Origin of the sequence: Tissierella sp. P1, from assembly GCF_002266425.1 — a bacterium.
Taxonomy (GTDB): Bacteria; Bacillota; Clostridia; order Tissierellales; family Tissierellaceae; genus Tissierella; species Tissierella carlieri.
In genome coordinates this window covers 1-57,671 of sequence record NZ_NPMN01000014.1, presented here as the reverse complement: position 1 = coordinate 57,671, position 57,671 = coordinate 1, and the positions used below count along the sequence as shown (strand labels likewise).

Annotated in this window: 47 protein-coding genes, 1 pseudogene and 1 other annotated feature (1 of these 49 running past the window's edge); of the genes and pseudogenes, 19 read left to right on the top strand and 29 right to left on the bottom strand. The window is 32.0% G+C overall.

Annotated features, from left to right (window positions below; all coding sequences use genetic code 11):
* The 4 genes from CIW83_RS11400 to CIW83_RS11385 form a co-directional block, all read right to left on the bottom strand.
* Positions 1-1,201, bottom strand: the 5' portion of a protein-coding gene (locus tag CIW83_RS11400; RefSeq protein ID WP_094901261.1) for an ATP-dependent DNA helicase. The gene continues 1,127 nt to the left of window position 1, outside the view; only the first 1,201 of its 2,328 coding nucleotides appear in the window; its start codon is at positions 1,199-1,201; its stop codon lies beyond the left edge, outside the window.
* 84 nt (positions 1,202-1,285) lie between these two features.
* A complete protein-coding gene (locus CIW83_RS11395) occupies positions 1,286-3,760 on the bottom strand; it encodes an ABC transporter substrate-binding protein (protein ID WP_094901259.1) in 2,475 nt (824 codons plus the stop codon).
* Between the two features lie 164 nt (positions 3,761-3,924).
* Positions 3,925-6,036, bottom strand: coding sequence for a methyl-accepting chemotaxis protein (locus CIW83_RS11390; protein WP_094901257.1), 2,112 nt, complete (start codon positions 6,034-6,036; stop codon positions 3,925-3,927).
* A 208-nt stretch (positions 6,037-6,244) separates the two neighbouring features.
* Positions 6,245-6,472: a hypothetical protein gene (locus tag CIW83_RS11385; protein WP_094901255.1), complete on the bottom strand. Its 228-nt coding sequence runs from the start codon at positions 6,470-6,472 to the stop codon at positions 6,245-6,247.
* Positions 6,473-6,720: 248 nt separating this feature from the next.
* Between CIW83_RS11385 and CIW83_RS11380 the strand changes: the two genes are divergently transcribed.
* Positions 6,721-6,906, top strand: coding sequence for a small, acid-soluble spore protein, alpha/beta type (locus CIW83_RS11380; protein ID WP_094901253.1), 186 nt, complete (start codon positions 6,721-6,723; stop codon positions 6,904-6,906).
* A gap of 44 nt (positions 6,907-6,950) precedes the next feature.
* Here CIW83_RS11380 and CIW83_RS11375 read toward each other — a convergent pair whose 3' ends face one another.
* The gene (locus CIW83_RS11375) at positions 6,951-7,973 is read right to left on the bottom strand and encodes a pirin family protein (RefSeq protein ID WP_094901251.1); all 1,023 of its coding nucleotides are present in this window, start codon (positions 7,971-7,973) and stop codon (positions 6,951-6,953) included.
* 214 nt (positions 7,974-8,187) lie between these two features.
* Between CIW83_RS11375 and CIW83_RS11370 the strand changes: the two genes are divergently transcribed.
* On the top strand, positions 8,188-8,793 hold the full coding sequence (locus tag CIW83_RS11370; RefSeq protein WP_094901249.1) for an FMN-dependent NADH-azoreductase: 606 nt from the start codon (positions 8,188-8,190) through the stop codon (positions 8,791-8,793).
* Positions 8,794-8,975: 182 nt separating this feature from the next.
* Here the strand turns inward: CIW83_RS11370 and CIW83_RS11365 are convergent, their stop codons facing one another.
* From CIW83_RS11365 to CIW83_RS11355, 3 genes are read right to left on the bottom strand one after another with little or no spacing between them, the layout of a single operon-like run.
* On the bottom strand, positions 8,976-9,179 hold the full coding sequence (locus tag CIW83_RS11365; RefSeq protein ID WP_094901247.1) for a DUF3006 domain-containing protein: 204 nt from the start codon (positions 9,177-9,179) through the stop codon (positions 8,976-8,978).
* A gap of 11 nt (positions 9,180-9,190) precedes the next feature.
* Positions 9,191-10,372 carry an MBL fold metallo-hydrolase gene (locus tag CIW83_RS11360; protein WP_158220102.1) on the bottom strand — a complete coding sequence of 394 codons (1,182 nt, stop codon included), beginning with the start codon at positions 10,370-10,372 and terminating at the stop codon, positions 9,191-9,193.
* A gap of 18 nt (positions 10,373-10,390) precedes the next feature.
* Positions 10,391-11,161, bottom strand: coding sequence for a GNAT family N-acetyltransferase (locus CIW83_RS11355; protein ID WP_158220101.1), 771 nt, complete (start codon positions 11,159-11,161; stop codon positions 10,391-10,393).
* Between the two features lie 293 nt (positions 11,162-11,454).
* Between CIW83_RS11355 and CIW83_RS11350 the strand changes: the two genes are divergently transcribed.
* Complete coding sequence (locus CIW83_RS11350) at positions 11,455-11,637, top strand: small, acid-soluble spore protein, alpha/beta type (RefSeq protein WP_094901243.1); 183 nt, start codon at positions 11,455-11,457, stop codon at positions 11,635-11,637.
* 223 nt (positions 11,638-11,860) lie between these two features.
* On the opposite strand, the gene CIW83_RS11345 is transcribed toward CIW83_RS11350, so the two are convergent.
* From CIW83_RS11345 to CIW83_RS11290, 12 genes are all read right to left on the bottom strand, one after another.
* The gene (locus CIW83_RS11345) at positions 11,861-12,724 is read right to left on the bottom strand and encodes an NAD(P)H-dependent oxidoreductase (protein ID WP_094901241.1); all 864 of its coding nucleotides are present in this window, start codon (positions 12,722-12,724) and stop codon (positions 11,861-11,863) included.
* Positions 12,725-12,809: 85 nt separating this feature from the next.
* Positions 12,810-13,715: a LysR family transcriptional regulator gene (locus CIW83_RS11340; RefSeq protein ID WP_094901239.1), complete on the bottom strand. Its 906-nt coding sequence runs from the start codon at positions 13,713-13,715 to the stop codon at positions 12,810-12,812.
* A 1,557-nt stretch (positions 13,716-15,272) separates the two neighbouring features.
* A complete protein-coding gene (locus tag CIW83_RS11335) occupies positions 15,273-16,649 on the bottom strand; it encodes a tyrosine phenol-lyase (protein ID WP_094901237.1) in 1,377 nt (458 codons plus the stop codon).
* A gap of 173 nt (positions 16,650-16,822) precedes the next feature.
* The gene (locus tag CIW83_RS11330) at positions 16,823-18,385 is read right to left on the bottom strand and encodes a sigma-54-dependent Fis family transcriptional regulator (protein ID WP_201259822.1); all 1,563 of its coding nucleotides are present in this window, start codon (positions 18,383-18,385) and stop codon (positions 16,823-16,825) included.
* A gap of 91 nt (positions 18,386-18,476) precedes the next feature.
* Entirely contained in the window at positions 18,477-19,634 is a 1,158-nt protein-coding gene (gene trpB, locus CIW83_RS11325; RefSeq protein ID WP_094901235.1) for a tryptophan synthase subunit beta, read from the bottom strand.
* Between the two features lie 47 nt (positions 19,635-19,681).
* Positions 19,682-19,924: a binding site (T-box leader), on the bottom strand.
* 75 nt (positions 19,925-19,999) lie between these two features.
* Positions 20,000-21,391: a dihydrolipoyl dehydrogenase gene (gene lpdA / locus CIW83_RS11320; protein ID WP_094901233.1), complete on the bottom strand. Its 1,392-nt coding sequence runs from the start codon at positions 21,389-21,391 to the stop codon at positions 20,000-20,002.
* 10 nt (positions 21,392-21,401) lie between these two features.
* Complete coding sequence (locus CIW83_RS11315) at positions 21,402-22,703, bottom strand: dihydrolipoamide acetyltransferase family protein (protein ID WP_094901231.1); 1,302 nt, start codon at positions 22,701-22,703, stop codon at positions 21,402-21,404.
* A 23-nt stretch (positions 22,704-22,726) separates the two neighbouring features.
* Positions 22,727-23,722, bottom strand: coding sequence for an ATP-NAD kinase family protein (locus CIW83_RS11310; protein ID WP_094901229.1), 996 nt, complete (start codon positions 23,720-23,722; stop codon positions 22,727-22,729).
* Between the two features lie 21 nt (positions 23,723-23,743).
* On the bottom strand, positions 23,744-24,715 hold the full coding sequence (locus CIW83_RS11305) for an alpha-ketoacid dehydrogenase subunit beta (RefSeq protein ID WP_094901227.1): 972 nt from the start codon (positions 24,713-24,715) through the stop codon (positions 23,744-23,746).
* Positions 24,716-25,696: a thiamine pyrophosphate-dependent dehydrogenase E1 component subunit alpha gene (locus tag CIW83_RS11300; protein WP_304440620.1), complete on the bottom strand. Its 981-nt coding sequence runs from the start codon at positions 25,694-25,696 to the stop codon at positions 24,716-24,718.
* A gap of 17 nt (positions 25,697-25,713) precedes the next feature.
* The gene (locus tag CIW83_RS11295; protein ID WP_255374397.1) at positions 25,714-26,055 is read right to left on the bottom strand and encodes a Lin0512 family protein; all 342 of its coding nucleotides are present in this window, start codon (positions 26,053-26,055) and stop codon (positions 25,714-25,716) included.
* Between the two features lie 188 nt (positions 26,056-26,243).
* Positions 26,244-28,157 carry a sigma-54-dependent Fis family transcriptional regulator gene (locus CIW83_RS11290; RefSeq protein ID WP_201259821.1) on the bottom strand — a complete coding sequence of 638 codons (1,914 nt, stop codon included), beginning with the start codon at positions 28,155-28,157 and terminating at the stop codon, positions 26,244-26,246.
* A 441-nt stretch (positions 28,158-28,598) separates the two neighbouring features.
* Between CIW83_RS11290 and CIW83_RS11285 the strand changes: the two genes are divergently transcribed.
* Entirely contained in the window at positions 28,599-30,005 is a 1,407-nt protein-coding gene (locus CIW83_RS11285) for an AraC family transcriptional regulator (protein WP_094901223.1), read from the top strand.
* A 130-nt stretch (positions 30,006-30,135) separates the two neighbouring features.
* Positions 30,136-30,900: a glucose 1-dehydrogenase gene (locus CIW83_RS11280; RefSeq protein ID WP_094901221.1), complete on the top strand. Its 765-nt coding sequence runs from the start codon at positions 30,136-30,138 to the stop codon at positions 30,898-30,900.
* Positions 30,901-30,951: 51 nt separating this feature from the next.
* On the opposite strand, the gene CIW83_RS11275 is transcribed toward CIW83_RS11280, so the two are convergent.
* Both CIW83_RS11275 and CIW83_RS11270 read right to left on the bottom strand, forming a co-directional pair.
* The gene (locus CIW83_RS11275; RefSeq protein WP_094901219.1) at positions 30,952-31,554 is read right to left on the bottom strand and encodes a DUF3841 domain-containing protein; all 603 of its coding nucleotides are present in this window, start codon (positions 31,552-31,554) and stop codon (positions 30,952-30,954) included.
* A 100-nt stretch (positions 31,555-31,654) separates the two neighbouring features.
* Positions 31,655-32,203, bottom strand: a complete 549-nt coding sequence (locus CIW83_RS11270; RefSeq protein WP_094901218.1) for a hypothetical protein — start codon at positions 32,201-32,203, stop codon at positions 31,655-31,657.
* Between the two features lie 289 nt (positions 32,204-32,492).
* On the opposite strand from CIW83_RS11270, the gene CIW83_RS11265 reads away from it, so the two are divergent.
* From CIW83_RS11265 to namA, 10 genes and pseudogenes are all read left to right on the top strand, one after another.
* Positions 32,493-33,092: a hypothetical protein gene (locus tag CIW83_RS11265; RefSeq protein WP_094901216.1), complete on the top strand. Its 600-nt coding sequence runs from the start codon at positions 32,493-32,495 to the stop codon at positions 33,090-33,092.
* 218 nt (positions 33,093-33,310) lie between these two features.
* The gene (gene pdhA / locus CIW83_RS11260; RefSeq protein WP_201259820.1) at positions 33,311-34,393 is read left to right on the top strand and encodes a pyruvate dehydrogenase (acetyl-transferring) E1 component subunit alpha; all 1,083 of its coding nucleotides are present in this window, start codon (positions 33,311-33,313) and stop codon (positions 34,391-34,393) included.
* A 2-nt stretch (positions 34,394-34,395) separates the two neighbouring features.
* On the top strand, positions 34,396-35,376 hold the full coding sequence (locus CIW83_RS11255) for an alpha-ketoacid dehydrogenase subunit beta (RefSeq protein ID WP_094901212.1): 981 nt from the start codon (positions 34,396-34,398) through the stop codon (positions 35,374-35,376).
* A 15-nt stretch (positions 35,377-35,391) separates the two neighbouring features.
* Positions 35,392-36,660 (top strand): dihydrolipoamide acetyltransferase family protein, encoded by a 1,269-nt coding sequence (locus CIW83_RS11250; protein ID WP_094901210.1) that lies wholly within the window; start codon positions 35,392-35,394, stop codon positions 36,658-36,660.
* 19 nt (positions 36,661-36,679) lie between these two features.
* Positions 36,680-38,059, top strand: a complete 1,380-nt coding sequence (gene lpdA / locus CIW83_RS11245; protein ID WP_094901208.1) for a dihydrolipoyl dehydrogenase — start codon at positions 36,680-36,682, stop codon at positions 38,057-38,059.
* 140 nt (positions 38,060-38,199) lie between these two features.
* A complete protein-coding gene (locus CIW83_RS11240) occupies positions 38,200-39,258 on the top strand; it encodes a TlpA disulfide reductase family protein (protein ID WP_094901206.1) in 1,059 nt (352 codons plus the stop codon).
* Positions 39,259-39,295: 37 nt separating this feature from the next.
* Positions 39,296-39,433 carry a CD1871A family CXXC motif-containing protein gene (locus CIW83_RS22925; protein WP_201259819.1) on the top strand — a complete coding sequence of 46 codons (138 nt, stop codon included), beginning with the start codon at positions 39,296-39,298 and terminating at the stop codon, positions 39,431-39,433.
* Positions 39,426-40,277, top strand: coding sequence for a 4Fe-4S binding protein (locus CIW83_RS11235; RefSeq protein ID WP_094901204.1), 852 nt, complete (start codon positions 39,426-39,428; stop codon positions 40,275-40,277). Before CIW83_RS22925 ends, CIW83_RS11235 begins: the two co-directional genes overlap by 8 nt.
* Before the next feature lie 118 nt (positions 40,278-40,395).
* Positions 40,396-41,612 (top strand): annotated as a pseudogene (locus CIW83_RS11230) (aminopeptidase).
* Positions 41,613-41,722: 110 nt separating this feature from the next.
* On the top strand, positions 41,723-42,739 hold the full coding sequence (gene namA / locus CIW83_RS11225; RefSeq protein WP_094901202.1) for an NADPH dehydrogenase NamA: 1,017 nt from the start codon (positions 41,723-41,725) through the stop codon (positions 42,737-42,739).
* A gap of 32 nt (positions 42,740-42,771) precedes the next feature.
* Here the strand turns inward: namA and CIW83_RS11220 are convergent, their stop codons facing one another.
* The 7 genes from CIW83_RS11220 to CIW83_RS11190 form a co-directional block, all read right to left on the bottom strand.
* Positions 42,772-43,530 (bottom strand): glycyl-radical enzyme activating protein, encoded by a 759-nt coding sequence (locus tag CIW83_RS11220; RefSeq protein ID WP_201259817.1) that lies wholly within the window; start codon positions 43,528-43,530, stop codon positions 42,772-42,774.
* Between the two features lie 45 nt (positions 43,531-43,575).
* Positions 43,576-45,945, bottom strand: coding sequence for a formate C-acetyltransferase/glycerol dehydratase family glycyl radical enzyme (locus tag CIW83_RS11215; RefSeq protein ID WP_094901200.1), 2,370 nt, complete (start codon positions 45,943-45,945; stop codon positions 43,576-43,578).
* A 116-nt stretch (positions 45,946-46,061) separates the two neighbouring features.
* A complete protein-coding gene (locus CIW83_RS11210) occupies positions 46,062-46,610 on the bottom strand; it encodes a helix-turn-helix domain-containing protein (protein WP_094901198.1) in 549 nt (182 codons plus the stop codon).
* Positions 46,611-46,688: 78 nt separating this feature from the next.
* A complete protein-coding gene (locus CIW83_RS11205) occupies positions 46,689-49,316 on the bottom strand; it encodes an ABC transporter permease (protein ID WP_094901196.1) in 2,628 nt (875 codons plus the stop codon).
* Entirely contained in the window at positions 49,303-49,995 is a 693-nt protein-coding gene (locus CIW83_RS11200) for an ABC transporter ATP-binding protein (protein WP_094901194.1), read from the bottom strand. The genes CIW83_RS11205 and CIW83_RS11200 overlap by 14 nt, the downstream gene beginning before the upstream one ends.
* A 123-nt stretch (positions 49,996-50,118) precedes the next feature.
* Entirely contained in the window at positions 50,119-51,342 is a 1,224-nt protein-coding gene (locus tag CIW83_RS11195) for a HAMP domain-containing sensor histidine kinase (RefSeq protein WP_094901192.1), read from the bottom strand.
* A 3-nt stretch (positions 51,343-51,345) separates the two neighbouring features.
* Positions 51,346-52,035, bottom strand: a complete 690-nt coding sequence (locus CIW83_RS11190) for a response regulator transcription factor (protein ID WP_094901190.1) — start codon at positions 52,033-52,035, stop codon at positions 51,346-51,348.
* A gap of 150 nt (positions 52,036-52,185) precedes the next feature.
* Between CIW83_RS11190 and CIW83_RS11185 the strand changes: the two genes are divergently transcribed.
* The 4 genes from CIW83_RS11185 to CIW83_RS24865 form a co-directional block, all read left to right on the top strand.
* Entirely contained in the window at positions 52,186-53,007 is an 822-nt protein-coding gene (locus CIW83_RS11185) for a putative ABC transporter permease (RefSeq protein ID WP_201259816.1), read from the top strand.
* A 155-nt stretch (positions 53,008-53,162) separates the two neighbouring features.
* Positions 53,163-56,060, top strand: coding sequence for an acyl-CoA dehydratase activase (locus CIW83_RS11180; protein ID WP_094901188.1), 2,898 nt, complete (start codon positions 53,163-53,165; stop codon positions 56,058-56,060).
* A 16-nt stretch (positions 56,061-56,076) separates the two neighbouring features.
* Complete coding sequence (locus tag CIW83_RS24360; RefSeq protein ID WP_094901186.1) at positions 56,077-57,444, top strand: 2-hydroxyacyl-CoA dehydratase; 1,368 nt, start codon at positions 56,077-56,079, stop codon at positions 57,442-57,444.
* 35 nt (positions 57,445-57,479) lie between these two features.
* Positions 57,480-57,671: helix-turn-helix transcriptional regulator (locus CIW83_RS24865; RefSeq protein WP_369819392.1), on the top strand; the 192-nt coding region annotated here is incomplete at its 3' end.

Below are 57,671 nucleotides of genomic sequence, written 5' to 3'. Positions count from 1 at the left end.
CTAAAAAACTACTTTTACTTATCTCAGCAGAAAACATTTCCCTAGACCTATCTACTAAATTGTGAGCCTCATCTATTAAGAATACATAGTTCTCCATAGGATTTTCAAAAAATCTTTTCAGATATACCTGAGGGTCAAAAACATAGTTATAATCGCATATTATCACATCTGCCCAAAGGCTCACATCTAATATAAATTCAAAGGGACAGACATTATGCTTATTAGCATAAATAATAGCCACATCTCTAGTGATCAAATCTTCATTCTCAAAGATATCCATTATGGCATCATTAACTCTATCATAATGACCTTTGGCAAAAGCACAATCTCTAGGATTACATTTCACTTCATCATTTAAACAAATTTTATCTTTCGCTGTAATTACGATAGTCTTAGCCCTTAGACCTCTTTTTATCATCATTTCCATAGAAGCTATAGGAACTTCTCTAGTTATGGTTTTAGCAGTAAGATAGAATATCTTTGATGTAATTCCTTCTCCAATAGACTTAATTGATGGAAATAAAGTAGACATAGTTTTACCAATACCAGTAGGAGCTTGGGCAAATAAGCTTTTTCTTTCTTCTATGGTCTTATAGGCAGCTACTGCAAGCTCCCTTTGCCCTTTTCTATAGTTATTAAAGGGAAATAACAATCTTTTTATAGAACTATCTCTAGTTTCACTCCAATAAAAAGTAATACTAGCCCACTCAATATATTTATCAGTTAAAGATAAGAAAAATTCTTCCAATTCCTGTTTAGTATATCTCCTCTTAAATATTTTCCTCTCTTCCAATTCTATATGAAAATATGTAAGCTGAATATGTATATGATCCAAACCATTTTGTAGAGAGTAAATATATCCATAACATTTAGCCTGTGCCCAGTGGAGTTCATTATAATTCTCCTCAATATCCTCTAAGTCCTTAGTAGTACTTTTTATTTCATCTATAATAACTTCATCTTCATAGGTAAGTATACCATCAGCACGGCCTTGAAGTTCTATAGTAAAATCATCATAATAAACACTATGCTTTAATGTAACTTCCGGCTCATACTCATAGCCATAAGATTTCTGTACCTTCTGATGGGCTTTAGTGCCTTCTAGTGCTCTTGACATCGACATAAAACTATTATCTATATCTCCTGCTCTCAGAACAAATTCAACTAAATTTCTAACGGATACCTTAATTACATTGCTCATATTATATTATCTTCCTCTTACTATTTAATAAATTATCATTATATCTATTATACCAAAAGACACTCATTTTGAGTGTCTTTTATATTAGTTATCTGATTGAATTAAAACATTTTCGTAATTTATTATTCCCAAAGGACTCATCCTAGCCCCTACTATTCCCTTCTTTGAGGCTAATGCTATCTTAGGATGATAGATAAATACCCATGGACAATCATCTACTATAATTCTTTGTATATCCTTATATACTTCCATCTTTCTATTAGGATTTATTATTTCCTTTGCTCTATCCATAAGCTCTATAACTCTAGGATTATTATATCTTGTAAAGTTTGTTTGATTATTATAATTAAACAAAGGCTGTAGATAGTTATCAGGATCTCCTGTATCAGCTATCCATCTACCAATGAATATATGGCATTTTGCAATGGTATCAGGTTTTAGGTAATCTCTAGGAGAAACTTTACTTATTTCAAGCTTAACTCCTAATTCCTCTAAATCTTTAATAACATATTCACTAATTCTATAAAACAAAGCAGACTCAAGTTCATCTCTTATAACTACCTTTATAGGTCCTGATTTATATAATCCTTCTTTATTCAGTATTTCTTTTGCCATTGAAGGATTATATGGGAATTCTGGAAGATATGCATTATCTATAATTTTAGGAGGAATAGGACCTTTAGCTTCTTCTCCTAAATCTCCTAATAAATCGCTGATTATTTTCTTTTTGTTAATTCCCATATTTAAAGCACGTCTTGCCTCCTTACTCTTTGCAAATATGGAATTCCCCTCTAAATTAAATCCAACATAATATGTTCCCATTACATCGTTTAAATCTATGCTAGTATGCGGTACCTTCTTAATCCTTTCAAGATCTTCTTTGCTATTAAAGGTAGCAAAGTCATACTTACCTTCAATAAATCCTTGTACTATATCATCATCTCTATAGTTAACGATGATTTTATCTTGATAAGGAGCACCACCATAATATCCTTGGAAAGCTTTGAGGATACAGTATTCATTAGTTACTTCCTCAAGGATATATGGACCGCAACCAGTCAATTTTCCCTTTTCGGCATCTTCCTTAGCTAAGATACATGCACTAAACTGACCTAGATTTAGTAGGAATCCACTATATGGACTAATCAACTTAATAGAAATTCTATATTTATCTAGTACTTTAACACCTGTTATTTCCTTAGCTCTGCCATTGACATAAGCCTCTGCCCCTTCAATATGCTCTAAAAACCAAGTATTGGGAGACTGAAGTTTTGGATTCATCATCATTTCATAGGAATACTTAATATCATTTGCAGTTATTTCTCTCCCATTATGAAACTTTGCCCCTCTTCTCAAACTAAATATCCAAGTAACTCCATCATCTTCCACATACCAGCTTTTTGCTATACCAGGAGAAACCTCACCTGTGGCACCAATATAAAGAAGAGAACCATATATATTAAATAAAACTTGGGCACTGTCTTGATCATTTGATAGCTGAGGATTAAATTCTAATGGTTTGGAGTTTAACGATATATTTAAAACAGTTTCTTGAAAATCTTCTGTTTCAATCTCTTTCAATAATCTATCTGAAACAGCTCTTAGATCTTTAGATACACCTGACAGTATATTCAATGAAGTCTTAGTATATTGAGTATTTAGAGATGCAATATCTACAAGGGATGTAACTTTATTTGAATTGTTAGTCATATCAGCTGTTAAACCAATTACATTTTCTAAACTTTTTGTTTGCTTAGCTATAGCGTTATTTATTTCTTCAGTAACCTTTGTAGTGTTATTGACAGCTCCTATGATTTCATTGAAAACTATCATAGTATTATTAGCAATGTCTGTTCCCTCTTGTATCTTAATCATGCTGTCATTCATTGCCTTAATTGTATTAGCAACTTCATCATTAATCTCTTTAATTACTTCAGCTATTTGATTAGTTGATCTAGCACTATTATCCGCAAGCTTTTTTACTTCATTAGCCACAACAGCAAATCCTCGACCAGCTTCGCCTGCCCTTGCAGCCTCTATTGAGGCATTTAATGCAAGTAAATTTGTATTATAGGAAATATTATTTATTACCTTTAGCATTTCATTAATATGCTCTGATTTTTCATTTAGATTGTTTACTACATCTCTAGCATAAATTACAGATTTCTCTATTTCTTTCATTGCGTTAATAGAATTATTCACAGCATCATTGCCAGTATAGGCAATATCCAAGGTATCTGCTGCAATTTGTTTAGAATTCTCTGTGCTAGCGTAAACTTCTTCTGCTAATGCAGAATAATTTCCAATTTCATTTATAACATTATGAATAGAATCCATCTGAACTTCAACATGATCAGCTAAATTGTATGTAATCTCAATTAAATTATCTGTTGCAAAGGCTGTTTCATCAATTTTCATAGCAAGTCTTTCAACTATATGTTTCTGATTTTTCTTTAAGATTCCTGTATCTCTAGAGATTTCTTTTATTTCTACCTCATTATTCTTCCCCATGAGTACAGGTTTCTCTTTTTCCTTTTTCTTCTTTGGAAATCTAAACATCTTATCCCCCCATTAACACTAATAATGTAAGTTGTTATAAATTATACACTAAAGGTATAAATTTGTCTCATTAATAATATTCTACAAAAATTCTTAAATTCCTTCTTTTTAAAGAAATAAATACAAATAGACACCTAAAAATTAGATGTCTATTTACGTGATCTTTAATATTTAAACTTAGCAATGCTTTCTTGCATTTCTTCTGCTAATTTTGATAATGCTTCACTAGCACTTGAAATTTCTTCTATAGAAGCAGTCTGTTCTTCCATAGATGCGGAAGCTTCTTCTGTTGCAGCCGCATTTTCCTGAGATATAGCTGATAGATTTTGTATTATTTCTACAATCTCCTCTTTCTTATCTTCCATCTCTATTCCTGATTGTGCTATAGATTCTATTGCTTCCCTTACATTTTCAATAGCAGAGGCTATTCCTTGGAACCTACTATTAGTCATTTCTACACTTTCAGTTTGAGATTTTAAAATGTTACTGACTGCTTGCATTGTATTAACTGCATATTCTGTTTTATTTGTTAGCTCTCCTATTACTACTGTTATGTCTTCAGTAAAGGTATTAGATTCTTCCGCTAGTTTCCTTATTTCTTCTGCAACAACTGCAAAACCCCTTCCTGCTTCTCCTGCTCTTGCTGCTTCTATAGCCGCATTAAGGGCCAATAAATTTGTTTGTCCAGCTATGCTTCTTATCATTTGGCTAGCATTCTTTATCTTTTCTGCACTTTCATTGGTATTTACAATTATTTCATATATTTCAGCGGCAGAATCATTACTAGATTTAGTATTTTCAACAAGTTCTTCTATAATCTCAATGCCCTCATCCTTTAGCCTATTCACTTCATCAGCAGCATTATTTAGATTAATTAAATCCTCTTGATTTTTTTCTATCTCTGCTCCTAATATATTGATTTCTGATGCTCCTCTTTCTGTATCTTTTGCCTGTTCCCCAGCAGCTCTTGCTATCTCATCAATTGTTCTCGCTACTTCTTCAGAAGCTGAGGCTGATTGTTGAGTAATAGCAGTTAATTCCTCCGAGGAAGATGCTACTTGCTGTGAAGTGTCAGCAATACTTTTAATTAAAACTATAAAATTTTTCTGCATAGTTTCCAGAGACCTGGTAATAAGCCCTATTTCGTCTTTTCTGTTTGAATATTTTGTTACATTACCATTTTTATCAAAAGTTAAATCAAAGTTTGATAATCTGTCAATGATTTTAGACACATGCACAATTGGTCCTGTTATGGATTTTGTAATTATTAAAATGAATCCTATTAAAACTATTATTCCTATAATACTGGTAATAACAGCTATAATTGTAGATTCTTTTAATTCTTTAAATATTTCATTACGTGGCATAACTGATATATATGACCATTTAGCACCTGTCGCACCAGTATTTATAGGAACAACCACATAGTGTTCTTCTTGTCCTGTTGAGTGAGATATTCTGTCAATATTGGCTTTTTCTCCATTTTCTATAGCTTGCTGAAGTTCTTCATCATTTAATAACTCAAATGCATTTTTACCAAGCAATTCTTTATCCTTATGTCCTAGAATCAATCCCTCTCCCGTAATCAATTGAGCATATCCACTATCATAAAAAGTGACATTAGATATAACCTCTTGTAATCTATCTAATGAAATATCAATTCCTACTACACCAACTACTTTACTATTATAGATAATAGGAGATGTAATAGAAACCAACATAACATCTTCACCCTGTAATCTATAGGTAACTGGTTCTAATACTGCTGGTTGCTTTGAATTCTTAGAAGTCTGATACCAGAGTCCACTGTCATCTGAATTATCATATGTGCCGTCGCAAGCTTCGAGAGCTACTGCACCATTTCCTCGATTCCAGTTAGGAATAAATCGTCCCGTCTTATCATGTCCCTCTGTATCTATATATTCACTATCTTTTCCATCTAAAGCATTCGGTTCCCAAACTGTCCATACTCCTACTAGATTTGGATTATCCTCTATTGTATTTTTTATAATCTCGTTCATTGCAGCCCTATCTGTATTTCCACTTTGTTTCATTCCTTCAAATACCTTTGATAGTGTTGTGACTATTATTAAAGCATTTTCTACTTCATCCTGAGCTACTTCTACATATTTTTCTGTTTCTGCTGTTACATAGTTTATTGAATCTTTTTCTTGCATATTATAGGAACTGATTGTAATAAATCCAATAACTGATACAAATACTATTAATACAATGGATAAAATGCTTACTAACATTTTGATTTTGATGGATTTCACCTTTTTTCCCCTTCCTTTTAATAGACATTCAACATAAGATAGTTAACTTACTAATAAAGTTTCTAATACCACATATTTCTAGCACATATATACCCATCCTCCTTTTACTTTTATAGTTAATTTTAACATATTTCGACATAATTCGACTCTGTCTTTTTATAAATTTTTTCAACAAAAAAACCTTTACTCGAAAAAGTAAAGGTTGACATTATAGCCATCTCTTATTTACTTGCTTTACATTATAATCTCTTTCACTTACTTTGCAATAAGGACATTTCCGAACTCCCAAATCCTTATCTTTTTTAAAGATAACAGGCTTTGAGCAATAAGGACACCAAAGCTCTTTTGCCTTTAGTTTCACTCCCTCTGGAATGCTTATATCAGGATTTTTATTATTTATATTTATTATATCGAACATATCAGTTTGCTTATTCATTTTATCACCTAATTATAATAGATTAACATTAGAACTTATGTTTATTACATTGTACTATGGATGATTCCATTTGTCAAAAAAGAGACATCTAAAAATGAGATATGGATATATTATTTAACATCATAAGGATAATATTTAAAATTTATCAATAAGAGATATAAAGTTTTATATTTTCATTAAATTACATAGTATGAAATATACTTTAAGTATAAAAATAAGGATAAATAATTTAATTTGAGGTGATTTTTTTGACTAGAAAACCAGTAAACGAAAACGCTATGAAAGCTTTGGCAGAAATGAAATTGGAAATAGCTAATGAATTAGGATATGACCCCAGTAAAGGCAATGCAGCCGGAGGAATGACTAGGAATTTGGCTAAAATGGGTGAAAAACAGTTTGGAGAAGAAGACAGAGATACATTTTACCCTATTTAAATTTAAAATGCTCTTTTCTATAAATCTAGAAAAGAGCATTTTAATTACAGTCTTCTTTCTATAGTCCCATCAGAATATTTAGCAAAGCGAATTTCTTCACTAGAATGTACTGGATCGGTACGATCCCAAGGCCATCCACCAAAGCCAGTTTCCTTATAATCCTCATAAGCTTCTTTTATTTCCTCCATAGTGTTCATAACAAAAGGTCCATAGATTACAACGGGTTCATCTATTGGTTCTCCTTCAAGCAAAAATAAATGACTTTCTCTGTCTCCATTTCTTATAACTATTCTTTCATCACCTAAAAGCTTAATTCTATTAGATGAATCAATTTCTGTATCATGTATTTTGATAGTCTCTCCATCATAGTAATATAAGTTCCTAGTAATGGTACTAGAGGATGCTGGTATCTCAAATATTGCGTCTGGCTTCATCTTTATTATCCATATGTTCACATTATTATTCTCGTCACTTGCCCAAGATGCTGGTGCTGGTCCTAATGCTCTTATATCATTATATTTACCCGCTATAAGCCTTACTGAACTTTCTCTTCCATTAGAATCAACTTCCTCTATCACAGGAATATCTTCTGCCCAAAGCATTTTATAATGAGGGTCTGTAAATTTATCTTTTTTAGGAAGGTTGAGCCATACTTGAAATAAATGAAGTGGATTATCCCTATCCTTATAAATCAACGGAAACATCTCTGCGTGCTGCAATCCACTTCCAGCAGTCATCCACTGCACATCTCCATCACCATATCTACCACTGGCTCCATGTGAATCGGAATGATCTACAAAGCCTTCCAATACAATAGTTACGGTTTCAAAACCTCTATGGGGATGATTGGGAAACCCAGGTATCTTTTTACCATGATACATCCTCCAGCCATCTTTGATTTGGAAATCATTTCCAATATTTCTCCCTAACAAATCAGAATTAGGTGGTCCCAGCTCATCATTTCCCTTAGGATAAGCATCTTTATGATGAGCACAAAATAAAAACGGATTTTCAGTTCCCCACATAAAATCTAATTTTTCAATTTTAAGTATTTGATTTCTGATCATATTATTCCTCCTAATTTATTTTCTCTATTCCACTCAAAATTTATGCTAACTATTAATAACCTTATACCCTTTATTGAAATCTTCTATCCATCTCTCTAAGTTTTCTATATTTCTATATTCAATTTACATTCTTTCATTTAATTACCTAGTATTAATATTTTTTAACTATATAAACTAAAAGTAAATACTAGGTAAACATCTGGAGGAAAAACATATGAGTAAGTTATTATATATAAAAGCAAATGCAAAGCCAGAAGGCAAGTCAAGAACATTTAAGATTTCTGATAGTTTTATTGAAGCCTATAAGGAAAGTCATCCTAATGATACAGTCATAACACTTGACTTATATAATGAAGGTATAGACTTTTTATCAATAGATGATATAGATACTATCTTTGGACCTAAAACAAATGAAAACAGATATCATAGAATTCTAAAATATGCATATCAATTTGCTGAAGTAGATAAATATGTAATCGCAGAACCAATGTGGAATTTAAGTATCCCTGCAATTTTGAAGGCCTATATGGATTATGTATGTGTTACTGGAATTACTTTTAAATATACGGAAGAGGGTCCTGTCGGACTATGTACAGGAAAAAGGGCAATTAATATTTCTGCAAGAGGTGGAAATTATTCTGTAGAACCGTTTTCAGCATATGAAATGGGTGATAGATACTTAAGAACAATATTTGGATTTTTCGGCATTACAGACTTCACTACAATAGCTGCTGATGGGTTAGATGTCATGGGTAATGATGTGGATCACATTTTAGAAAAGACAATTAAAGATGCACAAGAAATAGCTAAAAACTTTTAATAACGGTTTCTGATTATCATAATCATGAAAATTTAATGCAAAAACAGATAGTCTATATTATAAGCTATTTAATTCTCAGGCTGTCAATTATCAGTTTTATTAATCTTAATAAAAATATACTTCCAAAGTACATTGCCTAAATTATGTACTCTGGAAGTATATAAAATAATTTCTCAAACTATTCATTCACTACAAAACAATCTATCAAACTTATTCTGTATCTTTTTCTTCCTCTCCTCAGTTTCAATTTTCTCCACAGTAATAGATACAACATCCCCTTCCTTAGCCTCTATGGGGAGTATGACCTTTGGGATTTCTATTATCTCTCCGTTTTCTAATTCTACTATGGCAAATTCCTCTTCGAATCTATCAATAGTAATTTTCATCCTTATCACCCCTAATCATCAAATCTAAATACTTCATTACCCTTTTTATCATAAAGAACAGCTGGATCACTCTTTGAGTTATTCCAGATATTTTCACTGCCCCAGATAAAATCACCTTGTCTTTCTCCGCTAGTTATGGTAACCGTAGCATTTCCCTTTAGGACATAATCTGGGAATATATATTCCTGATTACCTGTAACAGATAATAGTCTCCATCCCTCTAAATTAATATCTATTGATGAATCATTCTTTATAGTTACAATTTCTCCTACCTTATCAAGTTCACTAATTATCACTTGAGGCTTAGGTGAAGTATCATAGGTAAAAAGTTCTTTATCATTGAAGTTTATAGTCTTACCATCACTTTTCATTATTATTGTTCCTTGTGAATCCGTTCTATATATATCTACTCCTTTTTTAGTCAATCTTTCCAATATCTCTTTGTGGGGATGACCATAGCTATTACCCGTTTCTGAAGAAATAACAGCAGCACTTGGATTAACAGCATCTAAAAAATCTTGAGATGTCGATGTTACACTTCCATGATGACCTACCTTTAATACATCTGATTTCAACAATCTTTTATTATTTGTCAGAATTTCTTTCTCTGATAATTCCTCAGCATCTCCTGTGAATAAAAATGAATTATTTCCATTTATAAGTTTTACAACAACAGAGTAATCATTTAAGCTACCATAATTTTCTCCATTTGGTGCAAGAATAATAAACTCTGCACCATTTAAATCATAACTATTTCCTACTTTAGGCTTTGTAATAGACAAATTCTTTTTACTTATACTATCGAGTACATCTTCAAAGGTCTTAGTTGTAGCGATTGCATTCGGCATAATTACCTTTTCAATTTCAAAGTTATCAATTACATCATCTAAACCGCCAATATGGTCTTCATGCGGATGAGTTCCTATTACATATTTTAGCTTATTTATATTTTGATTCTGAAGATAGTTTACAACTAAATCACCATCTGCATTATTCCCTGCATCAATTAACATTGATTCATTTCCTTTTTTTATTAAAATAGAATCTGCTTGCCCTACATCAATAAAATGAACTTCTAGATTCTCATTTGTGACGGCCTTAGATTCAGATTCCATAATATATTCGCAGCCTGCCAATGAAAAAATCATATATATTGCCAATATTACTACAAAAATTCTTTTAATATTTCTCATTCTGCTTCCCTCATTTCTTTATTTTCTGCAATGAATTACTTGATCTATTTCTCTAAATCCTATTCTTTCATATATTTTTCCGGCTTCTAAATTCTCATATTGAAGATACAAATCTTTCCCTTCTTTAAGTAAAGTGCTACATAATAATTGCATACATTCTGTCGCTAATCCTTTGCATCTGTAGTTATTATTAGTTGCCACTCCTACAATAATAGCTGCATCCTCTGTTTCAAAATCAGTCTGAGCTACAGAAATTATTTTTCCATCTTCTTCAATACAAACACCACGACCGCGATTGCTATTTAATTTTTCCTCCATTACTTCTTTTGAACTAAAGCTTTGGAAAACCTCTTTATATAATTCCACTATTTTATCTAGATCATCTACTGTTATATCTCTTATTTTATGCTGGATTTCATAAGGTTCCATTTTATGGTCCCTATTCAACTTAGATATATAGGCTCCCTCCTTTATAGATGTAAATACCCCTTTATCTAAAAATTTCCCACAATATGATTTTGGACCTATTAATGAATCATATTTCAAAGTAGAGATTATATCAGCAAAACCATCTAAATCAAATTCTTGTGAAGAAAAGAATTGTAAGACTCCGCTATTTCTTCTAAATAACACAGCTATAAGTTCATCGTCTCTATATTCTCCATACATTTTATCATATACTTGCTTTTTACTTGACAGTCCTAAAAGTATAAAATAATTTCTTGCAATATCCTTTTCCACAAACTTTTTTACAATATGATATTCACTTGAAAGGATTTCTTTAATCATATTTTTCACCATCCTTATATTATATAATAAAAGTAGAGTTTTCCTATTCGTTATAAAAAACATAATCATAAAATACATACTCTAAATTATGTACTTTGTGATTATGTTTTCACAAATACTTAGCATATTGTCATAAAGACCAATCCTTAATTTAGAGTATCATAAGGGATAAATTTTATCAATATATGTTTAATTCCTAGTTCACTTACAACTATTTTCATTAATTTTCCTAGTATGAAATATGCATTTAATATGCAAAATAAGACCAAATAATGTAATCAGAGGTGATTTTCTTGACTAAAAAATCAATAGATCAAAATGCCATGAAGGCTTTAGACCAAATGAAATTGGAGATAGCAAATGAATTAGATGCCAATTTAACTGATGCTGAGAAGGCAGATGGGGCCATGGCTAGAGATTTAGTTATGAGGGCAGAAAAACAAATTACAGATAAAGATAGTTTTAATCCAAGTTAAATAACTATAGATGTTCTTTTCTAGATTTATAGAGAAGATCATCTATTTTTATATTTAAGGATTCCATATCCTTAAGCTATTACAGTCATTAATATTAGCATAACTTTTATTAATTAAATATATCTACTATATCTAATTAAATACTAAGTAAAAAATAGTGAAATAATTTATCATAAATAATCCAGAGATTAAAAAGACTCCTATTTCTAGGAGCCATGTAATCTTAGTTAAAGAAATCCTTATCTAATTTTTTAATTAAATCTTCTCTTAATTTTGTTAATTCTTCTTTGTAGTTTTCAGAGTCATTTTTTGGTGTTCTATCGTTTACGAATCTTCCTTTATTTTCAACACCCCAGAATCCAGCTGTATCATCATCCATAACTCTAAAAGCATTCATATATTCATCCCAAGCTTCATCGTTTATTCCTACTCCATCTCCTATATAACCTCTACCACCGCCTAGGAATCCTGCATTCATTATGGTATAAATGCTTTTTTCTTTTAACATTCCTTCTAGTCCCTTATCTGTATCTTGGTATGCAAATTGTTTAGCAAATACAGTTTCCATATATCCTTTAACTATTGATGTTGGAGTATCATGCCAATTTGGGTAACAGAATATAATATAATCTGCTTGTGTTACATATTCTTGTTCTTTTTTTATTTCTGGAGTTGGTTCACCAAAACCATCCTTAGCATAATAGAAATTTTCTAGTGAAAGCACTGGATTAAATTTCATATCATATAAATCTCTTAGTTCAACTTCTACACCTTTTTCCTCAAAATGTTTCATGGCTGTGTTAACTAGGTCATAATTTACACTATATTTTCTTGGATCACCTACTACAAATAATGCTTTCTTTGCATCTCCATCCGTAAAACCTTTTGGCTTATATTCCTCAACTAAATCTTCTGGTACAACTGATGCTGATGTTGTTCCATCGACAGTTGCAGATGTTTCTACGTCTATACTCTTCCCATTTTGTACACTCTCTTTATTCACTATTGGAGCTTGAGTTTTTCCACATCCTGCCATAGTGATAATTAAAGAAAATATCATAGCTGCCATTAATATTCTTTTCTTCATATGTTCCTCCTATGTAAGTTTATTTTATTATATTGAAATAGCCAATCTTAATTTGGCCATTAAAATATTCCAGTATCAAAATTAATCAACTATATGACTCTATTAGTTTATTGATGAAAAAAAGTAGTTCTTCTTTTAATATTTCATTTTTCCTTTTTACCATTGCACAAGTTATATCTAATCGTTTCCCTTCATAAGGAATCCTTGCCAAATCGCTGTGAATTTTTTTCTTACATTTCCAATCTATTTCAACAGCAAAGGATGGTAAATTATGCAATGCATCATTGTATGTTTTATTGCCATTAGCTAAAATAGTCTTATTCGTATCGGGGATACCTAAATACTCCATTTCATAATTTAGGCTAAACATTCCTTTAAATAGATAGGTTTTTTTCACATGGAAAAGTCCTTGCAAATCATCTTTATTTAAGATTGCCATTTTGCTTTTCTCATGATTTTTACTCATATGAACTTTCATTTCTCCAACAAAAAGATCTTGCAATTCTAATTCCTCTGCCGCTAAATACTGTAATAATTTTTTTCTTTGAAATTCACTATAAATTATAATCCCTATATCGCAATCCCTTTGAATTACCTTTTCTATAGATTCTTCAACTCCAGATTCACAAAGTTCAAATTCGTAGTTTTCATTATTATATCTTCTACAAACTTCGAAAAATTGAAAGTTGATAACTTCTGATCCAAAAGAAGCAATCTTTATCTTATTCTCATTTGATTTCGTTAAGAGTTTATCCTCTATAATTTCAAATTGCTTTACTATTGATTTGGCATAGTGATATACTTCCACACCATAAGAAGTCAAAGTTACCCCTCTATTATTCCTATAGAAAATGTTTTTACCTATTTCATTCTCTAAGTTTGTTATTTGATTGCTTAAGTTAGGCTGAGATATAAATAGGTTACTTGCGGCTTTTGATATACTGCCTGTCTCAACTATTTCCACTATGTACCTTAATTGATTGAAATCCATATTTTCCCCTTACCTTAAAATAATCTTTGATATATTTTAGACTATAATTAATATACAATAAGATTGTTTCTTTTTCAACAATCCAGTTATATGTATTTTTTGCTACTAATCATCTCAAATTTATATAGAAAAATAAAAGTAGCTATTGAATTTATGTATTCATTAGCTACTTTAGATTTGGCTTTAATATTATATATAGGTTATGATTATGATTTTATTATAATGTATAAGTTTTAATTTAGACTCATAATTAATAAGTTGATGTCGCATCCATCTCCTTAACACCATCTTTTTAGTTTTAAAGGGTATAGAAAATTACCTTAATATTCTTCCTATTTTTTAATTTCTTCTCTAATTAATTATATTATTAACATAATTGTTTAGATGCTCTATATCTATATCAATGAATATCACTACTCTTTCAAGATTGACAGGTTGCAAAATAATACTTGTCATTTTTCACAAGAGCAAAGTCTAACTTTGGTACTAATGAGCACCTTTCCATTGGATTGTATGTAGGAGTATAAATAAACATATCGTGAAAGCTAAACTGATCTTTGATAGAGTACTCTTCATTACAATTTGAGAGTGATCTCTCTATTAAGGTCTCGAGAAATGCATTCATATAAAATATAACCTCAACACTGGTAATAACTTGTTCTTTACATAGACTTTATATTACCTTCTGATAGTTTCTCAAGTATTTCCACTCCTAAATTTTTATAATTTCTCCATTTTAAGTTCTTATAGCAATCTAGGTACTAGTGGTCCTGGTTTAAATGCCTCATAAGTAATCTAAGTACTGAATTAAAATATGCAATGGTAGTTGAAGAATTATAGTTTCAATACCTCATAGGTAATCTAAGTACCCGTAAACTACACATAAATACTTATCTTTTATTATAGCAAAAACAGTCTGTATTTTCAATGAAGGCTATATAATATTGCTATATACCAATTTAAGTTATCGTCGATCCTCTACTATTTTTACATCATTGGAGGTCGACGACATTCTTATATCTAATTATATAATATATTTAACCATCTAACTTTCTACCTCGCTTATATAATTAATTTATATATTTTAATTAATATGTAAAATTTAAAACTGTTCACTACCTCAAATCTACTTTACTCTAAATATTTTCTACCCATTTTTTATTAATTTAATACCTTATAATCATAGATTTAATTTTTATAAACAAAACTAACCCCTCTCATTAGTACATTTAACTAACAAGGGAGGTTGCTCTCTTCATTTTATCATATTTCTCACTTGTTCTATATCCTTATCTTCTCTAATCTAGCTTTAAGAATTAGCTGCCTAAAGGACTTTGAAAATTTGGATTTACATCTACAAAAACTTTTACTGTTTTAACTTTTTATTAGCTTGATTATCAATTGGACTCTTTTTCCTTGCAAGTATATCGTATTCTAAATTGTCTTCTATACAATTTAGATATTACCCTAACTCATTTAATATAGTCTATAGATTATATTAAATAAAAAACTAGAGAGCCTACAACAAACTCCCTAGTCCAAATTTTCTATCCTATATTAAATATGCTCAAATCTTCCTGTGAAGAATCTCAATACTGGTGGCTCATAAGTGAATTTCAAGCCTCTTATTTCATCTCTTCTCTTATATGTTGCAATAATCGCTTCTGCAACATAATCTAAATGTGCATAGCTGTAAACTCTTCTTGGTATTGTTAATCTTACTAGCTCTAATTTAGGGAAGTATTCATTTCCTTCCTTATTCCTGCCGGCAGAAATATTTCCTCTTTCCATTGTTCTGACACCTGATTCAATAAAGATTTCAGCCGCTAAAACTTGAGCTGGATATTCAGATTGTGGAATATGCGGTAAGAATGCTCTGGCATCTAGAAATACTGCGTGACCGCCTATTGGTCTAACTATTGGCACGCCAGCTTCGATTAGCTTATTACCTAAATATTCAACCTGACTAACTCTATGCTTGATATAGTTAAAGTCTAAGGCTTCCTTTAGTCCGATTGCAAAAGCCTCCATATCTCTTCCTGACATACCACCATAACTTGGCATTCCTTCATATACTACTACTAATGATGTTGCTTTAAAATATAGGTCTTCTTCATTCATAGCTAAGAATCCGCCCATATTTACAATACCGTCTTTTTTACCTGACATAGTAGCTCCATCAGCATAGGAGAACATTTCTTTAACGATTTCTGCAATAGATTTGTCTGCATATCCTTCCTCTCTCACTTTAATGAAATATGCATTTTCTACATATCTAGTACAGTCAAACATTACTCTAATTCCATGTTTTTTAGACAGTGCATGAACTTCTCTTAAATTTTGCATGCTAACTGGCTGCCCACCAGCTAAATTAACAGTTACACCAACGCAGATATAAGGAATATTTTCAGCTCCAACCTTATTAATTAAATCCTCATATTTTTTAATATCTATATTTCCCTTGAAAAGTACATCCTCTTTATCTGAGATATGAGCTTCGTCAATTATAACATCTACAAAAGTGCCGCCATTCATTTCTTGGTGAGCTCTAGTAGTTGTAAAGTACATATTACCCGGAATATAAGTATTTGGTTTAACTAATATCTGTGATAATAGGTTTTCCGCACCTCTGCCCTGATGAGTTGGAACAACATATTTGAATCCCATTATATCCTGTACGGTTTTCTGTAAATGATAGAAATTTTCGCTGCCTGCATAAGCCTCATCGCCCATCATAAGTCCTGCCCATTGTCTATCACTCATGGCATTTGTTCCACTGTCTGTTAATAGGTCAATATATACATCCCTTGAGTTAAGTAAGAAAGTATTGTAGCCTGCTCTTTTAATAGCTTCTATTCTTTCCTCTTTCGGTAAAATTCTTAGTGGTTCTACCATTTTTACCTTATATGGTTCCGGCATGTATTTCATATCCATATACTATTCCCCCTTATTTTTTGATACATTCTATAGATATAACTATTTGCAAATTTTATGCCAAATTTAAAATATGGGGAATAGTTATAATACTGTCAGTTTGAGAAGCTAAATATAATTCCAACTGTAAATAATATTTACAGCCGGAATTATATTTTACAGTCTTGTAAATATTATTTACAATCTTCGTATTCCTTAATACGTTTAATAACAGTCGTATGGGATATGTTTAAAGCCTTTGCAATTTCCCTTGATGAATTAAATTGTTTTCTTGCTTTTATAATATGTTCATATTCAACAGCCTTAATTATTTCTGGTAGATTCACAGGAAATTCAATATTCTCTTCATTATAAATTATTTTCTCTGTTTCATTAGAATCTAATTTATTTACAATCAATAAATGTTTAACATCTATTGAATCCTCTGCAAATATCACAGCTCTTTCTATAACATTTTGTAACTCTCTCACATTACCAGGCCAAAGATATTCCTGCAATATTTTCAATGCCTCTTGAGTTATTTTTAAGTTTGGTTTGTCTGCACTTTCTCCCAAGTGATTTATAAAATATTTTGCAAGTATTGATATATCTTCTTTTCTTTCCCTCAGTGGAGGTATATTAACAGGTATAACATTTAATCTATAATATAGATCCTCCCTAAATGTCTTTTCATTTACCATAACAGATAAATTTCTGTGAGTTGCAGAGATTATTCTTACATCAATTTGTATCTCCTTGCCCCCACCTATTCTCCGTATTTGTTTTTCCTGTATCGCTCTCAATATTTTTGCCTGTAAATGGATAGGCAATTCTCCTATTTCATCTAAAAATATACTTCCTCCTGTAGCCAATTCAAAAAGTCCTTGCTTTCCTGTATTTGCACCTGTAAAAGCACCTTTTTCATATCCAAAAAATTCTGATTCTAAAAGTGCATCTGGTACAGCAGAGCAATTAACTGCGACAAAAGGACCATTTCCTCTTCTGCTATTTAAATGAATTGCTCTAGCAAATAACTCTTTCCCTGTTCCAGACTCCCCTAAAATCATAATATTGGCCTCTGACTTAGAAACTGACTTAGCTAATGAAATGGTATTCTTTATACTCTCTGATTCCCCAATTATATCTTCAAAACTTATCATAGAAGGCCTTGAAATAGTTTGGATCAGTCTTCTAACATCATCCATTTCTTTAAAAATCAGGAGAGCCCCCATTTTAATACCTAGATTATTTTTTATAAGTTTAATATTTAGTATAAGATTTACCTTTTTATTTCTAATCATTGTACTTACTTCAATATTAGCCTTATCATCTATATCTATATTTGGATTATATATTTCTTTTGGTATTATGAGATTTATATTAGTATCCTTATCCTCAGGTTCAATATTAAATAATTTACTAGCCTTGGAATTGTAATATTCAATATTTCCTTGTTTGTTTACTGCAATAATACCATCCGTCATACTATTTATTATTATCTGAAGTTCCTTTGCTACTTTTTCCGAGTCCATCATATCTAACTCTGTTATATCCAGAATTTCCTTAACCTCATTTTTTATCCATTTCTTAAACTCATTCCACTCTATACCTTCCCATTCAACTTTAACAGAAATATAAGGCGGGTTTATCTCCATAGTAATAATATTCATTTCCTTCGAAGCCAAGGCGGCTAATATTTTATGAGCCATACCTACTTTATTTTCTTTAACTAAAAATTTTATCTTTTTACTATTCAATAAACTCACCCCTCATAAGCAATGGATTATATTTAAGTTAACTCACTAATTTTATTCTACTATATTTATACATATTTCTTCAATATGGTTATCATTTTATCATATCTCTTACTTGTGCTACATCTTTATCCCCTCTACCAGAAAGGTTTACTATTATAATCTTATCCTTGCCTAAAGACTTAGCTAATTTCATTCCATAGGCTACAGCATGGGAGCTTTCTAAGGCTGGAATTATTCCCTCCGCCTTTGATAGCTTAAAGAATGCATCTAAGGCCTCCTTGTCTGTCACAGATTTATATTCTGCTCTTTTAATATTATTATAATGGCTATGCTCTGGTCCTACCCCAGGATAGTCTAATCCTGCGGCAATGGAATGGGTGCTATGATCTAGTAAATAACATTTGAAACCATGTATTAAGCCAACATTGCCTCTACATATACTAGCTGCATGTTCTTTCGTGTCAATTCCTTTTCCAGCTGGTTCTACCCCTATCATCTTTACTTCCTTATCATCATAAAAAGGTGCAAATAATCCTATAGCATTGCTGCCTCCTCCAACACAGGCTACTACATAATCAGGTAATTTTCCTTCCTTCTCTAATATCTGCTTTCTTGCTTCTCTTCCTATTACGGATTGGAATGTCCTCACTATCATCGGGAATGGATGAGGTCCTACAGCCGAACCAAGAAGATAGAAAGTATTATCCTTATTCTCTACATAGTCATTTAATGCTCTATCTACTGCTTCTTTTAATGTTTTATTTCCTTCCTCTACTGCCACTACCTTTGCTCCTAACATTTCCATTCTGAAAACATTTAACTCTTGCCTTTTAGTATCTTCCGCTCCCATATAAATTGTACAATCCAGTCCAAGTAAAGCACATACTGTAGCTGTAGCAACTCCATGCTGTCCTGCCCCTGTTTCTGCTATTACTCTCTTTTTACCCATTCTTTTAGCAAGTAGTCCTTGTCCTATGGCATTGTTAATCTTGTGAGCTCCAGTATGATTTAGATCTTCCCTTTTCAGATAAATCTTAGCTCCTTCCATTTCTTCTGTTAGTCTTTCTGCAAAGTATAGCGGATTTTCTCTACCTACATATTCTTTTAAATAATAGTCTAGTTCCTTCAAAAACTCTTTATCTTCCATGGCATTATAGAATTCTCTTTCCAATTCATCTAATACTGCTTTCAATTCTTCTGGTACATAGGCTCCGCCAAATTCTCCAAATAATCCATTTTCTCTTTTCATCTTTCTTCCTCCTAGATTAAAATTAAATACAAAAAAACCTCCATCCTCAATAGGACGAAGGTTGAATTCGCGGTGCCACCTAAATTATGCAAAAATGCATCTCTCTTAATGGGATACTAACATATCCTGTCCTTAGTTAACGGTAGGCTTCCGGCACGGGGTACTCTCCATAGATTTCCACCAGCTTCTACAAAGTCCATTCATTAAATCCCTCTTTGCCAAAGTCCCACCAATCTTTAGCTCTCTGTGAAAGATAAGAATTAACTACTCTTCTTTGTCTTCGAATTTATTTTTGTATTTCAAGAAAGTATATCAGATGCAAAGTAAATTTGCAACAATTAAATTTAAAGTATTTTCAATTCCTTCTATACTTTTGGCAAATGTATAGCTTTTCCATATACTGATTCAGCAGCTTCATGTATACTCTCACCTATTGTAGGATGTGCATGAATTGTTGTTATAATTTCTTCTATTGTACTCTCCAATCTAATTGCCAATGCACCTATTCCTATTAACTCTGTTGCATTTGTTCCTGCTATATGAAGACCTAGCATCTCATCTGTATCTCCATCTATTACAAATTTCACTAATCCATTGACCATACCGTTTATTATAGACTTTCCATTAGCATATAAAGGAAATCTTCCAGTTTTCACATTATATCCCTTTAAGATAGCCTGTTTTTCTGTCAACCCTACTCCTGCTAATTCAGGCTTTGTATATATGCAATAAGGCGTTGTCTTATAATCTATAGCTTCAAAATTCCCCATTATATTTTCTGCAACGGCTATTCCATGACTTGAAGCTACATGAGCTAATAATGCTCCTCCTGTGCAATCACCTATTGCATAGATATTATCAATATTAGTTCTCATAGATTTATCTACCTTTATACATCCTTTTTCTGTTTCTATTCCTAAATCTTCTAAACCTAACCCTTCTATAGCTGGTTTTCTCCCGATTGATAATAAGATTTTCTCTGCACTTATGAATTTTTCTCCTTCGCTATTTTCCATCAATACTTTTAATCCATCAGATTCCATTTTTATTTCCCTTACTCTTGTACTTGTATAAATATCTATTCCTGATTCAATTAATTGTTCTTTTAGACAGGCCACTATTTCTTCATCCATATTTGCAACTATTTCAGGAAGCATTTCTACTATTGTAACCTTTGTTCCTGCATTTGAGTAAATATTTGCAAACTCAACACCTATAACTCCGCCTCCAATTATGCATATGCTTTTAGGTATTTTATCTAGAGACAAGGCTTCTGTGCTTGTCAGTACTCCATCTAAATCTAATCCAGGAATAGGTACTCTAGCAGGCTTGGAACCTGTTGCTATTACAGCTTTATCAAAGGATACAAGTCTTTTTTCTTTGTTACTTGATATTACCTCTATTTTATTTTTAGAAATAAACTTTCCTTCTCCTTTGATTACCTCAACCTTATTTGATTCTAAGAGAACTTTTACTCCATCAACCAATTGTTGTACTACCATTTCCTTTCTATTTTGGACTACATCCCATTTTAGACCTAAATTCTCCAATATCAGTCCTAATTCTGAGGCTTCTTCCTTTAAATGATTGTAAATTTCAGTAGTATGGAGCAACGCCTTTGTAGGTATGCAGCCTGTATTTAAACAGGTTCCTCCTACATTATCTTTTTCGATTAATATTACTTCGGCCCCCAGTTGTGCCGCCCTTATGGCACATACATATCCTCCGGGTCCTCCTCCTAATATTGCTATTTTCATATCTTCACCTCTAAAGCAACAGCAAAGCTGGATTTTCTATATATTCTTTTAACTTAGATAAGAACTGAGCAGCTACTGCTCCATCTACTACTCTATGATCTGCTGTAAGAGAAAGATTCATCAAAGGCCTTATTACTATATTTCCATTTTCCACTACTGGAGTTTCAACTATAGCATTTATCCCCAGAATTCCTACTTCTGGCTGATTAATAATTGGGCTAAAGGATTCTACACCAAACATTCCGATATTTGAAATGGTGAAAGTCCCTCCCGTTATTTCATCTGTTGTAAGTTGATTATTTTTTGCTTTATAGGATAATTCTTTTATCTCTGCTGATATTTGCTCTAAACCCTTTATATTTGAATACTTCACTACAGGAACTAATAATCCTTCCTCTAAGGCTACTGCTACTCCCATGTTTACATAGTTTCTTAATATGATTTCCTCTCCATCAACTGTACTATTTAACAATGGAAAATCTAATAAAACTTTAGAAACTATCCTTACAATTAAATCTGTATATGTGATATTTACCGTCTTCTTAAGCTGTTCTCGAATTTCTTTCAATTTAGTAATATCAACTCTAATATCAAAGGTAACTGCTGGTGATATATTCCAACTGTCAGACATTCTTTCAGCTATTATCTTTCTCATACCTGTCATAGAAGCTCTTTCTTCTATAGGATTTGCTGAATCTATTAAATTCTTTTCCATCCTAAACTTCAATATATCTTCTTTTCTAATTCTATCATCCTTATTTATTTCTGATGGATCTATACTATATTTTTCAGCCATCTTTTGTGCTGCTGGTGTTATCTTTATCTTATTTCGATTTTCTATAAATTTTTCTATATCATCTAGTATAATCCTTCCATTGGGACCTGCCCCCATAACTTTTGAGAAATCTACATCATTCTCAATAGCCAATTTCTTTGCTGCAGGAGATATCTTTATTCTTCCTCCAGCATCTTTCTTTGTATCCTTGACTTCTAATGTTTTTGTTTCTGTTTTTTCATCTTTTACTTCTATTTTTTCATTTTCTTCTATTGTCAATAGCTGACTAATATCTTCATTCACTTCCCCTATAATACACACAGGCTCCAAACATGGAACTGTATCACCAACATCAGCTATTATTTTAAGCAATACTCCAGATTCAGTACTTTCTATATCATTAGTCAATTTATCAGTTTCAACAGAATAAAGCTTGTCTCCTTTATTGACTGGATCATTTTCTGATTTATACCATTTAACTATTCTTCCTGACTTCATAGTTAAACCTAGTTTCGGCATGGTTAATTGCTTCGCCATTTTATTTCCTCCTCTATGTCAAATTAATATTTGAAAAACCCATTTTTCTGTGCTTCCTCTAATGTTCTTTTTATATTTACTCTAAAGGGTCCATTCCTTGTAATTTTAAATTTAAACTTATCTCCGGCTTTAAAGATTATCTCCCGTTCCCCATCCAAAGCTATACTTCCTCTATAATCAGGATTAAATATATACTCTTCATTTAGTTCAATTTTCTTAGGCATATGATGAAATATTTCTTTTAATGTACCCGCAGCAACGGGGGCTATACTTTTAGCTTCCCCCGTATTCATTTTCATAGCTGCTCCAAAATCATCATCTTCTTTTATTATCATATTCACTCCAATTAAGGTGGAAAAACCTATGGATGCTGGATGTGCTCTGGAAACAATTACCTCAACTATATCCCCCATATCACAAATAGCCTTAGAGCCAATAAATGTCTGCTTGGATATTACACAGTCCACCAAGGCAATATCTATTAATTCATCCTCTAAGAATATTTCTATTCTTTTATCCTTCCTGCAGGTCACTCCTAAATCACAGCTTTTAGCAGTTATAGCTGCTGCAGTCATACCCACCACCGTTCCTTCCAGCATCTCAGGATATACATTATTGGTTCCTGTAGAAACACTTATCAAAGGTGTTTTTACAATGGCCTTAGCCGCAGCTCTATTTGTACCATCACCGCCTAGTACAACTATACAGTTCACACCTTCTTCTTCCATAATTTTTGCCCCATTAGTAGTATCATTTAAATTTCCTTCTACTTTCATATCCAGAATACTAACAGGAATTTTCAGCTCGCCTGACACAGTTAAATCCTCTATAACCTTATATCCTATTAAAAAAGTATCTGGCATTATAAATATTTTTTCTACTCCGTATCCTTGAGCTCCTAGAATTATTCTTTTTACAATATTTATCTTTTCATTATTATCTACTACTGTAGCATGTGATACGAGTCTTCTAATATCCTTTCCAGATGCAGGATTTGCAATAATCCCTAAGCTATTCATCCTTTCACCCCATAACAGAATTTACAGAATTTCTCTGGCACCTTTTAGTATATCTTCATAATCCGGTATTACATATGATTCAAGAACTGGGGAAAATGGAATAGGTGTGTTTAAGCTTGCTACTCTGACTACTGGAGCATCTAAATAATCAAAATACTCTTCAGCAATCATTGCAGATATTTCACCTGCATAGCTTCCACGCTTAGTTTCCTCTGTTGCTATTAAAACTCTATTTGTTTTTTCCACGGATTTAAAAATAGTATTTTTGTCCAATGGATATAAAGTTCTTGGATCTATTACCTCTGCCTCTATACCTTCCTTTGCCAAAACTTCTGCTGCCTTCAAAGATTCATGTACCATTTTTCCTGTAGCTATTATTGTAATATCTTTTCCTTCTCTCTTTATATCAGCTACTCCTAATGGTATAGGTTTTACATCTTCATTTACTTCACCTTCCATTGAATATAAAACCTTATGCTCTATAAACATAACTGGATTATCATCTTCAATAGAGCTAAGCATCAATCCAAGGGCATCTTGTGGAGTTGATGGATAAACAACTTTTAATCCTGGTACATGTGTTAACCAAGCTTCTAAAGATTGAGAATGCTGTGCTGCTGCCTGTACTCCTGCTCCAGCAGGCAATCTTACTACCATTGGTAAGGATATCTTTCCTCCAAACATATATCTCATTTTAGCTGCTTGATTAACTAACTGATCCATTCCAACAGTCAAGAAATCAATAAACATCAATTCAGCAACTGGTCTTAGTCCCGTTGCCGCAGCACCTACAGCACATCCTATAATAACACCTTCAGAAATAGGTGTATCCTTCACTCTTTCAGCTCCAAATTCATCATATAAACCTGCTGTAACTCCAAAGCATCCTCCGAAGGCTCCAACATCTTCTCCAAATATAAACACATTTGGATCTTCCTTCATCTTCATTCTCATTCCTTCTCTTATTGCTTCTCCATATGTCATCTTTTTCATTTATCTTACCTCCTCTACTATATCTGTATAAATATCTTCAACAGCCAATTCTAAAGAAGGCAATGGACTGTCTTTTGCAAATTCTACTGCTTCCTCAATTTGATTTTTTATATCTTGTTTTATAGAATTTATTTCTTCTTCCGAAAAAATATTATTTTCTAGTAAGTAAGTTTCCATTCTAGGTATAGGATCTTTCTTTAGCCACTCTTCTTGCTCTCCAGCCAGTTTATAGCTACCAGGATCACCCTCAAAATGTCCTCTATGTCTATATGTTTTACACTCAATAAGTGTAGGTCCCTGACCTTTTCTAGCTCTTTCTATAGCTTCCTTAGAAGCCTCATATACTGCAAATACATCATTACCGTCCACAATTACTCCAGGAATATTATAAGCTACAGCTCTGTCAGCAACATCCTGTATAGCCTGATGATTAGATTGATGCATTGATATTCCATATAGATTGTTCTCGCAAACAAATATTACTGGAAGCTTCCATATGGATGCAAGATTTAATGATTCATGGAATGTTCCTTGATTTGTAGAAGCATCTCCAAAGAAGCAAACACAAACTTGGCTAGTCCCTCTATATTTGGCACTTAAGCCTGCTCCTACTGCTATATTATGACCTGCTCCGACAATACCATTTGCCCCTAATATTCCTCTAGTTGCATCAGCAATATGCATAGATCCTCCTTTACCTTTACAGTATCCTGTTTCTCTTCCAAACAGTTCTGCCATCATATATTTTAGATCTCCGCCTTTTGCAACTATATGACCATGACCTCTATGAGTACTAGTTATATAATCATCTTCATTAAGATTTTGGCATACTCCCGTAGCCACAGCTTCCTCTCCTAAGTATAAATGTACAAAACCAGGTATACTTCCTTCTGCAAATAAATTTGAAGCCTTTGTTTCAAATTCTCTAATTTTTAGCATTGTTTCATACATATTTTTCATATCCTTATTGGTTAAATTCAATTTTATCCCTCCTATATTTACTTTACACTTACTTCTATGCAGGCCAAGGCTGCTTCTATGCTATTGTCTTTATCACCGAATTCAGGAATATAAAGGCCCGGAACTTTGAGCCCTCCATATACAGCTTTAAGGTTTTTCTTCCCAATAGGTATACATTGCTTTATCCTATCTGCATCAATCTCTTCAGGCTTAGTTACTGCAATTGTTATCTCTACGTATACCTCTCGATTTAAATCTTTTATGCCCAGCACCTCTTCTAAGCCACATAAACAGCTTTTGGACACTGCATCTTGTACAGCCTTTTCAGCCGCACGGTTTACATCTTGACCATGAAAATCCATTCCAATTCCAAACTCTATTATAAATCTTCTAATAATCTCCCTCCTTTCTGCTTAAGTACTTTGTATCTATTTATATAAGCAAATTGAATGCCAAATTTTTTTAAAAATTAAAGTCCCAATTTTACTACTTTTGCCTATTTATCTCTTGATAAAAATGAAAAAATTCCCAAAACTGGGAATTTTCCTTTTCTCATTTTTGGGAATTTTCACTTGAATATATTTACATCTATTTTATGCTCATTAATTTTCCTATATATAGTAGACTTACTTAAATTTAATATATCGCCTGCATTTATTACATGTCCTTTAGTTTTCTTCAATGCATTTATTATAACATGTTTTTCAGTCTCTCTTATGCTCATCAAATTAAGACTAGTATTTTTCTCGACTACATCTATTTCATTTATTATTTCTTCAGGCAAACATTCGATCCCTATTACTTCATCTTGATTCAAATAATATGCTCTTTCTATAACATTCTGCAACTCCCTGACGTTGCCTTTCCATGAATGTTGGTTCAAATATAATAGAAACTCAGATGATAAGATTACATTTGTTAGGTTAGATTTGTTTAATTTATTTAAAAAATAATTTGCATATAAATCTATGTCTTCTTTCCTGTCTTTTAACGAAGGTATATTTATTTTCAATACATTTAGTCTATAATATAAATCTTCACGAAAATTCTTCTTTTTAACTTCATCAAATAGGTTTCTATTTGTTGCACCTATTACCCTTATATCCAATTTTTTAGAATATTTACCTCCAATCCTTGTCACTGTATAATTATCTAATACTCTTAACAGCTTGGCCTGAATATCTAAAGGAAGTTCTCCAATTTCATCTAAAAATATAGTTCCTCCTTGAGCCAGTTCAAATTTCCCCGACTTTCCATTCTTGGATGCCCCTGTAAAAGCACCTTTTTCATATCCAAATAACTCTGACTCAACTAGCTCTCTTGGAAGTGAAGCACAATTTACTGCTACAAATGGTCCATCAGCTTTTTTACTGTAATTATGAATTGCATGTGCAAAGAGTTCTTTTCCAGTTCCGCTATCTCCTTCAATTAATATGCTTCCACTGGTCTTTGCAAAACGTTTAGCATTATTTATAACATTTTTCATTTTATCGTTTGAAGTTAAAATATCACTAAATCTATAGATAGCTCTATTTCCAGTTACCACGTTAACTGTATTATGCAAGTATTCTATTTCTTTAAATACTAATGCTATACCTATCAGCTCATTATTAGTCAATACTGGAGTTATTTTCACGTTACAAGGAATTACTTTATCATTTATGAAAAAATTGCAATACATATAGTCCATCGTCATATGTTTTTGCCTTAATATCTCTTGAAAATCTGTTTCTCTTAAAATTTCTCTTATATCCAGTTTATTATCCTCTTCAATCCCTAAAATCTTAGATGCTATATAATTTATCTTATTTATTTTAAAATCCTTATCAGCTATTATCATTCCATCTGATATTGATTCAACTGTTGTATCAACTAACTCATGAGTTCTCAATAAACGTATTTCATTTTCAATAGAGTATGCTGCTGCAACCACTATTCCCAAAGTATGTTTATGTAATTTATCAAAGCTGCCTGACATATCTAAAACACCTATTATATTTCCCTTATTATCATGAATTGGTGCTGCTGAACAAGTCCAGCTATGATGGTACTCACAATAATGTTGAGATCCTGTAGTATGAATAGGTTTATCTACTATAATACTTGTTCCTATAGCATTAGTTCCTACTTCTTTTTCAGACCATAAAGCACCTATACAAAAATTTAAAGTATCTGCTTCTTTTCTTACAGGTTCTTCTCCTATGGTTTCTATTATTACCCCTTCTTTGTCTGTAAGAACTAGAATAAAATTAGATCCTAAAACTAACTCATTAAGGTTCTGCATAATAGGTTTAGCAACCCTTAATAGCTCCTCATTTCTTTTTAATACAACTTCAAGTTTCTCACTATCAATTGTCTTACCAAAACCTGCTTTTGGATCTACTCCTAATCTTGTACATCGTTTCCATGATTCAGCAATTATTTTATCTAACCCATCCTCAATTTCTCCTGTTTCTATAAATTTAGCCCACAAATCCTTCATGTTTTTGAACATCTCCAAATCCATGCTATCACTACCTTTTTTTATATTTATTATAGATTCTTTGCATCCTTTATATAATAATGTCTGAATATTCCTTCTACATAATTATATCATTCTTCTAGTCAAATAAGAAAAATTTTTAAATATATAGATAAATTGCTAATGTCAACCTATTTATAGATTTAAGATTTATATTTTATAAGAATGATAAAGAATTAAAGCCAATTAGCTCCCCTTGAGGTATTTCTATATGTCCTTATTAAGGTTAGCCTATCCTCCATATTTTGGAACTAATTTAGTATTGTTATTGATTAAATATATATTATTTATTTTTTTATATTTAGCTAACACTACTCACTTAAAAGTTCATTATATCTAAAAATATTGTCAACCATAAAGCTTCTGATATAATTTAATTAATACAAATAGGAAGGTGATGCTATGTACAACGAAAAAGTCGAGTTCAAAAAAGATATCCCCTTTGACGTTAAAGTTCAATCAATTAATAGATATTCTATTCACTGGCATGAAAATGTTACAGAGATAATTCTTCCTATTAAAGGTTCTGTTGAGATTACCTCCAGCTTTGAACGTAATATTGTTCAGGAAGGTGATTTCTGGTTTATAAATAATAAATATATTCATTCTATTAGTAGCTCTAATAATGCAATAGTTGCTATTTTCCATATTAATTTAGGCTATTTTAAAAATCAATTTGAGTATATAAAATATATGACTTTTAGAAGTAATATATATTCTGAAAATCAGAGAGAAAAAAGCGATTATAGTTTAGACTGTGATATAAGAATAGAATATAAAAAAAGATTTAGGAACCTGCTAATTAGTATATTATCTGATGCTACAAATGAAAATATGTTATCAAAAAAACTAACAGAAAAGTATGAGCATCAATTAATATATTCCATGGTATATGAATTTAATTGGCTCCAATTTCAAAGGAAATCTAATAAATTTGTTAGCCAAATACAGTTAGATAGATATCACAGAATCATTAAATTTATAGATGAACATTATGCAGAAAAAATTACTTTAGATGATATAGTAGCTAAGGAATTCATCACCAAAAACTACTTCTCCCATTTTTGGAAAAATCTCAGTTCTTATAGTTTTCAAGAATGTATTAGTTGTCAAAGAGTACTAAAATCAGAATATCTCCTACTCAACAATATAAACATCACTAGTATATCAGAGCAATGTGGCTTTTCCGATGTAAAATATTATTACAGGCATTTTAAGAAATGGTATGGATGTATGCCAATAGAACATAGAAATAAATCCTTTTCATATATAGAAATGGGTTCTGACTATGAAAACTTAGAATTTAATGATTTAGAAAAAGTTCTTAATGATTATATAAATAAGTATTTTATAGCCTTATATGACCATAATCTGGATTCAGATATTTCATTTTTTGTTGAAAATTATATGAAGATCAAATATCTATGCACAAAAGATAAAAATCTGGTCCCTAGTTCTTCTAACCACATCCTAATCAATCTTTTTGATCATTGTAATTTTCATTTAGAAGAAACTAATTTTATATTTAATTGGAATAGCATTGACCTCTTAGTAAATCTATCCTTAGACTTCGGTGCTTCTCTTTATTTTAGATTAAGCTGCGATAATATAGAAGAAACGTTACTATGTGATGTAGTTAATAAATTTATAGATAACTGCATTTTCCGATATAGTATGAAAACCGTTAATAAGTGGCATTTTTTTATCAATTTTAAGGATATATCCTTATATAAAGAAGCACATAATATAAGGAGAATACTTGATAAAAAGATTAAAAACGCTAAGATTAGTTATTCTTTTGAATTTTAGATGACAAAAATGTTAATTAAATTTTAGTCAATGCCACATCTTTGTCAATTGAAACAAGTTACCATTTGTTATATTATTAACATATGAACTAGTTATTTATTTAAAATCTATCATAAATAGGAGGTATTTTATGAAATTAAAAGATAAAGTAGCTATTGTAACGGGTGCTAGTGCAGGGATGGGTAAGGATATAGCTTATTATTTTGCTAAAGAAGGTGCTACTGTATATGCTGTAGCTAGAAGAATAGAAAGACTTGAAGAATTAGCAAATAGCTCCAAGGATTTAGAAGGCAAAATAATACCTATTGCAGCTGATTTAATGTGTAAAGAAGCTACAGAAAACATGGTTGAAAAAGCTTATAAAGAGTCTGGAAGACTAGATATTTTAGTAAATAATGCAGGAATAATGGACGATTTTAGTCCTGTTGGAGAAGTAAAAGATGAAATGATTGAAAAAGTTTTCAACTTAAATGTATATTCACCTTTCTACTCCATGAGAAAAGCTGTAGAGATTTTCTTAGCTAATGGCGGTGGAAATATTATAAATGTTGCTTCTATAGGCGGTTTATTTGGTGCTAGAGCTGGGGCAGCATATACTGCATCAAAACATGCTTTAATAGGTCTAACAAAAAATACTGCTTTTATGTATTCTAAGAAAAACATTAGATGCAATGCTATATGCCCTGGCGGAATTGAAACGGAAATAGGCACAGGAGAATTTATGAAAAACATAAATATGGAAGGAATGAATATGGCAACATCAGGTGCAGCTGGCAATCCAAGAACGGGTAAAGGCAGTGAAATCGCAACAGTTGCAGTATTCTTGGCAAGTGACGATGCAAGCTATGTAAACGGACAATGTATAGCAGTTGACGGAGGATGGACTGCATATTAATAAATTATATGAAACGCCAAGGCGTTCCCTATAATTTATTAATCATATAAGCTAAATCTCTCCATTCCAATATAGTATATCCTTAATCATGTCTTCCCTTACTTCCCATATATTGGCCTGAACATCGAATATATTCCAATCTTCAATTTCAAAAACTCTCATCCAACTTTCCATTACTTTCTTCTTTTCCAAAGGATGAAAATTTGCATATTTCCCTTCTATAAAAGAAAATGAATCCTTGAACCCTTTTCTCTCCATATCTTTCATATAGGACTTTTCATCTTCTTCGTCTTTAGGAATATATAAATGGTTCAATACATAATCCCACTTTCTTCCATCAAAGTATATAACTTCTGCTTCGTCTACCTCTAATACATATACTACTGTACCTTCTATGGGCTTTAACATATTTTCTTCACTAATTGAACACCAGACTGGAAATTCTACACCATCTGGCTTGGGAACCATTTTACCTGCCTTATCTACAAACCACTGGTAGAGCTTTATATAGTACTCTGCTATATCTTCAAATTGTTGTTCTATATATTTTCTTTTGACTCTATATCTTCCTTTTTCCTTTATCTCGTCAAGACTCTTTATATCTTGCCTAGTCCAAAGGGTTACCTTATTTAGGTTGCTTTTTGAATCTGCCATGATTCCATCCCTCCGATATAGTATATAGATTAATATACCCTACTTTTCATAATCAATTGAATAATTTTTATTTATAATAATACTATTGCTGGGATGCATTCTACTTATTATATTCACCTAATACAACGTCATCAATTAACCATACTATATCTATTTTTCTCACAGTAAGAGTAATTGTTCGACTAACCGGCTCATCATTTTCGCTACTTGTAATCTCTATGATATTTCCCTCAACTTCATATTCTGTATCTGATATCTTTTCTACATTCTCAGTTTCAATGCGATCTGGCCACGGACTTGAAACAAATCTTCCCGGAGCATCCTCTGGATTATTTAACCATTTATTCATAAGGTCTTCCGATACAAGTCCTCCATAATTCTCCTTCATACTCTTTTCTAATTCTTCCTTAGGTGATAAAAGCGATACAGATTGAAGTTTACCTCCAAATTCTTCAACTACTCTAGTAACTTCTTCCTTATCTTGTTTATCTATTGTTATTTCCTCTTTATCTAATTTATCTTCAGGGGTTTGTTCCTCTATTTGATTCTGTAATTTTCCCGTTGAGCTATCTTCATTTTTTAGAGCTGTACACCCTATTAGAGATATAGATAAGGATAAAGCTACTCCATATAATAATATTTTTTTCATATGATCTTCTCCTTACTTATTTTGATGCTTTTATTATAGCAAGGATTATAATTTATATGTTTACAACGAGGTTACAATATGCCACTCTCAAATAATCTTTTTACTATACTAAGTAGATTAAAATTCTACCTCAAAATCAAAAAACTTTAAAAATCTATCTTATTAATTAATAAAATGAGTTTTTAATTTATATTTTTTCATAATAAGGAAAGGATATAATTAACTAATTAACAACCAATTCTTTATACTACTATACTCTCATAAAATAGATAGAAAGGAAGAAACCTTTATGAATAACAAAAACAGCAAGCTATCCATTGGAATAGCTGCATTATTTGAAATAATATTAATAACCACCGCTATCTTTAACATCGTATCAAAACAATGGAAAGACCTTACTATATCACTCATTGCTATTGTATGTATTATACTTCCTTTTATAATCACATATATTGCTAACATTAAGAATCTGGCATTACCTCCCAACTTTCAATTAATATCATTATCATTTATTTTATTTGCACAATACTTCGGAGAAATTCTAAAATTTTATAGAAAATTTTTTTGGTGGGATTTATTTCTTCATGCTTTATTTGGCAGCTATGCAGTTATTGTTGCATTATATTTAATTAAAGGTGTTGTTAAAAAAGAAAAGGAAACTAGTGAAAACCGATTTACTATTTTTACTATAATATTTGCATTTTGCTTTTCAATCACCTTAGGCATTCTATGGGAAATGTTTGAATTTGTAGGAGATTTTCTATTTAAAGCACATATGGTTAAAGGAGGACTTGTAGATACATCAACAGATATTCTCATAAAAATTTTATCTGCTTTTATTACCTCTATAGTATATTATTATCGTAATAGAAAATTAATTAAATCCTAATTTACTTTACACTATTTTAGCTCTATTCTTCTATCTTTTCTTTAAACTTAATTTTGTTCAAGAATTTTTCTACATCTAAGTTCATCTTAAAATAATACAACCCATACGGGGTATTATTATGTTTAAACTATCAAATTTGGGTAATATATATAATGTAAATGATAATGATTATCAATTAGCTTGTACAATATATTTATTATAAATAAGGAGGTAAAATTATGCGATTTGAAGATTACAATCCTTTAGAAGAAAAGCATTATAGTATTTTAAATGTTGACGGCGAGGTTCTCAAAGAAGAAGACCTTCCATCCCTCTCAAATGATGAACTATTATATCTTTATAAGACTATGTTATATTCACGTATTATAGATGAAAAAGCATTATCCTATCAAAGACAAGGTAGGATGCTAACCTATGCCCCTAATATAGGTCAGGAGGCTGCTCAAGTAGGTAGTGCCTATGCTATGGAAAAAGAAGATTGGTTAGTTCCTGCATTTAGAGAATTAGGTGCTTGGTTAATAAGAGGGGTTCCTCTCAAGAATATTTATCTATATTGGTACGGTAATGAATGGGGAAGTTATATGCCTGAAGATGTAAAGGTGCTTCCTGTATCTGTGCCTATTGCTTCTCAGTACCAACATGCAGCAGGTATTGGAATGGCTAACAATATTAAAGGAGAAAAAAATGTAGTAGTCACTTATGTTGGAGATGGTGGTACTTCCCATGGAGATTTCCACGAGGCTCTAAACTTTGCTGCTGTATTTAAGGCTCCTGTAGTATTTATAATTCAAAACAATCAATATGCTATTTCAGTTTCTAGGAAACAACAAACCATGAGTAAAACCTTAGCTCAAAAGGCTATTGCTTATGGTATGCCAGGAATTGTTGTAGATGGCAACGATATATTTGCTATGTATTCTGCTACAAAAGAAGCTATTGACAGGGCAAGAAACGGTGAAGGTCCTACTCTAATAGAAGCCTTTACCTATCGTCTAGGTGCTCACACTACTTCTGATGATCCTACCTTATATAGAAAAGATGAAGAAGTACAAGAATGGTGGAAAAAAGACCCAATATTAAGATTTAAAAAATATTTATTGAATAAAAATATATTAACGGAAGAATGGGAAGAAAAAACTAAAAAAGAATTAGAAATTGATGTCATGTCTACCTTCGAAGAAATTGAAAATAAATCTGATACTTTAATTGAAGATATATTTAAATATCACTATGAGACTATGCCTCCGCAGTTAGAGGAACAATTAGAAGATTATAAAGCTTTTTTAGAAGGAGGTAAATAATTATGGCTAACACATTAAATATAGTTCAGGCAGTAAATCAAGCATTGATGAATGAAATGGAAAATGATCCATCCGTAGTTGTTTACGGTGAAGACGTAGGTGTTGAAGGTGGAGTTTTTAGAGCTACTGTTGGACTACAGGAGAAGTTTGGAGTCCAAAGAGCATTTGATGCTCCCCTTGCTGAATCTGCAATTGTAGGAACTGCCATAGGTATGGCAATCAATGGTCTAAAACCTGTTGTGGAACTTCAATTTATGGGATTTTCTTACCCTGCTTTTAACCAGATAATCTCCCATGTTGCTAGAATGCGTAACCGCAGCAGAGGCAGATATACTCTTCCTATGGTAATTCGTGCTCCTTATGGCGGAGGAATTAGGGCATTGGAACATCACTCTGAAAGTACGGAAGCCCTTTATGCCCATATACCTGGACTTAAAGTAGTTATTCCTTCCACTCCTTATGATGCAAAGGGGCTTCTTATAGCAGCAATCAGAGACCCTGACCCTGTTTTGTTCTTAGAGCCAAAGAGAATATACAGAGCATTTAAACAGGAAATCCCAGAGGAAGCTTATGTACTTCCTATTGGAAAAGCAAAGGTTGTAGAGGAAGGTGAAGATGTCACCATTATAACTTGGGGCGCTATGGTAAGAGATGTACAGAAAGCCAGTGAAATGGTTAAATCAAAGGGAATCAACCCTGAAATCATAGATTTAAGAACTATTTCTCCGATGGATAGAGACAGTTTTATTGAATCTGTTAAGAAAACTGGAAGGGCTATAGTAGTTCACGAGGCACCTAAGTCCTTTGGAGCAGGGGCAGAGATTGTATCTATTATCAATGAAAAGGCCTTTTTATATTTGGAAGCCCCACCTACTCGTGTAACTGGATTTGACACTATATTTCCATTACCAAGGGGAGAAAAACACTATATTCCAACCCCTGAAAGAATTGCAAAAACTATTGAAGACGTAGTTAAGTTTTAGTGGAGGAGGTATATTATGAGATTTGAATTTGAATTCCCGGATATAGGTGAAGGTATAAGAGAAGGTACTCTTATGAAATGGTTAGTCCATGAAGGAGATAATATAGAGGAAGGTCAATCAGTTGCCGAGGTTGAAACAGATAAGGTTACTACAGAAATACCTTCTCCAAGATCAGGCAAAGTCTTAGAATTGAAGTTTCAAGAAGGAGATACCATTGAAGTAGAACAAGTTTTTATTGTAATAGATACTGAAGGTAATTCTATAGATGTAGTTGAAAAGCCAGAGATCGTAGAAGAAGAAACTGCTGGTGTCGTAGGTGAAGTAATAGCTTCCTCTGAATTAATTCCAGCAAGTACTGAGGGAACAATATCCACTTCTAAAGAATCCCTTCAAAAGAAAAAGGTATTAGCTACTCCTGTGGCACGTGCAATGGCTAAGGATTTAGGTGTTGATATTACAACAGTAGAAGGCACAGGTCCAAATGGTCGAGTGATGAAGGATGATATTAGAAAGGCTAGAGAATCTATATCTAATCCTGCACAAGAAAAACCTAATATACAGGAGATTGTATATGATAATAGAGAAAATATCGAAAGAATTCCGCTTACAAGGATTAGAAAGACTATTGCAGAGCAAATGGTAAAATCTAGATTTACAATACCTCATACAACTGCAATGGATGAAATAGATGTTTCCAAACTAGTTGAATTTAGATCTAAGTATAAAGATAAATTTAAGTCTGAAGATATTAATTTAACCTATTTACCATTTATTATTAAAGCAGTTATTACAGTTTTAAAGCAGTATCCTGAATTTAATTCTTCCTTTGACGAGGAAAGAGGAGAACTTATTCTAAAACATTTCTATCATATTGGTATAGCTACTGATACCGATAGAGGTCTTATGGTTCCAGTACTTCGCGACGCCGATAAAAAAAGCATAGTAGAAATTGCTAAGGAAATCGAGGACTTAAGTAGTAGGGCTAAAGAAAACAAGATGGAAGTCCATGAATTAAAGGGCAGTAGTTTTACTGTGACTAATTACGGTTCTATTGGCGGATTATTTGGTATTCCTATTATCAATTATCCAGAATCAGCAATACTTGGTATCGGTAAAATTGTTAAAAAGCCTATTGTGAAGGATGATGAAATAGTAATTGCTCATATGCTACCTTTATCCTTATCCTATGATCATAGAATAATTGACGGTGCCAGCGGAGCACGTTTCCTAAATCTATTGAAAGAACTATTATCTGACCCTGAAATATTACTGATGAAGTCATAGAAAGGTAAAAGGTGATTATATGAATAAATATGATCTTGTTGTTTTGGGTGGAGGCCCTGGGGGTTATGTGGCTGCCATAAAGGCAGCCCAACTAGGGGCTAAGGTAGCTTTAGTTGAAAAAGAAAAATTAGGAGGCGTTTGTCTAAATTGGGGTTGTATACCTACTAAGACAATGTTGAAAACAGCTAAGCTTTATAAGGATATACTAAGAGGAGAGGAATTTGGTATCGTTGGAATTGATACTGATAATATAAAAGTAGATTGGCATTCACTTCTAAAAAGAAAAGATAAAGTTGTAAATCAATTGGTATCGGGAATATATACTCTTTTTAAGAAGAATAAAATTGACCTTTACGAGGGTATGGGTACTGTGCTAAACAGAAATGAAATTAGAATAAATGATGAAATTCTCTGGGGGAAAAATCTTATTATAGCTACTGGAGCTAAAGAAAATTTCCCTTCAATAGAAGGATTAGAAGATATGGTTAGGTCTGGAAAAGTTATAAATAGTAAAGGAGCATTAAGTCTTTCAGAGATTCCAACTGAGTTGGTAGTCGTTGGCGGCGGAGTTATAGCTGTTGAATTTGCCACACTCTTTAACTCCCTAGGTTCTAAGGTAACTCTAATTCAAAGGTCTAGCCGTATACTAACTTCTGTAGAATCCGAAATGGCTCTAACCTTAGAAAAGCATCTTAAAAGAGAAGGCATCAATATATTAACTGACACAAAGTTAAAGTCTATCTCTGAAAATGGAGTTTTATTTGAGCATAAAGGTCAAGATAAAATAGTCAAAGGAGATAAATATCTTGTATCCTTAGGATTGAAACCTCAGCTAAATGGAATAGAAAAACTTAATTTAAAACTGGATTCCAAAGGTTTTGTAGAAACAAATGAAAAGCTGGAAACCAGCGTAGATGGAGTATATGCTATTGGTGATTTAAATGGTAAGTTTGCTTTAGCCCATGTTGCTTCTGCTGAAGGAGTTGTAGCAGCAGAAAATATTATGGGTAAAAAAAATACAATAAACTATAATATAGTTCCTGCTTGTATCTACACCTTCCCTGAATTAGCCAGTGTAGGTCTTACAGAAGAAGAAGCTAAAGCTCAGGGTTATGATGTTATAGTCAGCAAATTCCCATTAGCTGCTAACGGAAAAGCTCTATCTGAAGGAGAAACTTTAGGTTTCGTAAAAATAATAGCCGATAAAAAATATGGTGAAATTCTTGGAACTCATATAATGGCATCCCATGCTACAGATATGATTTCAGAAGCAGTTGTAGCTATGCAAATAGAAGGAACAGTCTATGATATTGCAAAGGCAATACACCCTCACCCCACTCTTTCAGAGATTATGATGGAAGCTGCCCACGGTGCCATAGATAAACCCATTCATATATAGAAACTCCCTTTTGGGAGTTTTTTTATGTCCAATTAAATGTCCAATATAATTTATTTTTCTATATCATTAATAATCACCAAATTTTTAAATAGATATATTATATATAACTATTTATATAAATACAAAAGGAGGTATTATTAGTGAAAAAATCTTTATCCAGAATTTTAATTTTCTTATTGATTGGTTTAATAGCCTTTAGCTCCATTGGATGCGGAAAGAAGGAACTAACCATAACAGCAGAAGAAAAGGAACAAGGCTATAGAGCATACAAAGATATGGGGATGAAATTTAAATTATCTGATGTATGGAAGACCTATGATGATAATTTAATGCTTGATGGTCTAGGAGATGAAGAAGATGAAAATAGTCCTATATATACTGGTAGAAAATATGGATTTATCTCCAATGAATTAATAACTGAATATTATGATGTAGCTGAAAACGTTAAAGATCAGGAAGAACAAAATAAAAGATTTTCTGAAATCTTTTCACAGGTTAAAGATATCTTTTCTATAGTTGTATTTAGGAAGGATAAACTTCCAGCAGAAGATAAAATAGCTGAATTGACTGGAATGACTCATAATGAAAAAATCTCAACTATTGCAGATTATGTCTTTTATTTCTGCAAGAATGATTATGATGAGGCTGAGCTATCCGAAGAAGCTAAGGTTGGATATAAGGCTTTATTTGATGATGTAGAGAATGTTAAATCGAGTCTTACAGTTTATAAACCTATGACCCCTCAAGAATCTATAGCTGGTCTGAAAAAAATTGAATTTAATCTTAAAGATTTAGAGGGCAATGATGTCACCCATGAAGTGTTTAAAGATAAAAAGTTGACTATGGTAAATATTTGGGGTACATTCTGTGGACCTTGCATAAGAGAAATGCCAGATCTAACTGCCTTACATGAAGAATTAGAAGATAAAGGCATAGGAATTTTAGGTATTATATCTGATACCCCTAACTCAGAAAATGAAGATGCAGCCAGAAAGATAGTAGCAGATGCAAAAGTTACATTTACAAGTATAATCCCAGATGACAATATGAAAAACACTCTATTATCCAGTATCTCTGGAGTACCTACTTCCTTCTTTGTCGATAGTGATGGAAAAGTGGTAGGCGAAGTAATAACGGGTTCACGAAGCAAAGAAGAATATCTAGAGATAATGTTAGAAGTTCTTGAATCATTAAAATAATAGGACTTCCTAGATATAGTTAAATGGAGGAGAAAAAATGAAAGACAATTTATTAAGTAATATCATATTAATTGGTAGCATTGGGTTAATCATTGTAGGTGTTTCAAAAGGAGAAGTTGCCACTGTTCTTACTAAAGCTATCAATATATGTCTGGAGTGTATAGGAATTGGCTAATAACAATAAAAATAGGCATATAGTTCAATTATTAAGTACCATTGCTACAAATGGACATATAAAAGGCTTTTTCACTGGAAAATTATATAAAGGAAACCTAAAAAATTTTTGTGTCCCTGGACTACACTGCTATTCTTGTGCTGGAGCATTGGGTTCCTGCCCTATTGGATCTATGCAGGCTGTTATTGGAAGTATGAAATATAAATTTTCATACTATGTGTTAGGTATTATGTCTTTATTTGGAGTATTATTTGGAAGGCTTATATGCGGCTGGCTCTGTCCCTTTGGATTTGTAGAGGATTTACTTCATAAAATACCTTCTCCCAAAATTAAACTTCCTAATAAAGTTCATAATATATTAAAATATCTTAAATATGTGGTACTACTCTTATTTGTTATAATACTTCCCCTTGTTTTTCAAGATGAACTTGGCATCAGTGATCCATATTTCTGTAAATATATTTGTCCATCTGGAACTCTTTTTGGAGGTATACCTCTTTTATCACTGAATCCCAGCCTTAGAAGCGGATTAGGCTCTTTATTTATTTTAAAACTATCTATACTTATAGCAATTATCCTTTTATCAATCCTTATATATAGAGTTTTCTGTAAGTATTTATGTCCTTTAGGGGCCTTTTACTCTATATTTAATCCTATAAGTTTCTATAAGCTTGAAGTAGATAAAGAAAAATGTATAAGTTGTGATATCTGTACCAAGACTTGTAAAATGAATGTTGAAGCATATAAAAAACCTAATGATATGGAATGTATCAGATGCAATGACTGCGTTAAATCATGTCCTAAGAATGCCATAAGCTTTAAGAAACCCCTCAATAGAAAATAATTGAGGGGTTTCTTATTGGGGAAACTTCAATAAATTCATATATTTACAAACTCTTCCATATCCTATAAACTATAGATAAATACATAAAAGAGGTGATATCTTGAAAAATTTTGAAACCATGTTAAATGAGTATGCAAAGTTATGTGTTAAAGTAGGTATAAACATCCAATCAGGTCAACCTTTAGTTATTAACGCTCCCATTGAAGGTGCTTATTTTGTAAGACTTGTGGCTAAAAATGCCTATGAGCTTGGTGCTAGTGAAGTTCATGTTAATTGGAATGATGAAGTACTTACAAAATTAAAGTTTGAAAATGCTCCTATGGAAATATTTGAAAACTTCCCAAAGTGGTATGCAGACGGTTTAGAAGATTATGCTAAGAAAGGTGCAGGTTTCCTCTCTATCTCAGCTCAAGACCCTGAATTACTTAAAGAAATCGACCCTAAAAAAATAGCTGCAAATAATAAATCTTCCTCCATAGCTTTAAAGGAATGGAGAAAATATACTATGAATGATATAAATCCTTGGTGTGTAATATCTATTCCTACAAAGTCTTGGGCAAAAAGAGTATTTCCAGATGTAACTGAAGAAGAAGCTGTAGAAAAATTATGGGCAGCCATATTCAATGCTACTCGTATGGATTTAGAAGACCCTATTAAAGCTTGGGAAAACCATATGGATAATTTAAAAGATAAAGTTGACTTCTTAAATAATAAAGAATTTAAAACTTTACATTACACTTCATCTAACGGTACAGATTTAATTGTAGAATTGCCAGAAGGACATATATGGCTGGTGGTGGAGCAATAGATTCTAAAAAAACTTATTTTGCTCCAAATATGCCTACTGAAGAAGTATTTACTATGCCCCTCAAAACTGGTGTAAATGGTGTATTATACAGTACAAAGCCTTTAAACTATGCAGGGAATACCATTGATGAATTTAAACTTACATTTAAGGATGGAAAGGTAGTTGATTTTGACGCTAAGGTTGGTAAGGAAACCCTAAGCATGCTATTGGATATTGACGAAGGTGCAAAACACTTAGGAGAAGTTGCCTTAGTTCCTTATGACTCTCCAATATCCAATTCTAATATTATCTTTATAAACACTCTATTTGATGAAAATGCTTCCTGCCACTTTGCTTTTGGTAAAGCTTATCCTACCAACATAGCAGGCGGAGAGAAAATGACAGATGAAGAGCTAGAAGCTCACGGAGTAAATAACTCTCTTACTCATGTTGATTTTATGATAGGTTCAAAAGATATGAATATCCTTGGAGAAACTAAGGACGGGGAGAAAATACAAGTATTTGAAAATGGCAATTGGGCATTTTAATTTAATGGTAGGGAAATCTTTCCCTGCCATTTTATTTTTATAGAAATTCCATATTTATTATTATATTTTCCCTTTTATGGGTAAGTATATCTTTAAGGATGGTGATATATTTGAAATCTTTAACATCATATAATCTAAAAGGATTAGAGTTAAAAAATCGGATAGTAATGCCCCCAATGTGTATGTACTCCTCTGATGAAAATGGAATGGTTAAGGATTTTCACGAGGTACATTATGTATCTAGGGCAATAGGCGGTGTTGGATTGATCATTGTAGAAGCTACTGGTGTTGTTCCAAATGGTAGAATATCTAGCAATGACCTTGGCATCTGGAGTGACGAACATATACTAGGATTAAAATCCTTGGTGGATAAAGTAAAATCTCACGATAGTAAAATAGCAATACAATTAGCCCATGCAGGAAGAAAATGCACATCAAATGATGAATATATTGTAGCTCCTTCAGCTATTAGGTTTAGTGAGGAATATAGAGTACCTCGTGAATTAACTATAGATGAAATCAAGGAATTGGTTTTAGCCTTTAAAGAAGCTGCAAGACGTGCAGATGAAGCTGGTTTTGACAGCATAGAAATTCACGGAGCCCATGGATATCTTATACATGAGTTTCTATCACCTATTACCAATAAGAGAACTGATGAATATGGTGGCAGTCTAGAAAATCGAACTCGCTTCTTAAAGGAGATATTAGTTTCTGTTAAAGAAGTATGGCCTAAAGAAAAACCAATTCTTCTTAGAGTATCTGCCGATGATTATGCAGAAGGCGGAATCAATAAAGAAGAAATGGTTAAAATTATCAATGAAATCAAAGATAATATAGATATGGTCCATGTAAGTACTGGTGGACTCATTAGCGTTAAATTTGATATATTTCCAGGATATCAAGTATTACATGCTGAAACCATAAGGAGAGAATGTAATATACCTACAATTGCAGTAGGACTTATCAATGGATATGACCAAATAGAAGAAATTCTATATAATAATAGGGCTGACTTAGTAGCTATAGGCAGAGGTCTGCTTCGTGATCCACATTTTGTATTGAATATGGCCTATGAAAATGGACTTCCTTTAAAATATCCTCAACAATATGAAAGAGGATATATGTAATAAAAAACTGGCAAATTAAATTTGCCAGTTTTTTACTTATAGCTAACTACTTCTACCCCTTCATATTCTACTATCTTTTTTAATTCATTTAAATATTCATCTGATGGAGTTTTAAAATCTCTTAATGGCTTTTCCTTTCCAAGAGCTTCATATTTTATATCTCCAAATGAATGATATGGCAGAAACTCTATTTTTGGTTCTTTTATACTATCTTTAACAAAAATAGCTGTTCTTCTTATATTATCTTTATCAGAATTTACACCATCTATTACTGGTATACGTACTACTGCATCTGCATTTAACTCTTTTAACCGTCCTATATTTTTCAATATCTCTTTATTGCTAACTCCAGTGAAAGATTTATGTTTCTCGTCATCCATATGTTTAATATCTATAAATATCAAATTTAACTTCTCTAATATATCTTTTACTTCATCAAAGTCAAAGTAGCCACAGGTTTCAACTGCTAAATCTATAGCTTTATCATAGAGCCTATATACAAGTTCTCTAAGCATATCTACTTGAAGCGTTGCTTCCCCACCAGAAAAGGTAACTCCGCCACCTGAGAATCTATAAAATATTCTTTGTTTTTCTATAATATTTAATATTTCCTCACTACTATAGCAACGAATTAACTCTTCTTCCTGTGAAATCTTATTAAGATTAACATGACTTTCTGGATTAGCACACCATTTACACCTAAGAGGACAACCAGCAAAGAAAATTACTGTTCTGATTCCATTACCATCATTCACAGAAAAATTTTGCGGTTCCATAAAGTATCCATTCATTTAGTTCACCTCTAACTTGGGATTAAGTACATAGGATATCTCAAACTAATATTTTTCATGGGCCGTTCTTGCAATTATGGCATCCTGCATTGACCTAGATAAATTGATAAATTGTGTACTATATCCTGCAACTCTAACTAATAAGTCTTTATAGTCCTCTGGCCTTTCTTGAGCTTTACGCAATATTTCAGTAGATATTGTATTAAACTGAACATGAAATGCTCCAAGGGAGAAAAAGGACTGGATCATGGCTCCTAAATTACTTTGACCTCTTTTCGTATTTACCAGTTCCTCATTTAATCTTAAATTCAACAATGTTCCACCAGAGTGAACGTCTTGGTTAAGTTTTGCTGCAGAACGCATAGCTGCTAATGGAGTAGATATATCAGACCCAGCAAATGGTGATACCCCTTCTGATAATGGTTCTTTAGCTTTTCTGCCACATGGAGTTGCCCCAACAACTTTACCAGTTGGTAAATAATTAGAAATTCCCATAAAGGCTGTGTTAAAATTGTTACCATTTATATCTTTATATTTATGTCCTTCCTTGTAATAATGGTTAGCCATCTTGATAGCTATATCATCCACATAGTCCATATCGTTACCATACTTTGGAACATCTAAGGCTAATTTTCTTAAATCATCATAGCCTTCCCAATTGGCATCAAGTGCATTTATAAGATTTTCCATAGTTGTTACCTTATCTTCAAATACTAGTTTCTTAATAACAGCCAGTGAATTAGAAGTAACCGCAAGACCTATTCCAGTAAGGACCGGTCCTAAATTATATTTTGCTCCTGCATCAACTAAATCCTTGCCTTGCAGTATACATTCTTCTATACAGGATGATAAGAAAGGCCTTGGAACCATTTCCTTATGAAGCTTTTGTGCCAATAAAGTTGCAATAACTGAGTGTTTAATTAAGTTGTCAAACTGCTTATAGAAAGCAGTTTCCATTTCTTCATAGGTCTCAAATGTTTTTGGGTCCTTTTCATCTAATCCTATCTTCTCTTTAGTAATCCTGCTTATCCCTTGATTTAGTGCAAATTCCAATGCTGCGGTAAAATTAATATTAACTGCTGATGTCCATTCTCCTGTTTTTCTGAAATGCGGAACTACACAGCCGCAGTTATTCCAATCTCTTGCATCTTCTGACTCATAGCCTGCATTAATAAGCATTTGATAGCCTGCATTATCACTATGAATAGCTGGAAATCCTGTGCCTTTACTTACTAAATGGGTTACAGCTTCTAGAAACTCACTTGGGCAATCCTGATGAATTCTGACACTAAGTCCAGGCTGGTGAGTCTTTATCCTTTCAGTAGCCTTTAAACTCATATAGGATAAATCATTAGTAGCATCCTTTCCATCTCTTGCTTTTCCACCAATTGTTAAGTTTTGAAATTGATTGTATCCAGCAAAAAATTCCGCTGTATTGGCTGAAATTGTCCACACCCATTCAGAAAGCTTTATCCAATATGCTTCAATTAGCTCTTGAATCTGATCCTTAGTCATGATCCCTTTCTCTATATCAGATTTATAATAGGGATACATGAACTGGTCAAATCTTCCCACATTAAGAGCCAATGGATTTTCAGATATTATGCCTCCTACTTGTGCAAACCAAATGAATTGAATAGCTTCATAAAAAGTAGTTGGAGGATTTTCCGGTACCTTATTGCATATTTCTGCAATATTTAAAAGTTCTCTTTTTCTTATTTCATCCTTTTCTTCTATTGCCATTTCTTTTGCTTTTTGAGAATATCTTTTAGCAAGTGTTATAATTCCCCCTGATGTAATAATTATAGATTTATAGAAATCTTTTTTCTTCAAATCTTCAGCAGAGGTATCTGACAGTTTTAATAAATTTTCTTCAGCTTCTTTAATTATTCCTCCAAAACCTTTTTTGAATAAAACATCTTGATAATCTGGTGTTATCTCACCAACAGCTTGCCTCCATTTAGAATCATTATCTACAATACCTGTATCAACAACAACTTTTGCAGTTTCTTTAGGTAATTGTGCCAGGAAGGATTCTTCTAATGATTTTCCCTTCCAGTAAGGAAATATTTCTTTTCTGACATATGCCCTTTGCTCATCTGTCATGACATAAGGATCTTGTACTCTTTTATCAAAACTATCCATTTCCTTATCTACCCAAGTCCAAGAGAATTCAGGTGTTAAAATACCACATTTTCTAAATTCACCTATAGCACCTACGATAAGCTCACCCTCAAAGATATTTGTATCTATTTGTTTACAAGTATCTCTAAAAGCTTTAGCTCTTCTTATTGGTATTGATTCACCCTCAGTCATTTTGTGTGATTCGGTCCAAATTCTCGCTCTTTCATAAGAAATTGCTGGTTTAGAATTTATATAATTCTGTCTTGCCATTTCAATCCTTTCTGTAACCATATCTATGCTCCCTCCTTTATTTAATTCTAAATTTTATGTTTTTACATCTTGTGTGCGTTATAACATACTTAATATTTAAAATTTATTCAGAATGATTTAAATCATTCTGAATAAATTTAATACTTAACTATATTCTGAAATATAACTTCCGTATCATATGGATTGCTGTATGAATGTTCTACATTAGCTTTAAAGGCTAATGCAGATGGAGCTTTAAGTTCAAATCTCTCATTATCTACGGTTAATAAAAGAGTTCCTTTGGTCACGACAATATATTCATTGATTGAATTTTCATGAGGTGTAGACACATGGTTTGCTCCTGGAAGCAACTTAATATAAAAATACTCAAACCCTGATATAGGATTAAAAGGAAATACATCATACAACATCATTTTCCCATCGGATTCATATACTGGTTCTAAATCATCTAAGGATATTGGCTCATAATCCTTAGTTTCACTGCTTAGCAACTCTGAAAATGAAATCCTTAAACCAGTAGATATCTTCCATAATATTGATATAGTAGGGTTTGATTCTCCTCTTTCAATCTGACCAAGCATAGCCTTACTTACACCAGTCAAATTAGATGTATCTTCTAGCGTCAAACCTCTTTCAAATCTCACTCTTTTCAAAACTGTTGATATATTAGATGATGGATCCTTCATATTTTAAAGCCTTTCTACTCAATTAGTTATTATACTTTTAATTATAAGCAATATCCTATGAGGCTTCAATACAAAATTTTAATTTTCTGCTTTCATGCTCTCTACTATAATTTTATCATTGATTCTCTTAAGGGGATATGCTCCTGACAATAAAGCTATAATTGTAGCCCCTACACAAGCAATGGCTATATTTTTCCATGGTATAATCCACTGAAATTCTCGAATCTTCATCAATATATTAAATAATATATATGACAGCCCTGTACCTATAACCCCACCAAATATTGCTGCATATATTCCATAAAAAAGACTTTCAAGTGCTACCATTCTCTTAATTCCAGATTGTGTCATACCTACAGCCTTAATCATTGCAATTTCCTTAGTTCTTAATATAATATTCGTGCTTATGGTATTTATTATATTTATAGAACTGATTAAAGTGATTATGGCCACAAAGCCATATAAAAATATGCTTACTATTATACTTGCTACCCTATTTTCCTTAGCCGACTCTGCATAGTCTATATAATGGAGTCCTGGTGTTGCTTCCTCTAGGTCATCTAAATAAGCTTTTACACTTTCAATACTTCCATTTTCAGCCATTTCAATATACATATTTGTACGATATCTTCCTACCTCAGCATCATCAAAGTCCTCATCATCTGTCTTGAGTAAATTCTCTAATACTGACTCTGTAGTTATTATATTTATACTGCCATTTAGATTATATTCCTTATCTAATATGCCTTTTTCTAATACTCCTACTACTGTTAATTCTTTATAAACAGGTTCTACTCTTTCTTTATTTAAGTCATAGGAAGTATAAGGTATCTTATCTCCTACCTTTAATTTATATCCTTCCATCAAAGAATTCCTATCTGTTTTTTGATTATATGCATAGGTACTGTTTATAACCAATACTCCATTTTCTTTATTTAATCTATTTACATCTAAGGTTCCCTCTTTTAAGAGTCCTTTTAAATTTTCAAAATTTTCATCTCCAATAGTGGATACTTGAACATTATTTATCCTAATTAAGTTGTCTTTCTTCTTCTCAAATAAAAACGGAGCCATTTCTATCATCTTTTTACTGATTCTGCTTTCTTCAATTAAGGCCTCACCGTTATTAAATTTTACTTTATATACTCTTTTTATATCCTTTATATTCCTTAGCCCTGTATATATTTCTTCTGATTTATCATCTATATCCCCGTAAATGGAGAAATCTCCCATTTCTTTACTTTCTACAATTCCCATCTTAAACATAAAATCTGAGAAGCTAGAAAACGTAATAAATAAAGATATACTTATAACCATAGAAAATACAGTGATTATAAATCTCTTTCGATTTCTTCTTAGATTTTTATATGCAATTTCTCCTTCTACTCCTAAGATTCTTCTGATAAAAACAGAATTCTGCACCTTTTTAAATTTTTCCTTTTTAAAACTTCCTGTATTCCTAACGGCTTCTAAAGCTGATACTTTTCCTGCTCGCCTTGCTGGTCCTATGGCAGATAAAAATACTGTAACCAATCCTGTTATAGTACTAATTAAAAATACAGCTCCTGATATGGTTATTTTCATATCTTTAAAAAGTGGGATATCTGATTTTAGCAAGCTAATGATATATAAAACTACTCTCATGGCAAATACTCCTGAAAATAATCCAATAGGTATTCCTATTATGCTAAGTATCAGAGCTTCCTTAAGTACTATTCCCCTAATTTGATTTGGAGTGGCTCCAACTGATCTAAGTAACCCAAATTGAGCTATTCTCTCTAATACAGAAATATTAAAAGCATTGTATATAACCGCTATTGTAGATACTATAATCAACCCTACTACAAAGATTAAAAGAACTACCATTGATTTATCAAAGGTCTGACTCATACTCTCAGCATATAGCCTTAATACCCTATAGTTATATTCAAAGTCCTCTTCTGTCTTTCCCAAATCCTTTGCAATCGATGTTATTTTTTCGTATGCGTCTTTTATATTGGGAATTTTTATATAAGCATTGTAATTCCCTTCTTCTACTCTACTATCTAGTCCAGTAATACCTTTAGTAACTAGATTTCCCTTCCAAATATATTGAGGTTTTATAAATCCTACAACTGTATATTCCTTTTCTCCTGTTTTCTCAAATATTTCTTTCCTAACTATTTGCCCATCTTGAGTTTCTTCATCATTCCCTATTATCCTATTACCCATTGTTAATTTTATCTTATCCCCTAGTTTTACCTCTTTATCAAAGTAACTAGCCATCCAATACTCTATAGCTATTTCATCTGGAGCTTTAGGGAATCTTCCTTCCTTAAGATTAAAGGGGAGCATTTCTATATCCTCTTCTTCAAGTCCTTCTATCTCTATATATCTATATGGAATATCCCATCTATACTCTTCCTTTTCTTCTTCTGTAGTCTCTTTGACTATAGCTGCACCTTCAAGTTTACCAATCCCTACTTCCGATACTCCTACATGATTAATCATCTTGTTTATATTGTCCTTATCCATTTCAGCAAACTTAGCATGATAAGAACCATTTTCTCTTATTGCCTCTGTAATTAATGCTCCTCTAGCAGATACAATTATAGTACCTATTGCTGAAACAAGTGCTACAGATAAAATTATTCCTAATATAGTAAGGAGTGTCCTATTTCTCTGTCCTTTCAAATATCTGTAAGTGATTTCTTTATAGGATCTCACTATTAATCACCTCATCTTTTATGATATTACCATCTCCTATAGTTATTATCCTATCAGCTTGAGATGCAATATTTAAATCATGTGTAATGAGTATTAATGTTTGATTATATTTTCTTACAGATATTTTAAGTAAATCTATTATTTCCTTACTATTTTTACTATCTAAATTTCCTGTAGGCTCATCTGCTAATACTATGGATGGGCTATAGGCCAAAGCCCTGCCTATGGAAACTCTTTGCTGTTGTCCTCCTGAAAGCTCATTTGGCAAATGATGTCTTCTATCTTGCAATCCAAGAATATTTACTAATTCTTCAAAATGATCTTTATTTACTTTCTTTGTATCTAAAAGTAAAGGCAATAGCATATTTTCTTCTGCTGTGAGAACTGGGACTAGATTATAAAATTGAAAAATAAATCCTACCTTCCTTCTTCTAAATATGGCTAATTCCTTTTCTGAAAGACCATATATATCTACTCCATCTATATAAACCTTTCCACTTGTTGGCTTATCTACTCCTCCTAACAGATGCAATAATGTAGATTTTCCAGAGCCACTAGCTCCTACTACTGCTACAAACTCTCCTTGCTTTATAGTTAGATTAATGTTTTTTAAAGCTTCTACTTTGGTATTTCCTGTACCGTAGAATTTACATAAATCAACAACCTTCACTACATCCATATTTACTTCCTCCTATCCATTTTTCTAACTATATTATATAATGTCAACCTTACATCTTGATGAATAAAAGGATTACAATTTAGTAAGAAAAGCAAGAATAGTACTTTTCTATTCGTTATAAGATTAAACTACTCCTTTTAAGAAAGTCATTGTAAATTCTGTTCCTTCATTTTTCTTACTTTTTACAGAAATAGTCCCGTTTTGAGATTCTACTATTAGTTTTGCTAGATTCAGCCCTATACCTATACTTTCTGGCTTAACTTCAGAACTTACTTTATAGAATCTCTCAAATATATGTGGTAAATGTTTTTCATCTATACCTTCACCGTTGTCCCTTACAATAATACTGCTAAATAATGGTGTCTCTTCTAGACTAATATTAATCTTTCCTCTACTATGCTCTATAGCATTCTTTATTATATTTATTAAAGCTTCCCCTGTCCACTCTTTATCTCCATAGAAAATTGCATTTTCATCTCCTTCTATTTCTAAAACCTGATTTTTTAGCCTATGATTCAATGCAGATAAAGCTATATTAAGTATATCTTTTAATAGAACCTTTTCCTTCTTAAACTCGATTGCTCCTGCTTCTATTCTAGCTACCTTTAATAAATTGATTGTAAGCCATTCCATCCTCTCTAACTGAGTTCTTTCCTTCTCTAAGAAATTTTGCTTCATATTTAGATCCATATTTTTATCTTCTAATAGAAGATCATTTATTACTATTAAAGAAGACAATGGTGTTTTAAGCTGATGAGAGATATCTGATATCATATTTCTTAGGAATACTTTTTCTCTTTTCAATACACTTAAACTATTTTCTAGTCTATTTGCCATTTGATTGAATTGATGGTTTAGTATATTAAAATCCCCTTCTCCTTCCTCAGTTAAATAAACTCCAAAATCCCCCTCTACTACTTTTTCCGATGCAGTATATATATCCTGCACTTTTTTATATATCTTCTTATATTCTCCCTTAAGCATAAAACCTAGAGGAATTATAAAAGAAAGAATTATTATAGATATAAGCATTTGCATCTTGTTACCCTTTAATATAGGCTGAAAGGATTTATCTAACTCCTCATAATAGCCGTATAATTTTAATATTTCCTGTCCAATTAGTATATTTTCCTCTGAAACTTCCTTAGTTATATAGGGAATTATATCATCCTTTAATTCAGGATGATTTTTTATTATATTTCCAACTAAAGCCATATCTCTTTCTATTATCTTCTTATTTATATTATCTATAAATATATTTACAACAAAAAAGCCTATCACAGCAAATACTATCTGTAATATTATGAGTTTCAATATCATAGATTTAAACTCTTCATTCCGAAACATATACTACCCCCTTACATCTACATCCCATCTATATCCGACACCTCTTACAGTTTTTATATATACGGGATTAGATGAATCTTCCTCTATCTTTTCTCTAAGCCTCCTTATATATACCGATAATGAATTATCATCTACGAACTCTCCATCTACATCCCATAGACTTTCTAATATCTTTGTCCTAGATAATACTTGATGGGAATTGTTCATTAGAATATTTAACAGCTTATATTCTGAGGGGGTTAATTGGATTAATTCTCCTTTGATATATGCTTTATATTCTATTAAATTCAGCCTAATATCTCCCGATACTAGAATATCCCTTTGAGTGCCATTAGATACCCTCCTAAGCACTGCTTTAATTCTAGAAATCAGCTCCTTTATTCTAAATGGCTTAGTTATATAATCATCTCCACCAATATCTAATCCCATTACTATATTCACTTCTTCATCTTGAGCTGTCAAAAATATAATCGGTGTTGTTTTATCCTTTCTTATATATTTACATAGTTCAAAACCATTTCCATCTGGTAATCCAATATCCAGTATTATTAAATCATAGTCTATTTTATCCACTAATTCTTTTCCTTTAGAAAATGTATTTGCCACATCTGCTGCATATCCCTCATTTTTTAAAGTATATTCTATTCCCATGGCTAAGGTGGCATCATCTTCTACTAAAAGTATCTTTATCATATAAACACCCCTTTCATTATTAATATTATAGCAAAATATTAATAATTTCCTAATTAACTTTAATTCATTGAAGCAAATTGCATTTATTGATTTTTTGAATTATAATTATATCATTAACTAATCTAATAAAATATAGTGATGTGATATAATATGATGAATTTTATTTTAAAATATTTATGGTTCTTTATTATTTATGCTTTCTTAGGATGGTGTGTAGAAGTTGCTTATCACGTAGTGACATCTGGCAAATTTGTTAATAGAGGTTTTTTAAATGGTCCTGTATGTCCAATTTATGGTTTCGGTATGATAATATTGATATTTTGCTTAGAAGACCTATCAAAAAATTTCTTTCTATTATTTTTAGGTACATTTTTGCTTACGTCGACTTTGGAACTCGTTACAGGATTTATACTTGAAAAGGTATTCAATGATAAGTGGTGGGACTATAACGATATGCCTTTTAATATAAGAGGTTATGTATGTCTCTCCTTTTCGATTATATGGGGTCTTGCCGGAGTCTTTATGATAGATATAATTCATCCGTCAATTTCAAAGCTTGTATCTATCTTCAATAGTAATATTGGTAATATTATATTGATTATACTTTTGGCATATTTTATAGCAGATTTTTTTATAACGATTTTAGGTATCATGAAAATAAAAAAACATATGCGTATACTTGAAGAAATAGCTGAAAAATTAAGATCCTATTCAGAGGATGTAGGTGAGAATATTTATAAAGGTATGACATTAGCAATTAAAACTAAAGATAACATGAAAAATAGACTTGCAGAACAGAAGTCGGATTTTAAAGATATTATAGATGAAAGAAAGCTATATATTGAAGAATTAAAGACAAAATATGAAAAATTGTCAAAAGAAAAAGGATTTATCCATAGGCGTTTAGAAAAGGCTTTTCCTAATATTAAGAAAAAGCTTTCTGAGTTAGATCATAACAAAAAAGATAAATAAAACAACCTATTTTACAAGCAGAGGACAGTATTCTTACTATCCTCTATTTTATTTTTTTGTAGGTGTTTGTTAAATTTTATCGGAATATTGAATAATAATAAAACTGTGATATAGTATAATAAAGTTAATTATATAGAAATGAAGGGACGATAAAAATGAGAATCGGTATTGATGTAGGTTCTACAACATTAAAGTGTATTGTATTAGATGAATATGACAATATAGTTTTTAGTTCCTATGAGCGTCATTATTCTCAGATTACTAAAAAAACTAAAGAATTGCTAGAAAGAATTATGGAAAAATGTCAATGTGATGAATATGTTAATCTATCTATCTCAGGTTCTGCTGGTATGGGATTTGCCGATAGATGTAAAATCCCCTTTGTTCAGGAAGTATATGCAACACGTATAGCAGTGGGAAAGTTGATACCAGAGGCAGATGTGGTTATTGAATTAGGAGGAGAAGATGCGAAAATACTATTCTTAACCAATGGATTAGAAGTTCGTATGAACGGCTCCTGTGCTGGTGGTACAGGGGCATTTATTGACCAAATGGCAACTTTACTTAACATCACTCCTAGTGAGATGAATGATTTGGCTAAATCTTATGATAAGTTATATACAATTGCCTCAAGATGTGGCGTATTTGCAAAATCAGATGTTCAGCCCCTCTTAAATCAGGGAGCTAAGAAAAATGATGTTGCTGCTAGTATCTTTTATACTGTTGTAAATCAGACCATAGCAGGATTAGCTCAAGGTAGAGAATTATTAGGTAATGTTGTATATCTTGGAGGACCACTTACCTTTTTATCAGAGCTTAGAAGAAGCTTTGATAAAACTCTTGATACAGAAGGTATCTGTCCAGAGCACTCCTTATATTTTGTTGCCCAAGGTGCTGCCTTTATGTCTGAATCCCAAAAAGTAAATCTAAAATCTACCATAGCTATGATTGAAAATCAAAATAGTGATGGAGATTTCGCTCATACTTCTCCATTATTTCATAGCGTAGAAGAATATAATGATTTTATTTCTAGACACAATGAGGAAAAAGTAATATATTCAAATCCTAATGAATACAATGGAAATGCATATCTTGGTATCGATGCAGGTTCCACTACAATAAAGATGGTAATTATTGATGATGAGGAAAATATCCTAAATTCAGTTTATCTTCTCAACAAAGGAAACCCTGTGTCTATTGTAAAGGACTTTCTACAAGATTTTTATAATAAATTTCCAAATATCATCATAAGGTCTAGTACAGTAACTGGATATGGTGAAGAAATACTAAAAAATGCCTTTCAAATAGACTATGGTATTGTAGAAACTATTGCACATTTTACTGGCGCTAAGAAATTTAGGCCTAATGTGGACTTTATAATAGATATAGGTGGACAAGATATTAAATGCTTTAAGATAAAAAATGGCGTTATTGATAATATATTTTTGAATGAGGCTTGTTCCTCCGGCTGTGGTTCATTTTTACAAACCTTTGCCGGAGCCTTGAATTATACCATTGAAGACTTTGCCAACCTAGGAAACTTTGCCTCAAATCCTGTAGACCTAGGATCACGTTGCACGGTTTTTATGAATTCTTCTGTCAAGCAAGCTCAGAAAGATGGAGCTACTATTGAAGATATATCAGCAGGCTTATCAGCTTCCGTAGTTAAAAATGCGCTATATAAAGTGATTAGAGTTACATCTAGAGAGGGGTTAGGTAATAATATTGTAGTTCAGGGTGGCACATTTTTGAATAATGCTGTACTTCGTGCTTTTGAAATGGAATTAGGGCAGGAAGTTATTCGACCAAATATCGCAGGCTTAATGGGAGCCTATGGTGCAGCTCTTTATGCAAAATCTAATGCTAAAGATATTTCTACTATTCTATCAAAGGATAAACTGAAATCATTCTCTCATGAAGTACAAGGCACTACCTGCGGACTTTGCAGCAATAATTGCAGATTGACTATTAACACATTTGATGATGGCAGAAAGTTTATTAGCGGTAATCGATGCGAAAAACCTCTAGCTAAGAAAGAAGGCAGAAAACAATTAAGTATATATGATTATAAACTAAAACTCTTAAATAACTATCAGCCTATTAAGGGAAAACGAGGCAAAATAGGGATACCCATGGTATTAAATATGTATGAATTATTACCTTTCTGGCATAAATTCTTTACAGTATTAGGATTCGAAGTAATCATTTCTCCTAAATCCAATAGAGATTTATATCTAAAAGGTCAACATACTATTCCTTCTGATACCATTTGCTATCCAGCAAAACTCGTTCATGGACATATTGAATCCTTAATAGATGGAGGGGTTGATAATATATTCTATCCATGTATGAGTTATAATTTAGATGAGGGATTAGGAGATAACCATTATAACTGCCCCGTGGTTGCATACTATCCTGAAGTGGTAGCAGCAAATGTCCCGCAAATTAAAAATATTAACTTTATTTATGACTATATTGGTCTTCACAGACCTAAGGATTTTATAAAGAAAATCCATGGAATTTTAGGCAGAAGTTTTAAGGATATTACTTTAGAAGAAGTAAAGCTGGCTTCTAACAAGGCCTATGAAGAATACTATTCTTATTTAGAAAAAGTTCAGACCATGGGCAAACATTATATAGATTATGCAAATAAGAATAATCTACCCATTATCGTTTTAGCAGGCCGTCCTTACCATGTAGATCCTGAAATAAATAATGGAATAGATAAATTAATATGCCAATTAGGTGCTATAGTTATATCTGAGGATGTTATTAGCGGAAATACATCCAAATTTCCAACTTCAGTTTTGAATCAATGGACCTATCATGCTAGGCTATATGCTGCTGCTAAATATATTGGAGATAAAGATAATATGAATTTAGTACAATTAGTTTCTTTTGGATGCGGTTTAGATGCAGTCACTACAGATGAAGTTAGTGAGATATTAGAAAATGAAGGAAATATCTATACTCAAATAAAGATAGACGAAATAACAAATCTTGGAGCTGTAAAAATTAGACTTCGCAGTCTAATGGAAGCTCTCAACCAATGAAAGGAGTCATGGTAATATGACAACAGATCATATTAATATAGAGGATTCAAATGTCGTATTTACTAAAGAAATGAAAAAAGATTATACTATTTTAATTCCAGATATGTCTTCAATCCATTTTTCCCTTTTTAAAAATGTATTTGAACAGTATGGATATAAAGTAGAAATACTTAAAAATGAAGGCTTTTCCGTAGTAAACGAGGGATTAAAATATGTTCACAATGACATCTGTTACCCTGCATTACTTGTTATTGGTCAAATGATAGATGCCCTGAATAGTGGTAAATATGATTTAAATAAGGTGGCCCTCATTATTAGCCAAACGGGCGGAGGATGCAGGGCTTCCAACTATATACATTTACTTAAAAAAGCTTTAAAAAAAGCTGGATATAGTAATATCCCCATTATATCCTTCAATGTTAAGGGACTTGAAAAGAATAGTGGATTTAAACTTACTTTACCTTTGATTAACAAACTATTAGTAGCATTAACCTATGGCGATATGTTGATGCTTTTAAAAAATCAAGTTAAGCCCTATGAAATCTCTAAGGGCAGTAGTGAGAATCTGGTAGATTTTTGGATTAATCATTTAGGAAGACAGTTTGAACATGACAAAGGATATAAAATAAAGGAAATAAATAGAAACTTAGAAAGAATAGTAAAATCCTTTGGAGAGATTCCAGTTTTCAACGAGAAGAAAATAAAAGTAGGAATCGTTGGGGAAATTTATGTAAAATACTCAAAGTTAGGCAATAACCATCTAGAAGACTTTCTCATAAGTGAAGATTGTGAAATCATGGTTCCTGGTATTATGGGGTTTGCAATGTATACTGTAGACAATTCTATGGTAGATATTGATATCTATGGTGGAAGTAAGATAAAAAGGACCAGTGCTTCATTAATAATGAAGTACCTTAGAATGTACGAAAATATGATTATCAGAGCAGTGAAAAAATATAGTAATTTTACTCCTCCCTCTTCATTTGAGCATTTAAAGTCCTTATCTGCCGATATCATAAATGAAGGTTGTAAAATGGGAGAAGGTTGGGTATTGACTGCCGAGATGGTTGATTTAGTTAAAATGGGATATGAAAATATCGTATGCACTCAACCTTTTGGATGTTTGCCTAATCATATAGTAGGAAAAGGAATGATACGTAAAATTAGAGACATCTACCCTAATGCAAATATAGTCCCTATTGATTATGACCCAGGAGCTACTAAGGTTAATCAAGAAAATAGGATTAAGTTAATGCTGTCTGTTGCCAGAGAAAATCAGGAACTAAATAATCCTACTAAGGACTGTGAAGTAGCAGATATAAAAGAAGATTCTTTAGGGGTTAAAGGTTATAAAATTGGAAAACATTTGAAGGCAGGAAATTAATATAGCAACACAGGAAACATTTTTGCTCTATCCCTATGTTAAACTTATATTACCCTAGGGCAGAGAGGAGAATAGCCATGACCACTATTCAATTGCTTCAAAAATCAATTGAATATATTGAAGAGAATCTAATATCTGAACTTTCATTATCAGAGCTTGCAGAAATCTCAGGATTTTCAACATTTCATTTCTGTCATATTTTTTCTAACTATGTAGGTATGCTGATG

Coding starts and splice junctions, on each gene's coding strand:
- CIW83_RS11395 (WP_094901259.1), bottom strand. CDS start 3,760: ATGTTTAGATTTCCAAAGAAGAAAAAGGAAAAAGAGAAACCTGTACTC.
- CIW83_RS11385 (WP_094901255.1), bottom strand. CDS start 6,472: ATGAATAAGCAAACTGATATGTTCGATATAATAAATATAAATAATAAA.
- CIW83_RS11375 (WP_094901251.1), bottom strand. CDS start 7,973: ATGATCAGAAATCAAATACTTAAAATTGAAAAATTAGATTTTATGTGG.
- CIW83_RS11370 (WP_094901249.1), top strand. CDS start 8,188: ATGAGTAAGTTATTATATATAAAAGCAAATGCAAAGCCAGAAGGCAAG.
- CIW83_RS11365 (WP_094901247.1), bottom strand. CDS start 9,179: ATGAAAATTACTATTGATAGATTCGAAGAGGAATTTGCCATAGTAGAA.
- CIW83_RS11360 (WP_158220102.1), bottom strand. CDS start 10,372: ATGAGAAATATTAAAAGAATTTTTGTAGTAATATTGGCAATATATATG.
- CIW83_RS11355 (WP_158220101.1), bottom strand. CDS start 11,161: ATGATTAAAGAAATCCTTTCAAGTGAATATCATATTGTAAAAAAGTTT.
- CIW83_RS11345 (WP_094901241.1), bottom strand. CDS start 12,724: ATGAAGAAAAGAATATTAATGGCAGCTATGATATTTTCTTTAATTATC.
- CIW83_RS11340 (WP_094901239.1), bottom strand. CDS start 13,715: ATGGATTTCAATCAATTAAGGTACATAGTGGAAATAGTTGAGACAGGC.
- CIW83_RS11335 (WP_094901237.1), bottom strand. CDS start 16,649: ATGGATATGAAATACATGCCGGAACCATATAAGGTAAAAATGGTAGAA.
- trpB (WP_094901235.1), bottom strand. CDS start 19,634: ATGAAAAGAGAAAATGGATTATTTGGAGAATTTGGCGGAGCCTATGTA.
- lpdA (WP_094901233.1), bottom strand. CDS start 21,391: ATGAAAATAGCAATATTAGGAGGAGGACCCGGAGGATATGTATGTGCC.
- CIW83_RS11315 (WP_094901231.1), bottom strand. CDS start 22,703: ATGGCGAAGCAATTAACCATGCCGAAACTAGGTTTAACTATGAAGTCA.
- CIW83_RS11310 (WP_094901229.1), bottom strand. CDS start 23,722: ATGAATAGCTTAGGGATTATTGCAAATCCTGCATCTGGAAAGGATATT.
- CIW83_RS11305 (WP_094901227.1), bottom strand. CDS start 24,715: ATGAAAAAGATGACATATGGAGAAGCAATAAGAGAAGGAATGAGAATG.
- CIW83_RS11290 (WP_201259821.1), bottom strand. CDS start 28,157: ATGAAGGATTTGTGGGCTAAATTTATAGAAACAGGAGAAATTGAGGAT.
- CIW83_RS11285 (WP_094901223.1), top strand. CDS start 28,599: ATGTACAACGAAAAAGTCGAGTTCAAAAAAGATATCCCCTTTGACGTT.
- CIW83_RS11280 (WP_094901221.1), top strand. CDS start 30,136: ATGAAATTAAAAGATAAAGTAGCTATTGTAACGGGTGCTAGTGCAGGG.
- CIW83_RS11275 (WP_094901219.1), bottom strand. CDS start 31,554: ATGGCAGATTCAAAAAGCAACCTAAATAAGGTAACCCTTTGGACTAGG.
- CIW83_RS11270 (WP_094901218.1), bottom strand. CDS start 32,203: ATGAAAAAAATATTATTATATGGAGTAGCTTTATCCTTATCTATATCT.
- CIW83_RS11265 (WP_094901216.1), top strand. CDS start 32,493: ATGAATAACAAAAACAGCAAGCTATCCATTGGAATAGCTGCATTATTT.
- pdhA (WP_201259820.1), top strand. CDS start 33,311: ATGCGATTTGAAGATTACAATCCTTTAGAAGAAAAGCATTATAGTATT.
- CIW83_RS11255 (WP_094901212.1), top strand. CDS start 34,396: ATGGCTAACACATTAAATATAGTTCAGGCAGTAAATCAAGCATTGATG.
- CIW83_RS11250 (WP_094901210.1), top strand. CDS start 35,392: ATGAGATTTGAATTTGAATTCCCGGATATAGGTGAAGGTATAAGAGAA.
- lpdA (WP_094901208.1), top strand. CDS start 36,680: ATGAATAAATATGATCTTGTTGTTTTGGGTGGAGGCCCTGGGGGTTAT.
- CIW83_RS22925 (WP_201259819.1), top strand. CDS start 39,296: ATGAAAGACAATTTATTAAGTAATATCATATTAATTGGTAGCATTGGG.
- CIW83_RS11220 (WP_201259817.1), bottom strand. CDS start 43,530: ATGAATGGATACTTTATGGAACCGCAAAATTTTTCTGTGAATGATGGT.
- CIW83_RS11215 (WP_094901200.1), bottom strand. CDS start 45,945: ATGGTTACAGAAAGGATTGAAATGGCAAGACAGAATTATATAAATTCT.
- CIW83_RS11210 (WP_094901198.1), bottom strand. CDS start 46,610: ATGAAGGATCCATCATCTAATATATCAACAGTTTTGAAAAGAGTGAGA.
- CIW83_RS11200 (WP_094901194.1), bottom strand. CDS start 49,995: ATGGATGTAGTGAAGGTTGTTGATTTATGTAAATTCTACGGTACAGGA.
- CIW83_RS11195 (WP_094901192.1), bottom strand. CDS start 51,342: ATGTTTCGGAATGAAGAGTTTAAATCTATGATATTGAAACTCATAATA.
- CIW83_RS11190 (WP_094901190.1), bottom strand. CDS start 52,035: ATGATAAAGATACTTTTAGTAGAAGATGATGCCACCTTAGCCATGGGA.
- CIW83_RS11185 (WP_201259816.1), top strand. CDS start 52,186: ATGATGAATTTTATTTTAAAATATTTATGGTTCTTTATTATTTATGCT.
- CIW83_RS11180 (WP_094901188.1), top strand. CDS start 53,163: ATGAGAATCGGTATTGATGTAGGTTCTACAACATTAAAGTGTATTGTA.
- CIW83_RS24360 (WP_094901186.1), top strand. CDS start 56,077: ATGACAACAGATCATATTAATATAGAGGATTCAAATGTCGTATTTACT.